45 protein-coding genes, 1 tRNA gene and 3 pseudogenes are annotated in these 53,083 nt (G+C 42.3%); 24 read left to right on the top strand and 25 right to left on the bottom strand.

Annotated features, from left to right (window positions below; genetic code table 11):
- The first annotated feature begins 433 nt into the window (after positions 1-433).
- The gene (locus tag V7K76_RS29520; protein WP_334777391.1) at positions 434-1,309 is read left to right on the top strand and encodes an MBL fold metallo-hydrolase; all 876 of its coding nucleotides are present in this window, start codon (positions 434-436) and stop codon (positions 1,307-1,309) included.
- Between the two features lie 143 nt (positions 1,310-1,452).
- Positions 1,453-1,635: pseudogene (locus V7K76_RS29515) on the top strand (dihydroxyacetone kinase); the annotation flags it as partial.
- A 218-nt stretch (positions 1,636-1,853) separates the two neighbouring features.
- On the opposite strand, the gene V7K76_RS29510 reads toward V7K76_RS29515, so the two are convergent.
- The gene (locus V7K76_RS29510) at positions 1,854-2,474 is read right to left on the bottom strand and encodes a hypothetical protein (RefSeq protein WP_334777390.1); all 621 of its coding nucleotides are present in this window, start codon (positions 2,472-2,474) and stop codon (positions 1,854-1,856) included.
- Between the two features lie 302 nt (positions 2,475-2,776).
- On the bottom strand, positions 2,777-5,083 hold the full coding sequence (locus tag V7K76_RS29505; protein ID WP_334777389.1) for an IMS domain-containing protein: 2,307 nt from the start codon (positions 5,081-5,083) through the stop codon (positions 2,777-2,779).
- An 888-nt stretch (positions 5,084-5,971) separates the two neighbouring features.
- Here V7K76_RS29505 and pdhA point away from each other — a divergent pair.
- The 6 genes from pdhA to V7K76_RS29475 all read left to right on the top strand — a co-directional run bounded on the left by pdhA (position 5,972) and on the right by V7K76_RS29475 (position 10,439).
- Positions 5,972-7,006: a pyruvate dehydrogenase (acetyl-transferring) E1 component subunit alpha gene (pdhA, locus tag V7K76_RS29500; protein ID WP_334777388.1), complete on the top strand. Its 1,035-nt coding sequence runs from the start codon at positions 5,972-5,974 to the stop codon at positions 7,004-7,006.
- A 161-nt stretch (positions 7,007-7,167) separates the two neighbouring features.
- Positions 7,168-8,040 carry an aldose epimerase family protein gene (locus V7K76_RS29495; protein WP_334777386.1) on the top strand — a complete coding sequence of 291 codons (873 nt, stop codon included), beginning with the start codon at positions 7,168-7,170 and terminating at the stop codon, positions 8,038-8,040.
- Positions 8,041-8,215: 175 nt separating this feature from the next.
- Positions 8,216-8,287, top strand: a tRNA-Lys gene (locus tag V7K76_RS29490).
- 323 nt (positions 8,288-8,610) lie between these two features.
- Entirely contained in the window at positions 8,611-9,690 is a 1,080-nt protein-coding gene (gene fba, locus V7K76_RS29485) for a class II fructose-bisphosphate aldolase (protein WP_094346179.1), read from the top strand.
- 53 nt (positions 9,691-9,743) lie between these two features.
- Positions 9,744-9,890 (top strand): hypothetical protein, encoded by a 147-nt coding sequence (locus V7K76_RS29480; protein ID WP_334777385.1) that lies wholly within the window; start codon positions 9,744-9,746, stop codon positions 9,888-9,890.
- Positions 9,891-10,067: 177 nt separating this feature from the next.
- Positions 10,068-10,439, top strand: coding sequence for a DUF2237 family protein (locus V7K76_RS29475; protein WP_334777383.1), 372 nt, complete (start codon positions 10,068-10,070; stop codon positions 10,437-10,439).
- Between the two features lie 95 nt (positions 10,440-10,534).
- Here V7K76_RS29475 and V7K76_RS29470 read toward each other — a convergent pair whose 3' ends face one another.
- The 4 genes from V7K76_RS29470 to V7K76_RS29455 all read right to left on the bottom strand — a co-directional run bounded on the left by V7K76_RS29470 (position 10,535) and on the right by V7K76_RS29455 (position 16,405).
- Complete coding sequence (locus V7K76_RS29470; RefSeq protein WP_334777381.1) at positions 10,535-12,655, bottom strand: hybrid sensor histidine kinase/response regulator; 2,121 nt, start codon at positions 12,653-12,655, stop codon at positions 10,535-10,537.
- Between the two features lie 4 nt (positions 12,656-12,659).
- A complete protein-coding gene (locus tag V7K76_RS29465) occupies positions 12,660-13,232 on the bottom strand; it encodes a chemotaxis protein CheB (protein WP_334777380.1) in 573 nt (190 codons plus the stop codon).
- A gap of 236 nt (positions 13,233-13,468) precedes the next feature.
- Positions 13,469-14,647 carry an RNA-guided endonuclease InsQ/TnpB family protein gene (locus V7K76_RS29460; RefSeq protein WP_334777379.1) on the bottom strand — a complete coding sequence of 393 codons (1,179 nt, stop codon included), beginning with the start codon at positions 14,645-14,647 and terminating at the stop codon, positions 13,469-13,471.
- A 240-nt stretch (positions 14,648-14,887) separates the two neighbouring features.
- Entirely contained in the window at positions 14,888-16,405 is a 1,518-nt protein-coding gene (locus V7K76_RS29455) for an ABC transporter permease subunit (protein ID WP_334777378.1), read from the bottom strand.
- Between the two features lie 89 nt (positions 16,406-16,494).
- On the opposite strand from V7K76_RS29455, the gene V7K76_RS29450 reads away from it, so the two are divergent.
- Positions 16,495-17,250 (top strand): amino acid ABC transporter ATP-binding protein, encoded by a 756-nt coding sequence (locus tag V7K76_RS29450; RefSeq protein ID WP_334777377.1) that lies wholly within the window; start codon positions 16,495-16,497, stop codon positions 17,248-17,250.
- A gap of 71 nt (positions 17,251-17,321) precedes the next feature.
- Here V7K76_RS29450 and V7K76_RS29445 read toward each other — a convergent pair whose 3' ends face one another.
- Positions 17,322-17,522: a hypothetical protein gene (locus V7K76_RS29445; protein WP_179068660.1), complete on the bottom strand. Its 201-nt coding sequence runs from the start codon at positions 17,520-17,522 to the stop codon at positions 17,322-17,324.
- A 170-nt stretch (positions 17,523-17,692) separates the two neighbouring features.
- Positions 17,693-18,373, bottom strand: a complete 681-nt coding sequence (gene lipB / locus V7K76_RS29440) for a lipoyl(octanoyl) transferase LipB (RefSeq protein ID WP_442936189.1) — start codon at positions 18,371-18,373, stop codon at positions 17,693-17,695.
- A gap of 635 nt (positions 18,374-19,008) precedes the next feature.
- Here lipB and hpf point away from each other — a divergent pair.
- Positions 19,009-19,653: a ribosome hibernation-promoting factor, HPF/YfiA family gene (gene hpf, locus V7K76_RS29435; RefSeq protein WP_334777376.1), complete on the top strand. Its 645-nt coding sequence runs from the start codon at positions 19,009-19,011 to the stop codon at positions 19,651-19,653.
- Positions 19,654-19,853: 200 nt separating this feature from the next.
- Here the strand turns inward: hpf and V7K76_RS29430 are convergent, their stop codons facing one another.
- A complete protein-coding gene (locus V7K76_RS29430; protein WP_334777375.1) occupies positions 19,854-20,312 on the bottom strand; it encodes a peroxiredoxin in 459 nt (152 codons plus the stop codon).
- Positions 20,313-20,430: 118 nt separating this feature from the next.
- Here V7K76_RS29430 and V7K76_RS29425 point away from each other — a divergent pair, with 118 nt between their 5' ends.
- The 4 genes from V7K76_RS29425 (at position 20,431) to V7K76_RS29410 (ending at position 23,487) form a co-directional block, all read left to right on the top strand.
- Positions 20,431-21,558 carry an acyltransferase family protein gene (locus V7K76_RS29425; RefSeq protein ID WP_334777374.1) on the top strand — a complete coding sequence of 376 codons (1,128 nt, stop codon included), beginning with the start codon at positions 20,431-20,433 and terminating at the stop codon, positions 21,556-21,558.
- Between the two features lie 290 nt (positions 21,559-21,848).
- The gene (locus tag V7K76_RS29420) at positions 21,849-22,547 is read left to right on the top strand and encodes a CAP domain-containing protein (protein WP_334777373.1); all 699 of its coding nucleotides are present in this window, start codon (positions 21,849-21,851) and stop codon (positions 22,545-22,547) included.
- A 305-nt stretch (positions 22,548-22,852) separates the two neighbouring features.
- Complete coding sequence (locus V7K76_RS29415; RefSeq protein WP_334777372.1) at positions 22,853-23,125, top strand: hypothetical protein; 273 nt, start codon at positions 22,853-22,855, stop codon at positions 23,123-23,125.
- Entirely contained in the window at positions 23,122-23,487 is a 366-nt protein-coding gene (locus V7K76_RS29410; RefSeq protein ID WP_334777371.1) for a clan AA aspartic protease, read from the top strand. The genes V7K76_RS29415 and V7K76_RS29410 overlap by 4 nt, the downstream gene beginning before the upstream one ends.
- A gap of 101 nt (positions 23,488-23,588) precedes the next feature.
- Here V7K76_RS29410 and V7K76_RS29405 read toward each other — a convergent pair whose 3' ends face one another.
- From V7K76_RS29405 to V7K76_RS29365, 9 genes are all read right to left on the bottom strand, one after another.
- A complete protein-coding gene (locus tag V7K76_RS29405; RefSeq protein WP_334777370.1) occupies positions 23,589-23,774 on the bottom strand; it encodes a hypothetical protein in 186 nt (61 codons plus the stop codon).
- A gap of 137 nt (positions 23,775-23,911) precedes the next feature.
- Positions 23,912-25,294, bottom strand: coding sequence for a carotenoid oxygenase family protein (locus V7K76_RS29400; RefSeq protein ID WP_334777368.1), 1,383 nt, complete (start codon positions 25,292-25,294; stop codon positions 23,912-23,914).
- A gap of 71 nt (positions 25,295-25,365) precedes the next feature.
- Positions 25,366-25,815 (bottom strand): RpiB/LacA/LacB family sugar-phosphate isomerase, encoded by a 450-nt coding sequence (locus tag V7K76_RS29395; RefSeq protein WP_334951353.1) that lies wholly within the window; start codon positions 25,813-25,815, stop codon positions 25,366-25,368.
- Between the two features lie 297 nt (positions 25,816-26,112).
- Positions 26,113-27,699, bottom strand: a complete 1,587-nt coding sequence (locus tag V7K76_RS29390; RefSeq protein ID WP_334777365.1) for an efflux RND transporter periplasmic adaptor subunit — start codon at positions 27,697-27,699, stop codon at positions 26,113-26,115.
- A 416-nt stretch (positions 27,700-28,115) separates the two neighbouring features.
- Entirely contained in the window at positions 28,116-28,289 is a 174-nt protein-coding gene (locus V7K76_RS29385) for a hypothetical protein (RefSeq protein WP_334777363.1), read from the bottom strand.
- Positions 28,290-29,072: 783 nt separating this feature from the next.
- Entirely contained in the window at positions 29,073-30,362 is a 1,290-nt protein-coding gene (locus V7K76_RS29380) for a glycosyltransferase family 4 protein (RefSeq protein ID WP_334777362.1), read from the bottom strand.
- Between the two features lie 644 nt (positions 30,363-31,006).
- A complete protein-coding gene (locus tag V7K76_RS29375; protein WP_334777361.1) occupies positions 31,007-33,643 on the bottom strand; it encodes an EAL domain-containing protein in 2,637 nt (878 codons plus the stop codon).
- A gap of 611 nt (positions 33,644-34,254) precedes the next feature.
- Entirely contained in the window at positions 34,255-36,039 is a 1,785-nt protein-coding gene (locus V7K76_RS29370) for a ShlB/FhaC/HecB family hemolysin secretion/activation protein (RefSeq protein ID WP_334777360.1), read from the bottom strand.
- A 252-nt stretch (positions 36,040-36,291) separates the two neighbouring features.
- Positions 36,292-38,067 carry an SWIM zinc finger family protein gene (locus V7K76_RS29365; RefSeq protein WP_334777359.1) on the bottom strand — a complete coding sequence of 592 codons (1,776 nt, stop codon included), beginning with the start codon at positions 38,065-38,067 and terminating at the stop codon, positions 36,292-36,294.
- A gap of 541 nt (positions 38,068-38,608) precedes the next feature.
- Between V7K76_RS29365 and lpdA the strand changes: the two genes are divergently transcribed.
- From lpdA to V7K76_RS29345, 4 genes are all read left to right on the top strand, one after another.
- Positions 38,609-40,033 carry a dihydrolipoyl dehydrogenase gene (gene lpdA / locus V7K76_RS29360; RefSeq protein WP_334777357.1) on the top strand — a complete coding sequence of 475 codons (1,425 nt, stop codon included), beginning with the start codon at positions 38,609-38,611 and terminating at the stop codon, positions 40,031-40,033.
- Between the two features lie 90 nt (positions 40,034-40,123).
- The gene (gene trpC / locus V7K76_RS29355; protein ID WP_334777355.1) at positions 40,124-41,014 is read left to right on the top strand and encodes an indole-3-glycerol phosphate synthase TrpC; all 891 of its coding nucleotides are present in this window, start codon (positions 40,124-40,126) and stop codon (positions 41,012-41,014) included.
- A 243-nt stretch (positions 41,015-41,257) separates the two neighbouring features.
- The gene (locus V7K76_RS29350) at positions 41,258-41,509 is read left to right on the top strand and encodes a DUF5340 domain-containing protein (RefSeq protein ID WP_179069134.1); all 252 of its coding nucleotides are present in this window, start codon (positions 41,258-41,260) and stop codon (positions 41,507-41,509) included.
- A 288-nt stretch (positions 41,510-41,797) separates the two neighbouring features.
- Positions 41,798-42,466 carry a carbonic anhydrase gene (locus V7K76_RS29345; RefSeq protein WP_334777353.1) on the top strand — a complete coding sequence of 223 codons (669 nt, stop codon included), beginning with the start codon at positions 41,798-41,800 and terminating at the stop codon, positions 42,464-42,466.
- Positions 42,467-42,959: 493 nt separating this feature from the next.
- Here V7K76_RS29345 and V7K76_RS29340 read toward each other — a convergent pair whose 3' ends face one another.
- From V7K76_RS29340 to V7K76_RS29325, 4 genes are all read right to left on the bottom strand, one after another.
- On the bottom strand, positions 42,960-43,118 hold the full coding sequence (locus V7K76_RS29340; RefSeq protein WP_179065728.1) for a YqaE/Pmp3 family membrane protein: 159 nt from the start codon (positions 43,116-43,118) through the stop codon (positions 42,960-42,962).
- A gap of 141 nt (positions 43,119-43,259) precedes the next feature.
- The gene (locus V7K76_RS29335; RefSeq protein ID WP_334696878.1) at positions 43,260-43,607 is read right to left on the bottom strand and encodes a translation initiation factor; all 348 of its coding nucleotides are present in this window, start codon (positions 43,605-43,607) and stop codon (positions 43,260-43,262) included.
- A 51-nt stretch (positions 43,608-43,658) separates the two neighbouring features.
- Positions 43,659-43,820, bottom strand: coding sequence for a hypothetical protein (locus V7K76_RS29330; protein WP_334777351.1), 162 nt, complete (start codon positions 43,818-43,820; stop codon positions 43,659-43,661).
- Positions 43,798-44,007, bottom strand: a complete 210-nt coding sequence (locus V7K76_RS29325) for a hypothetical protein (RefSeq protein ID WP_334777350.1) — start codon at positions 44,005-44,007, stop codon at positions 43,798-43,800. Before V7K76_RS29325 ends, V7K76_RS29330 begins: the two co-directional genes overlap by 23 nt.
- A 105-nt stretch (positions 44,008-44,112) precedes the next feature.
- Here V7K76_RS29325 and trpB point away from each other — a divergent pair, with 105 nt between their 5' ends.
- The 6 genes and pseudogenes from trpB to V7K76_RS29295 all read left to right on the top strand — a co-directional run bounded on the left by trpB (position 44,113) and on the right by V7K76_RS29295 (position 49,023).
- Positions 44,113-45,345, top strand: coding sequence for a tryptophan synthase subunit beta (trpB, locus tag V7K76_RS29320; RefSeq protein ID WP_334777349.1), 1,233 nt, complete (start codon positions 44,113-44,115; stop codon positions 45,343-45,345).
- Between the two features lie 32 nt (positions 45,346-45,377).
- Positions 45,378-46,535, top strand: coding sequence for a class I SAM-dependent methyltransferase (locus V7K76_RS29315; RefSeq protein WP_334777348.1), 1,158 nt, complete (start codon positions 45,378-45,380; stop codon positions 46,533-46,535).
- A 231-nt stretch (positions 46,536-46,766) separates the two neighbouring features.
- Positions 46,767-47,054, top strand: coding sequence for a hypothetical protein (locus V7K76_RS29310; protein ID WP_334777347.1), 288 nt, complete (start codon positions 46,767-46,769; stop codon positions 47,052-47,054).
- A 23-nt stretch (positions 47,055-47,077) separates the two neighbouring features.
- Positions 47,078-47,461, top strand: a pseudogene (locus tag V7K76_RS29305) (CAP domain-containing protein); the annotation flags it as partial.
- A 294-nt stretch (positions 47,462-47,755) separates the two neighbouring features.
- Positions 47,756-48,304, top strand: a complete 549-nt coding sequence (locus tag V7K76_RS29300) for a CAP domain-containing protein (protein WP_334777344.1) — start codon at positions 47,756-47,758, stop codon at positions 48,302-48,304.
- An 89-nt stretch (positions 48,305-48,393) separates the two neighbouring features.
- Positions 48,394-49,023 (top strand): ribonuclease H-like domain-containing protein, encoded by a 630-nt coding sequence (locus V7K76_RS29295; protein ID WP_334777342.1) that lies wholly within the window; start codon positions 48,394-48,396, stop codon positions 49,021-49,023.
- Positions 49,024-49,593: 570 nt separating this feature from the next.
- Here the strand turns inward: V7K76_RS29295 and V7K76_RS29290 are convergent.
- From V7K76_RS29290 to V7K76_RS29280, 3 genes and pseudogenes are all read right to left on the bottom strand, one after another.
- Positions 49,594-50,040 (bottom strand): annotated as a pseudogene (locus tag V7K76_RS29290) (rhodanese-like domain-containing protein); the annotation flags it as partial.
- Between the two features lie 192 nt (positions 50,041-50,232).
- Positions 50,233-52,596, bottom strand: coding sequence for an NACHT domain-containing protein (locus V7K76_RS29285; protein WP_334777341.1), 2,364 nt, complete (start codon positions 52,594-52,596; stop codon positions 50,233-50,235).
- A gap of 273 nt (positions 52,597-52,869) precedes the next feature.
- The coding region (locus V7K76_RS29280) for a hypothetical protein (protein ID WP_335030336.1) at positions 52,870-53,083 on the bottom strand (214 nt) is incomplete at its 5' end.

Here is a 53,083-nt window from a genome sequence, read left to right as displayed (position 1 = left end):
CTACCATATTCATTAGGAGACCTCAAGCTTTGGTGTCGTTACCTTTATCTTGTGGTTTCCCTTTCTTTTTTGCTACCCCAATTCACATAAGCCGTGTTATACAAATGTATAATGGCTTCTGAAGAAGTTCTATGGCTTGCAGAAGCCATTTTTATGGCAATAATTATAAGTATAATATATTTATTAATACTTAAGTAAGTATTCGCTGGATTTGCAGTAAAGGGTAAAATTATCCAAATGCGATCGCAAAAATCCAAATGTATATTTTTACAACATCTTTATACTACAGACAAGCCTGTAAAAATTTGAGCCAACATCCAAGTTAATTACATCTAGCAACATTATGAGTAAAATCCACCTAAGTTACTTTTGCTAGCGTAGTGATATAGAGTTTATCGCTTCCCAGTAAGCAGCTGAAAGCAAAAGGATTAATATGGCTCATTTAAATCAGCGTCGTCCCCAAAATGTCAACGGCGATTTTTATGTAGATACTACCTGTATTGATTGTGATACCTGTCGCTGGATGGCTCCTGAAGTATTTTATGATGTTGATGACCAATCGGCGGTTTATCATCAACCAACCAATGAGGCGGAAAGATTAGCAGCGCTGGAAGCACTTTTAGCTTGTCCTACTAGTTCTATTGGCACAGTTGAGAAACCAAAAGATATCAAAGTTGCTCAACAACAGTTTCCCATATTAGTAGCGGAAAATGTTTACCACTGTGGCTATCATTCTGAAAAATCCTATGGTGCTGCTAGCTATTTAATTCAACTTCCAGAAGGTAACATTTTGGTGGATTCTCCCCGGTTTACGCCGCCTTTAGTGAAGCGTTTAGAAGAACTGGGGCCAATTCGTTATATGTACCTAACTCATAAGGATGATGTGGCAGATCATCAAAAATTTGCCGAGCATTTTCAGTGCGATCGCATCCTCCACACTGATGATATTACTGCGGATACTCGCAATGTGGAAATACAGCTAACTGATTCAGAACCATTTGCCTTGACACCAGATTTATTAATTATCCCAGTTCCCGGTCACACCAGAGGACAAACAGTCCTACTTTATAAAAATCAGTTTCTCTTCACTGGCGACCATCTCGCTTGGTCAGAAAGCTTGCACCAACTGGCTGCATTCCACGGTGTCTGCTGGTATTCTTGGTCAGAGCAGACTAAATCAATGCGTAACTTGGCTAATTACTCTTTTGAATGGGTGCTACCAGGTCATGGGCGAAGGTTTCATGCTGATCGAGAAACGGTTCGCCAGCAGATGCACAAGTGTATTGAGTTAATGGAATCTTTGGATTGACATTAAAAAATAACTGACTTTTCACGTTATCTAAAAAAACCTAACCCCCTTCCCGACGCGAAAAGCGGGAAAATTCTAAATCTCTCTCCTTTTAGGAGAGAGATTTAGAGAGAGGTCAAACTATATTGCATACAAACCAGCGATCGCTCCTTGAGGATACAGCATACAGCCGCATACTCCGTGAGTGGGATGAAGACAAAGAAGAATGGCTAGATGTAGAACTAACAAATCTCCCATTTGCCAAAGGCGATCGCTTGTTAGCTTTCGTCAATAGTATGGGTGGAACCCCGATTTCCGAACTGTATCTTCAAGTTCGGGTAATTAGTTATGATTCCCATCCATAGTCATTACACCTCACCTCACTACGGGGAGAGGTTCTTGATGGCTACTATTAAAAGGAAAATAAATTATCCAATATTGTGGGGTGGGCAACATGAGCGCCCAGTCTATAGGGCGGGCGAGACGCCCACCCCACAAGAGTTAATTGAATATTTTTTTATTTGTCAGTCCCTAAAGCCTTAACTGAACCGGATTGAAATAAAAACTATTTCTCTGTTTTTACTTTGAGATTCAGAAGTTGAAGTAGATTTTGAAGCTTGATATTATTCCAACTCAAAGCTACTGAAGTTTCAATAGTTAAATTTCCTTGTTTAAGGTTAGTAATCAAAGTAGAACCATTTTCAAGACTATAGAAAAGGTCATCTAAAAGCTGCAATTGATTTCGAGCAAGAGTATAGTAAAGCTTATCATTTTCAATTCTAACCTCTTTTGGTAAAGCTTCATTGGGAAGTTTACCTCCTAAAAATGTTTTCCAACCTGCAATGAGGTAACGATAAACAATGGATTCAGTATCAAATTCAGGGGGTTTCAATAAGCGAAGTTCCCCTTCAAGATAATCTTCATTAAGAGTTATTTTCTCAGGAGTAAAATGTAATTTTACTTGAATCTTATTGTATTCTATTGTTGCAATAAGTCCCTCTTCAGAGTGTGGTTTTAGACTTTTTAATTGCTCAACTCTAGATTCGGCTTGTTGACAGAGAAGTAAAACCATTTTTTTAGTCAAAGTCAACTGTTTAGCACCTGAGCTAAATATAATGTATTCTTCTAGGCTTCTTTTTAGAAATTCTCTAGACTCCTGAAACGCTGCTGCAATCTTTCCAAACATAATGCTCTTCGAGGAATATTTAGGCTTCCATTTATAAGTATTCCCACAGAATTCAGTGAAATCATCATAATCGTTTTGGGCGATTGGAAATCGCGGCTACACAAACTCTCGTCCGCCTACGCGGACTAACGAAAAATCAAGCTTCTTAACCCACGCAGGTAGAGTTTTGTCTGTATAACCAAGCCAGTGCGGTCTTGGGGGTTTCCCCATGAGCAACTGGCGTGCGACTTCTAGTCGCCAAGGCTAGTAATAATTTAGACTTTTAAAAGATCCTCTTATAGAAATAACTTCAAAATTCCAACTTATCTAATTATCTGATTAACAACAGATGCACTCTGAATACGCCATTTACCTCGTTCTCGAATCAAATCATACCTAACTCGCAAATTCTCGTTAGAAGACTTTTGAAACTGACCATTTTCATATAACTGTGTCGCTTCCTTCACCGTAGCTACCACTGCGGCACGATCTGCAAATAACTCAATTTTCTCTACAGATTCTACCTTCAGGCTATGATCGTATTTGCGATAGCGGTTGTCTGTCTTATCTTGTTGAGCAATCAGCCGCCATTGAGACAAAGCGGAACCAGTTAAAATATTCTCTAAATTATTAATCTTATGATTCGGCCCTAAAGCTTCGGCTTTGGTAGATAGCCAAGTCTGAATAACTTCTTCTGCCGTTGCATCTGTTAAAGGGCCATCTGTTGGTTGTGGTTTACTATCTGGAGGGGGAATAAGTGTTGGTGGTTCATTTATTTGTATAAACAACTGTGAAACAGGTGCAGTTCGTGTAGGAAAAAACAGATTTTTTAACCATCCAAAAGTTGTTGTGGCTAACACCCAGAAAACTAATAGACTCACCAAAGAAATAAATACTCTCCATACCAGCCGTGTTTTCCCTTCGATGGTGTTAGCAAAGGTTCGCCGCCGCCGGGGACGACGCGAATGAGGACGATTATCTGGTACACGTCCTCGGCTAGCAGATGGAGTCGGTTTTCTCCGGCGACGCTTTTGATTATGACTGGGTGCAGCACTTTTAGCTGAACCATTCAAATGCTCCTTTGTGCCTCTGCTCATCCGTTCAGCAGCAGGAACCTCTGATTTTACACTCTCTGATGAATTCCATATAGGTGGTGAGAAATTTGAATATTCGGGTGTTTCTTTTCTTGGTGTTTCTGGCAAATCTAGGTCAGGTATTCTGCTGTGATTAAATTTCCCTGAATTCCTAGTTGAATTGTTAGGGAAAGGCGAATTATTTGTCTGCGGCTTGGGAAAATATTGGGGGTTAATTACAGCCCATTCATTAGTTGTTTCTGCATCCGTTGGCAGTGCTTCTAAATAAGCTTGTACCTGTCGGTTCGCAAAGTAATCTTTTAGAAAAGCTTGCTGGTTTACTAAATCTCGAAAATGGGGAAATACTTCGTGTTGCAACCACTGTTCTGCATATAGACACAGCCCTGGTAACAAATCTGGAGAGTCTTGAGATTTTTCGCGAATAAAAGCTAAAGCTTCGTACTCTTGACTAAGTTCTAAAACACGGGTTGCTTCTTCAGTTTGTCCTAAAAGTAAAGCACATAGCGACTGTTCTAAATGTACATCTTGGCGCTTACCCAGACGTATGAGCATTTGCCTTGCTTGACGAATTAAAGCCGGTTGCCGTTGAGCAAATCCCCGTGCTATCAAGGCATAAACAGCTAAGTAAGTGGCAACAGCAGAATTACGTTTGCTTTGGGCTTCAAATAACTTGTGCTGTTCTGCGACTGTTAAGTGGTTGCGTAACTGCTGAATAAAACGCAGAAAGTCATCTATATTTAAACCAGAGTCATCATTGTTCGTGCCATCAATTCCGCCACGATCTTCTAAGAGATTTTGTAATAATTCTAAACCTTGGCTGCGTTCGGCAGTTTTCTCTTGAGGCAGTGCCAACAACTCCAAAATTCGATATGGCCGCAATTTGTAAAGATCCGCCTGAATTTCCGCCTGCACACTGGAGAACAACCCTTCGCGTACTAGCAGTTCTTGACCAGTTTCTAGAGATATAGCGGCATTTTCGTAGTGACCTTGTTGCCACTGTTCGCGACCTAATTCTAGACAAGCAAGGGCAACAGTGAGAACAACATCGGGATGTTCAGCACTTTCGTGTATTTCTTCGTCTGCTAAATTATTGCTTTTTCTTGCACTTGTAGCACTATTTTTATTTACCAGGTACGGACGACCTAGTTTTAGTACAAGTTCGTATTCCCCCAACTCCTGCAAAATTAATAAAGCGCCAACTAATTCGTCTTGGGTAATTTCGATACCCAGACTTTGGATGTCACTACCCCGTTTGGTGCTTTCTGGACGATTTTCCAGTGCTACTGCGGCAGCAGCAAGGTTATCAGGGTCATAGGCGTGAGCAAGATAAAGCTGATCGTAGGTACTGCGTTGTTTTGGATCTGATAAAACCACGTAAGCTTCTTCTATGAGTTGTTTACGAGAAGAAATTGCTGCCTGAGAATACTCACGTCGAGGCAATTGTACAATGCGATCGCTGTATGCCTGCCGCAATTGTTCTTCACTTGCCGCTAACGGTAGTCCTAAAATTCGGTAGTAATCTAGCGGAATTCGCACAGCCTACTTCCCCTGCACCGTGATCAACATAATTCACCTAGAGCGTTCCAGGCCTAATAAAACCGTGCCATAACAGTGCCGTATAGAATTTACTCTACAAGTGTATATTGCAACAACTTGTTTTGTACCTTCCCGAAATTTTGAGTCACATTCTAGTACTAATTTTTTGTTTTCGCCTAGAAAGCCTCAATTTTTTGTCTTATTTCTTAGTATTTTTGTTTAACACAACTATTATCAGCTTTCGATACCATAAACCACAACTACCGCTTTTAATCACGGCATAAATGTTGTGGTTGCAAGAATCTATTGATAATTGATTTTTTCGGGACTTTCCCAGTAGAGGGTAACAAAAATACCACTATTGGGGATTAGACCCTGATAACAGGAGAAGCAAATCATATCATAATTAACCTTTAATTACAATTATCGATTTGGGTACAAAGACTTTTGCTTCTTTTTTTTTGAAATTGTTAATGGATATGCAGAAAACAGCCTATCTTGATTGCTAGTCTATGAAGGGGAATATTTAGGAGTGCTGTACATGGATAGCAGGGCGTTTAGCCCGTGCTGAGTTCTGAGTTAGACGTAATACTTATGAATCTTTTTACTCAGCACTCAGCACTCGTTACTCAGCACTGTTTAGGTGAGAGAGAAAAACCCAAAGCGGTAAATATTGCCGTTAGAGTCAAATCCTCACGGGGCATGGGCTGAAAAGTTAAAAATCAAAAATTAAAACTTCAGCTATTCCCTAAGACCCTTTTTTGGTGCATAAATAAAGTTTGATTGTTGAGTCTTACAAACGCTAGCCTGTTAAAAGCTGAGTTGTTATCAGACCAACTTATTTTAAGACCGTAACTTTAAGTTGTACAACAGGGATACTCAAAAATAATGGTTCAAGAGCGTACTTTACCCACATTTAATCCTGCTACTACGCACATTACGAAGGAAGAAGGGTTACGGTTGTATGAGGACATGGTATTAGGACGCTTGTTTGAAGACAAGTGCGCTGAAATGTACTACAGGGGCAAAATGTTTGGTTTTGTCCATTTGTACAACGGTCAAGAAGCCGTTTGTAGTGGTGTTGTGCAGTCGATGCGACCGGGTGAAGATTACGTTTGTAGTACTTACCGCGACCACGTTCATGCTCTAAGTGCGGGTGTACCAGCAAGAGAGGTAATGGCAGAATTATTTGGCAAAGCCACAGGTTGCAGCAAAGGGCGCGGTGGTTCCATGCACATGTTTTCTGCCGAACATCGCTTGCTAGGTGGCTACGCTTTTGTGGCTGAGGGAATTCCTGTAGCAGCTGGAGCGGCTTTCACGAGCAAATACCGCCGCGAAGTGCTAGGAGATGAAAGTGCTGACCAAGTGACAGCTTGCTTTTTTGGCGACGGTGCAGCTAACAACGGTCAGTTTTTCGAGACACTAAATATGGCAGCCCTCTGGAAACTGCCAATTCTGTTTGTGGTCGAAAATAATAAGTGGGCCATTGGGATGTCTCACGAACGAGCCACTTCCCAGCCAGAGATTTATAAAAAAGCCAGTGTATTTAACATGGTGGGCGTGGAAGTTGATGGTATGGATGTACTAGCAGTCCGAGCCGTCGCACAAGAAGCTGTAGCCCGTGCCCGTGCAGGTGAAGGCCCAACATTAATTGAAGCACTTACCTACCGCTTCCGGGGTCACTCCTTGGCAGATCCTGATGAAATGCGAAGCAAAGCGGAGAAAGAATTTTGGTTCGCCCGTGACCCAATTAAGAAGTTGGCAGCTTATTTGCTGGAACAAAGTCTGGCGGATGAGCAAGAGATTAAAGCCATTGACCGTAAAATTCAGGATGTAATCGACGAGGCCGTTAAGTTCGCCGAAAGCAGCCCAGAACCAGACCCTAGCGAGTTATATCGTTTCGTGTTTGCAGAAGACGAATAAATTTTGGGGACTGGGGATTGGGGATTGGGGACTGGGGACTGGGGACTGGGAAAGAGTTATTTTAATCCCTAATCCCTAATCCCTAATCTCTCATCTCTAATCCCTAATCCCTAATCCCTAATCCCCAATCCCCAATCCCCAATCCTTTCAGGACTAAATTTGTGTTTAGCATTGCAGTTCAACAGCAACAGTACAAAACCTATATTCTTTCTGACGAAGCCGCTGGTTCTCAGTTGGAAGTCGTACCCGAACGCGGTGGTATCATCACTCGTTGGCGCATTCAAGGGCAAGAAATTTTCTACTTGGATACTGAACGCTTTACCAATCCTGAGTTGAGTGTCAGAGGTGGGAATCCAATTTTGTTTCCTATTTGTGGCAATCTACCAGATAATACTTACACTCATAACGGTCAAAAATATACTCTCAAGCAACATGGTTTTGCTCGTGAATTGCCGTGGTTAGCAACAGAACAAAAAACTAAAGATCAAGCTAGTCTCACTATCGTTCTGAATAGCAATGAGCAAACCAAGGCTGTTTATCCTTTTGATTTTCAGCTGGCTTTCACCTACGAACTCCAAGGTAATACTCTAGAAGTCCGCCAGCAGTATAAAAACTTGTCATCCACACCAATGCCCTTTTCGGCTGGTTTCCATCCCTACTTTCTGTGTGGTGATAAAACTCAGTTAAAGCTTGAAATTCCCTCTAAGCAGTATCAAGACAATCAAACTAAGGAATTTCACTCCTTTGACGGCAATTTTGACTTTAGCCGTGATGAAATTGATTTTGCCTTTGGACAGTTAACGAATCAATCGGCCACTGCGATAGATCGCAGCCGGAAGTTAAAACTCACCTTGGATTATGATGATTTCTCTACCTACCTGGTATTTTGGACAGTCAAAGGCAAAGAATTCTACTGTCTAGAACCGTGGAGTGCTACCCGTAACTCTCTCAATACTGGTGATAACCTGACTGTGTTAGCACCAGGAGCTAGCCATACAGCATCTGTAAGATTAACTGCTGATTTTAGATTTTAGATTTTTTTCGTCCTGCTACTTTCGCGGAGCATCTTGCAAAGAAGATAGTGGTTGGGGTCAATCCAAAATCCAAAATCCAAAATCCAAAATTGGTTGACTGCCAATTTTTTCTAAACCCCTTTACAAATCTACAGATGTTTGTGCTATGATGGCAAAGTTGCGAAATGCAGCGAAAGGGTCGCTAACTCAACGGTAGAGTACTCGGCTTTTAACCGATTAGTTCCGGGTTCGAATCCCGGGCGACCCATATAAAAATTTATTGGATGAAATAAAGGGGCGATCGCTCCTCTTTATAATTTTTAGTAAAAAGCATTTTGGATACTGGGCTACCAACGCTACTAGTTATAGGGTAGCTAAATGTACAGCAATACAGAGCAAGTCTGGGACATAGTACAGGAGTAGGGAGCGAGTATAGGACTTTTTTATAGTAACTATGACGTAAACTTTTTCAACATAGACACACGACACTAGTTATAATTTCCTATAAGTTGAAAAAACTCTTAAGATTTAGCGTAATCATTACGCTTCTCTCAGACCGATTAGCTGACAACCACATTAGGAGGATTATCTATGGCGCTTGTACCACTGCGGCTGCTGTTGGATCACGCAGCTGAAAACGGTTACGGCATCCCAGCTTTCAACGTTAACAATTTGGAGCAGATTCAGGCAATCCTGAAGGCTGCTGTCGAGACAGATAGCCCCGTAATTTTGCAAGCTTCACGCGGCGCTCGTGCTTATGCTGGAGAAAACTTTTTGCGCCACCTGATTTTGGCAGCAGTAGAAACCTATCCTCACATTCCCATTGTCATGCACCAAGATCATGGCAATGCGCCTGCTACCTGCTACTCAGCAATTAAGAACAACTTCACCAGCGTGATGATGGATGGTTCTTTAGAAGCTGATGCTAAGACCCCCGCTAGCTTCGAGTACAACGTTAACGTTACCCGCGAAGTTGTAAATGTAGCTCATGCTTTGGGTGTCAGCGTTGAAGGTGAACTCGGTTGTTTGGGTTCTTTGGAAACTGGTGCTGGTGAAGCTGAAGATGGTCACGGGTTTGAAGGTACACTCGACCACTCTCAACTGCTAACCGACCCCGATGAAGCTGTTGACTTCGTAGAAGCAACCCAAGTAGATGCTTTGGCTGTTGCCATTGGCACTAGCCACGGTGCTTACAAGTTTACCCGCAAGCCGACAGGTGAAATTTTGGCAATCAGCCGCATTGAAGAAATTCACCGCCGTCTGCCTAACACCCACTTGGTAATGCACGGTTCTTCTTCTGTACCTGAAGATTTGCTAGCACTGATTAACCAGTATGGTGGTGCAATTCCTGAAACCTACGGTGTACCTGTAGAAGAAATCCAAAAAGGCATTAAGAGTGGTGTACGTAAAGTAAATATCGACACCGACAACCGTTTGGCTATTACTGCTGCTGTCCGTGAAGCTTTGGCTAAAAAACCAGAGGAGTTTGATCCCCGTCACTTCCTCAAGCCTTCGATTACATACATGCAGAAGGTTTGTGCTGAACGCTATCAGCAATTTGGTACTGCTGGCAACGCTAGCAAGATTAAGCAAATTTCTTTGGAAGATTTTGCTGCTAAGTATGCTAAAGGTGAACTCAACGTTGTTACCAAAGCAGCTGCTAAAGTTTAATTTTGACAGCTAATAAATAAGGGCATAGCGCTGCTCATAGGTGTCAACTTAACGTGAAAGCAAGTCTAGAACTAGCTTTTAGATTGCCTCGTTCCCAGTCTCCGACTGGGAATGCTCGTCTTTGGGGCTGCCGCCTCTCGAACTCGCGGCAGAGCCGCCAGGAGCGGCATTTCCAGCCGGAGGCTGGAAACGAGATTTGAAAAGGGTTTTAGCTTAAGTTGACACCAATGAGCGCTGCTATGCTCGTGACATCTCCCACCACTGAACGGAGTACCGTTTCAGTGGGGGACTTACGGTGTAAAGTTAAAATTTACCCTCAAAACTCTAAACTATTGAGAGGTTGTTCAAATTCCTCAATGGTTTAGAGTGAATTAACTATGACAGACGCTAAAAATGTAATCGATGGAAACCTAGAAGCTTGCTGTACTTCTCCCGTAACAGGATTTTACCGCGACGGTTTTTGTCGTACAGGTGGTCAAGATTTCGGGTCGCATGTTGTATGTGCCCAAGTAACACCAGAATTCTTGGAGTTTACCAAATCGCGGGGAAATGACCTTAGCACAGCTGTTCCTGATTTTAATTTTCCTGGATTGAAGCCTGGCGATCGCTGGTGTTTGTGTGCTTCTCGCTGGCAAGAAGCTCTCGAAGCTGGTGTTGCCCCACCTGTAATACTTTCAGCAACCCATGCTAGAGCTTTGGAAGTGGTTTCTCTAGACGAACTGAAAAAACACGCTCTAACTTTGTCTTGATTAGGCATGGGGCATTGGGCATTGCTTATTCTCCCCCAGTCCCCAGTCCCCAGTCCCCAGTCCCCAGTCCCCAATCCCCAGTCCCCAATTCCAAATCAACTCACTGGAACTTCCAGAGGTAGTTCTAATGCATTAGCGATCGCAGCAATCAATTTATTAGGGTCAATTGGCTTAGATAAATGCTGCTGAAACCCTGCTGAAAGTACTTCCAAGCGGTCTTCCTCTCGCGTGTATGCTGTTAAAGCGATCGCTGGGATGCGTCCGCCTTTTTCTGGTTCTAAAGAGCGTAGTTTCCGAATTAGTGTATAACCATCTTGCTCTGACATGCCGATGTCGCTAATTAGGATATCTGGTTTTGTCTGTTCAAGTACTGCTAGGGCTTCATCAACTGATCCTACCGCAGTGGCAAAAGCCCCATATTCCTCAAACATAAAACTGAGAAAGTTACGGGTATCTGTCTCATCATCTACAACTAAAACTCTTAATCCAGCCAGGGGCGTAGATGCTATAGGTGAGGAAATTTTTCCTGTTGCTTCTCTATTTCCTCTATTGTCTTGTAGCAATGGTAGTCTCACCGTAAAGGTTGCTCCTTGTCCACTACCTGAACTTTGGGCAAGGATTGTACCCTTATGCAGTTCTACTAGATGACGGACGATCGCGAGTCCTAGTCCTAAGCCATTGTGCGATCGCGTTGTGGTACTGTCTGCTTGGCGAAAACGCTCAAATACTTTGGGTAAAAACTCGGAACTGATACCAATGCCTGTATCGATAACTTGGATTTGAGCATACTGGGATTTTGAATTTGGAATTTGGGATCTTAGATTACTGTTTTCATCAGTATTTGAAGATTCTAAATTTTCACTATCAGATCCCAATCCAAAATCTGAAATCGAAAATCCAAAATAAGTTGACAGCTTAACTTCCACTCTGCCACCTTTTGGGGTAAATTTAATGGCATTAGTTAGTAGATTCCAAACTATTTGCTGTAAACGGGCTGGATCGCCATAAACTGACCCGACCGTTGTATCCAGCACAGTATTTAATTGAATATCTTTTGTTTCCGCTAGGGGACGCACTGCCTCTAAGGCTGCCTCCATTACCGAGATTAGATTCACCGCAGATACGTTTAACCGCAACTGACCGCGAATGATTCGGGATACATCCAAGATATCTTCAATTAGCTGCATCTGAGATATGGCGTTGCGTTCGATCGCTTCCAAGGCGCGGGAAGTGGCTTTGTCATCAAGTTTCTTGGCGCGAAGGATTTTTGACCAGCCCAGCATCGAGGTTAGGGGTGTACGGAGTTCGTGGGAGAGAACAGCCAGAAACTCATCTTTCATCCGATTTGCGGCTTCTGCTTCTTGTCTAGCGGTCTGTTCTCGAATTACTTGGGCGCGGACTTCTTCTGCTTGTTTGCGTTCAGTAATATCTTCAAGAGTGCCTACATAACCCAGTAATTCTCCTTGACTGGAAAGCATCGGTGATGAGCGGACTTGAACCCAACGGATGCTAGCTTGAGCAGTTTGAAAGCGAAATTCTTCTGAGTAGTCCCGACCTTCATAAATGTAAGCAGACCAACTGGCGATCGCTCGTTCTCTATCTTCTGGATGAACAGATTCCAACCATCTCTTTTCTAAACTCTCTGACGCTTTCAAACCACAAATTGCCTGATAGCGGGGATTAGTATATTTACAGTTGCCTTCAGTATCAGTTTCAAAAATCCCGACTGGTGAGCAGGTACTTAGCGATCGGAATCGTTCTTCACTTTGTCTGAGTTCAGTATTGACAGCTACCAGCTGCGCTGCTTGTTGCTTGACGGCTTCTGTTTTCTTAAAAAGTTCTACGAATACTGTGACTTTAGAAGTCAAGATATTGGGGTCTAATGGTTTGAGCAAATAATCAACTGCACCCAAGGCATAGCCTTTAAACAGCATTTGGTCGCTGGTGCTAAAAGCGGTGAGAAAGATAATTGGAGTGTGACGCGATCGCCCCCGATTGCGAATTAGGGTAGCAGTTTCAAAGCCATCCATCCCAGGCATTTGCACATCCAGCAAAATCACTGCAAAGTCTTGATGCAGCAGACACCGCAAAGCTTCTTCCCCAGAAGTAGCTCTCACAAGATTTTCCCCTAGTTTTTCTAGGATTGCCTCTAGTGCCAACAAATTTTCTAGTTTATCATCCACTAGGAGGATGTTGACTTTGGGTTCCATCTGCATCGGTTTATTTCTGTGATGAATGACAAAGTTTAACCATCTGGGAAGCAATGTTTGAGAGTGTCAAAATCCAGTCTACTGTAACAGCAGAAATTGCTGCTTCTGGCATAATGTCGCTCTCAGCTGTGGTAGGTTCTTGTACAATAGTAATTCCTCCCCGCGCTTTTATTTTCTTAAGACCCTGCATACCATCTTGGTTTGCTCCTGTCAATATTACACCAATAACTTGCTCTGTGTAGACATCGGCTGCCGATTCAAACAGCACATCAATAGACGGTCGGGCATAAGAAACAGGCTCATCAGTCGAAAGGGCAAAGTGACCTGGTTCAACCAGTAAGTGATAATCTGCTGGGGCTATGTAGACATGTCCTGTTAGTATTTCGTCCTTGTCTTCCACTTCGCGGATTTTCAACAAAGTTGATTCTTGTAATAACTCCTGGAGGGTGTTACTAGACTCTTTGTGACGGTGTTGCACGATCGCGATCGGCACAGGAAAATCTACTGGTAAATTCCCCAGAATAATTTTCAATGCTGATAATCCGCCTAAAGAAGTACCAATTACTACAATTTTAAACGACACTTATTTCGCCCTCACACCTGCGGAATGTAGGTTACATAAATGGCAAAGGCTCTTTCATCCTGAATCAGTCAGTATTTTCTTGCTTCTTTGCTCTTACCAGTAACTCATGTTTAGGTGCAAAATCATTGCTATGACCAACAACAAGATTTACAACACCACAATGCAACCCCCAATTTTACCATTGATATGATAGCTGATTTGACGCTCCCACCCCTTGAAGGGGTGGGATTCTTGTTTCATTCAGCCAACTTACTTAAAGGAGTTTCCCCACTTAAGCAGAGGTCGTTCTGTCCACAAGCTTTAGATTCTGTGCGCCCCACAGTACTTTTAATTCCTTTGTTCAAAATCATAATTGCTGCATTGTGGTCACGGTGCATAACTGTTCCACAAGAATGGCATTTGTGAGTACGAGTAGATAAAGATTTTTTGACTCGTGTCCCACAAACAGCGCAGTCTTGTGATGTGTAGTGTGGCGAAACAGCTATCGCCCAAGTATTAAAAACTTGGGCGTAGTAGTCTACCCAGTCAGTGAACAATGACCATGATGCATCGCTGATAGATTTAGCTAAATGATGGTTTTTAACCATATTTTTTACCTGCAAGTCCTCATAGACTACCAAATCGCTAGATTGGACAAGCGCCCTTGCTGTCTTTACAGCAAAGTCTTTACGCTGTCTACTTACCTTGAGGTGTTTTTTAGCTAATTTCTTAACAGTTTTACGACGATTAACTGAACCTTTTTTGCATTTGGAAGCTTTGCGTTGTTTGCGTTTTAAAGACTTCTCTGATTTACGTAATAGTCTAGGATTTTCAACAGTATTACCATTAGAATCGGTGTAAAAAAATTCAAGTCCTACATCGATTCCAACTTGCCCACCGTCATGTTGATGTTGTTCTTTGCGTTCAATATCAACACAAAATTGGCAATAATAACCATCAGCACGCTTAACTATTCTGACACGCTTAATCTGTTTAATAGGGTAGAAACTCAGGTCACGAGTACCAACAAGTTTAAACTTTCCAGCATTAAAACCATCGCTAAATGTGATGTATTTTTTGTCAAGAGAAAGTTTCCAGCCTGACGTTTTATACTCTACAGAATGTCCACGTTTTTTGAATCGTGGGAATCCCTTCTTACCCGGTTTCTTCGCTTTGCAATTATCGTAGAAACGCTTGATTGCAAACCAAGCTCTATCAGCAGAAGCTTGACGAGCCATAGAGTTAAGTCTATCGGCAAAATCAAATTCATGAGCTAAAACAGCACAAAGTTTTTGTAAGTCATTCTTGCCAACATTTTTATTATCCATCCAGTGACTTAGAGTTTTGTTACGGATAAACAAAGCAGTTCTAATAGCTTCATCTATTGAATTGTACTGACTTTGTTTACCTTTTAACTTAGCTTCTAAGACTAACATCGTTCCGACCTATTGACGACAAATCTAATCTAGTACAATAAGGACATAACAACCTGAAAACTTTTGGGATTTTCAGGTTGTTATTGGTGGGCTTTCTGCTTCAATTACTGTAAATACCCATAACACGATAAAATACTCCAGTGCTATTGCAATTAGTATCATCTGGTCGAAAATATCTGTTAATAAAGAAGCTGTTTGTTCTCATCTATTGCAGTGCTAACACACCCTAATTAAAAATTATTAGGTATCATATTTCTTCTGGCTTTTAACTGGATTCATCCACACTTCTAAGCGACTAAATGCCTGTGAAGAAAGTAACGTCAAACATAAATAAACCACCGCGACACCTGCGTAAATTTCAAAGGCACGATAATTGTCAGCAACAATTAACTGTCCTTTACGTAGTAATTCCTCAAACCCAATCACAGAAACTAAGCTAGTATCTTTCAATAAACTGATAAACTCATTACCCAAAGGTGGAATCATCCGCCGAAAAGCTTGGGGAAAGATGACATAAATCATGGTTTGTATAGAACTTAAACCTAATGATTGTGATGCTTCTGCTTGTCCTGTTTCAATCGATTGAATCCCAGCCCGGACAACTTCGGCAATATATGCAGCGCTATTCAAACTTAAGGCAATTACTCCAGCAGTTAGGCGATCAAAAGAAAATGTCAAACCAAGTTCTTGCAAAATAGCAGGTAATCCAAAGTAAATCATAAAAATTTGCACCAACAAAGGTGTTCCCCGGAAAAAATCTACATAGGCCCTCGCCACCCAACGCACAGGCGCAATATGAGAAAGGCGAACAATACCAATTAGGGAACCGCCAATTGAACCAAATACTACAGAAAGTATTGTTAATTGCAATGTTACCAATGCACCCTGCAATAAGCTTGGTAAAGCCTGCAAAATCACGCCAATTGAAGTTAATATTTTAGGCGCACCAGGGTTATTTTGATTTTCAAATGGCGATTTAGTTGGTAATAGAGGTGGTTCAACTTTAAACCATTTCTGATAAATTTGGGAATAAGTACCATTTTTCAAAACCCTATCTAAACCATTATTTATTAATGCTAAATCCGGTGAATTTTTAGCTGTAGCAATCCCGTAAAACTCCTCCGTCAGCAATTGCTGTACGACTTTAATTCCCTGGAGATTGCCCGTATTAATTGCATATAAAGTAACAGGTGCGTCATTAATTACCGCATCAACATTACCATTAACCAATTCTTGTAAAGCTAAAGGCGCAGAATCAAAACTGCGAATTTGTACCCCAGGAATACTCTTAGCCTTTGCAGCCCCAGTTGTACCAATTTGTACTGCAATTTTTTTATTTTTGAGACTGTCAAAACCAGTAATATCTTGATTATCTGTGCGAATTGCGATCGCTAACCCAGCCTTAAAATAGGGGCGGGAAAAAGAAACAGTCTTCGCCCTCTCCTCCGTAATCGTGATCGAACTAATGGCTGCATCTACCGTTTTGGCTGCTAAAGCTGGGATAATGCCATCAAAAGGCAGACTTTGAAAATTAACTTTAAAGTTAGCAGCAGTAGCGATCGCATTCATCAAATCAATCGAAAAACCCTGCAACTCACCACCTTGTCCTTTAAACTCAAAAGGTGGAAACGCAGGTTCCGTAGCAACCCGCAGAGTTTTCCCCGCGCTAGAGTTCACAGCACAGCTAACCAGTAACAAACAGCTAAAACCTATAACTAGAAATAAGTGCAGCCAACGGATAAAACTAAATTTAGCCATATTATTTTCTCTCTCCCTCTGCGCTCTCTGCGCCTCTGCGGTAGCCTGAAAACCTTATAATCAACTGTAGAGCAGCTTGTACATAAGTAATGAACAATACCATCCCCGCAATTATTTTTGACAATATCGAAAAAAACTTTGGTTCCCTAAAAGTTCTCAAAGGAATCACCGGCGAAATCAACCGGGGAGAAGTCGTTGCAGTTATCGGTTCTTCTGGCTGTGGTAAAAGCACCCTACTACGCTGCTTCAATCGCCTAGAAACCATTGACAACGGGCGTTTAATCATCAACGGAATCAACTTATCTAGGCCCACTGTCAACTATAGCCAACTGCGACAACTGCGAACACAAGTAGGCATGGTTTTCCAGCAATTCAACCTGTTTCCCCATCTCAGCGTCCTAGAAAATATGACACTCGCACCTCGGAAAGTATTGGGTAAAACACCGAAAGAAAGCGCCCAACTAGCGAGATTATATTTAGAAAAAGTTGGCTTATCTGAAAAAGCCTCTGCTTATCCCGAACAACTTTCTGGGGGACAAAAACAACGCGTAGCGATCGCCCGCAGTTTATGTATGAATCCCCAAGTTATGCTATTTGACGAACCCACCAGCGCCCTAGATCCTGAACTCGTCGGCGAAGTTTTGCAAGTGATGCAGCAATTAGCCGCAGAAGGGATGACAATGGTGGTTGTCACCCATGAAATGCAGTTTGCAAAAGAAGTAGCCCATCAGGTGATATTTTTAGATAAAGGTATTGTGACAGAACAAGGTCCAGCTTACGAAGTACTGACTAATCCTCAAAGCGATCGCCTACGTATTTTCCTCAGTCGCCTCAACGTTAGATAGTTAGGAGTTAGGAGTTAAAGGCTTCTTTTGCACTCATAACTCAGCACTCATAACTCAGCACTCAGCACTCATTAAAGGTACTCGCGTAAGAATTCAAAGGGATCATCTTCCCAACAAGGTTCAGGTATCAGCCAAAACAAACTACCACTGATGTCGGCTTCAATTTCATCACCGTCGTCTCTATCAAATAGTTCTATCAAAGCTGTCCAATCACGTTCTCTCAGAGACGTTAATGATGGGGCATATACCTGGAGATTATTTGAGTAATTCACGCGCAAAATTGTGCTTTACAACTGTAAAAAGTTAGTATAGAAATTTGTAAATAATTAAATTTTAGCTTCGAGAATCGCAGTTAAATAGTTATTTTCATACTATTAAATATTGACTGCTCTCACAAGTGTCTCACAATTTAAATCAGACTACTATAGTATTTCTTACATAATTACTCAGGCTGGAAAAATTCTTGAGGTTGAGATTCGACTAATTCCACACCAAAGACTTCCGCAAAAGACTGTGCTACATAAAAACGCACTTCTTGGCAGGTGATACCTGGAATCCATTCGGCTAAACTGCCTACAGGTTTATCAGAAATACCGCAGGGTACAATGCGCTCAAAGCCTGTCATATCTGGACAAACATTTAATGCAAAGCCGTGCATAGTAATCCAACGGCTGACTTTAATCCCAATAGCTGCAACTTTTCGCCCTTGTAACCAAACGCCAGTAAAAGCCGGAATTCTTTCGCCTTGCAAACCATAAACTGCCAAGACGCGAATTATTACTTCTTCGAGTTGCCGTAAATACCAATGAAGGTCTTTACGATAACTTTGCAGATTTAAAATTGGATAGCCTACCAATTGACCGGGACAATGGTAAGTAACCTCGCCGCCTCGTTCAATTCGACGCACATCATATTGACTTTTGTCAATATCAAATTTGAGAAAATCTGAGTTGCTTCCTTGTCCGAGAGTGTAGACAGGTGGATGCTCTAGTAAAATTAACACGTCATCTAGGCTAGGGTCATGGATGCGCTCGGTGAGGAGCGATCGCTGCCATCCATGAGCTTTTAAGTAAGGCATTAATCCTTGGTTATAGAGCAAACAACGGTTTTTGTGTGATTTCATACTATGGATTATGCCGAAAATCAACTGTAATAAGGACTAAATATATTTCAAGTTACAGGATTAGAATCAACAAATATTAAGCTTTGCAAAGGATTTTAAAGGAAAGTCAAGGGAACCTGCATTAGAAAATACAAAGTGCTAGCTTGAATATTAACCTCAATAGGTTTTTAGGAGGAATTCTCTGCAATAAGCATCATGCCATGATGATCAAGACGAATGCACTGGCTGATGATTCTCATAAAATAAATTGTTTGCATTTCAAACAGAATCAAACTTCCACAAAGACTTGTATTATTTAACAACAGCAAGCAAACTCCAACCGAACACAGAAGGAGTAACTATCAACAGTTCTGTAAGCGTTGCTTTAAAGAAGAGGGTACTCAGGGAGCTACCATTCAGATTGCCTCACCCAAGAGTTCTAAGTGGATATCGAATTGGATATCAGCGCAGAGATAAGGAGGTAAATCAAGGGTATACTTGACAAAAACTCAAATGCAGGAAGCTGAGAGACAGCTTACCAGCACTATATACAATATAGTTCACAATTTGTTTTGGCGGGAATAATAAACCTTACCGCAACTTCTTTTCATACAAAGCAAATTCACACATCCAAATATTCAGTGGGAGAGTATTACATGAAGCTTGTCATCCACAGCAAAAATATTGAAATCACCGATGCGATTCGTGAGTATGTACATCAAAAGATTGAAAAAGCAGTTAGTCACTTTCAGAGCCTTACAAATGAAGTGGATGTGCATCTTAGCGTCGCCCGGAATCCCCGAATTAATACAAGACAAGCAGCTGAAGTAACTATTTATGCTAATGGTAGCGTGATCCGTGCCGAGGAAAGTAGCGAAAACCTATACGCCAGTATTGACTTAGTTGCAGATAAAATTGCCCGTCAACTGCGGAAATACAAAGAACGACGCCAAGACCAGAAAACTCATGCTTTACCAACAGAAGTAGTTGTTGCAGAGTCGATAGTAACAGATTTAATTGGCGATCGCACCCCCGAATTACCCAACGAAGTCGTCCGCACCAAATATTTTTCCATGCCGCCGATGACCCTTGCAGAAGCCCTGGAACAACTGCAACTTGTGGGACACGATTTTTATATGTTCCACAATTCTGAAACTGGAGAGATTAATGTAATTTACGAACGCAACCACGGCGGTTATGGCGTAATTCATCCCCGCAATGGTAACGGTCATACTAACGGCAAGAATGGCAAGGCAAGCCACGCTAATATTGTCATGCCGGAAAAGTCGCATTCTAAATAGGAATGGGGAGTAGGGAGTAGGGAGTAGGGAGTAGGGACTGGGGACTAGGGACTGGGGACTAGGGACTAGGGACTAGGGACTAGGAGAGAGTTTCCCAGTACCCAGTACCCAGTACCCAGTCCCCAGTACCCAGTACCCAGTCCCCAGTACCCAGTACCCAGTCCCCAGTCCCCAGTACCCAGTACCCAGTCCCCAGTACCCTATTTCGCAATCTGTTGCAAAGTTTTCAGTGCTTCCTCAACATGACCTTTAAAGTTAAACATTGAATCAAACACGTATTGCACAACTCCCTGTTGGTCAATAACGTAAGTAACGCGACCAGGGAATAAGCCAAAGGCTGCTGTTGCACCATATAGCTTTCGTACTTGGTCGCCTTTGTCAGTTAATAGAGTAAAAGGTAGATTGTATTTCGCAGCAAATCGCTGGTGAGATTCACTGGAATCAGCACTGACACCGACAACTTCAGCGCCAGAGGTTTTAAATACCTCATACTGATCGCGAAAGGCGCAAGATTCCGCCGTACATCCAGGTGTGTCGTCTTTGGGATAAAAATATAAGACAACAGCTTTGTTGCCGCGAAAGTCTTGGAGGCTTACTGTTGAGCCGTTTTGGGCAGGTAGAGTGAAATTAGGAGCGGTATCTCCAACTTTGATTGGCATAGCAAATAGTGGTAATTAATTAACAAAATTTTACCTTGTATCCAAGTTTATAAATTTTGCTTGATTACCTGCATCAAGGGGAGTAGCTTAGATACTCATCTAACACAAAATTCCGCTTATGCGCCTGACTTCATTGGATGTTTTTCGTGGCATTACAATCGCGGCGATGATTCTCGTCAATATGGCGGGTGTCGCAGATGATGTATATCCTCCCTTAGCCCACGCCGATTGGCACGGTTGCACACCAACTGATTTGGTCTTTCCCTTCTTTCTGTTCATTGTCGGTGTAGCGATGACTTTCTCGCTGTCAAAATACACCGAAGGTAATAAACCAACCTCAACTGTTTACTGGCGGATATTGCGCCGCGCTGCCATTCTCTTTGTCTTAGGATTGCTACTAAATGGCTTTTGGAATCAGGGTGTTTGGACTTTTGATTTGAGTAGCATCCGCATTATGGGAGTGTTGCAGCGCATTAGCCTTACTTATCTGCTGACTTCTCTAGCTGTTCTCAACCTTCCGCGTAAAGGTCAATGGATACTTGCAGTAGTTTTACTCATCGGCTACTGGTTAGCGATGACGTATTTACCAGTGCCCGAATACGGTGCGGGAGTTTTGACGCGGGAAGGTAATTTCGGTGCTTATGTTGACCGCCTGATTATTCCCCAAGCACATTTATACAAGGGTGATGGTTTCAAATTCATGGGAGATCCAGAAGGACTCTTCAGTACTATTCCCGCTATAGTAAGTGTCCTCGCTGGCTACTTCACTGGTCAATGGGTACGTAGTCAACCAGTACAGTCACGCACAAGTATAGGTTTAGCATTATTTGGAATTGGTTGCTTAATTATCGGTTGGGCATGGGGGTGGACATTCCCTATTAACAAAAAGCTGTGGACAAGTTCTTATGTGTTCTTTAGCTGCGGTTGGGCATTACTGTTGCTAGCAGCTTGTTATGAATTCATCGAAGTCCGGTTGATGCGTCGCTGGAGTAAACCTTTTGAAATTATGGGCTTAAATGCGATCGCTCTTTTCGTTGCATCAGTTTTGTTGATTAAAATCTTAGTCAAAACCACTATTGGCGCTGGCAAAGACGCTCCCACTACCTACAATTGGATTTACCAGAATTTTTTCGTATCTTGGGCAGGGGCGTTGAATGGTTCCCTGTTATTTGCCCTAGTCACCGTGTTGTTGTGGTGGGCTGTTGGGGTTCTAATGTATCGCCAACGCTGGTTTCTGAAAGTGTAAATTTGCAAGCAGGCATCAGAAATAAAAAAGATTTTGGTTATTATTTACGTTTATTGTTATTAATGTTACAACAGGTATTAAGTGATAGATTTGTAACACCTTAGGAACAAAGGCAAGCACAACTTTATCTATAATTACTGGCGCGTTAATCTGCGCTTTCTTTGGCAACTCATTTAAGTTCTTGATATCGTTTCTAACATTGGAAGCTTCCACAGATTTATCTGTGCGTTGAAAACTCTTATTTCTTCTAATTCACTAAATTAATCCATAGAAAAATTGTGAGGTAATGTATGCGTCCCATGAAATTTTGGGTATTTTTGCCAATTGCCTTGATATTGGGCTGCTCAAATCAACTGCTTCAATCTAACCCCTCTGTAGCCAACCCTAATCCAGCAGTACAAACTAGTCCAACTTTGTTAGCAAAGGCGAGTTATCTTTCACCATTAGAACAACAGGTAATTGTTGAGACAAATAAGGTCAGAACAAATCCCAAGTCATATCTCCCGATTCTGGAAAATTATAGAAAACGCTTTGAGGGGAACCGAGTCAAAATTTCTAATAATACTTATTTGCGAACTCAAGAAGGAGTTAAGGCAGTTGATGAAGCGATCGCATTTCTCAAATCAGCACGTCCTATAGGAGGCTTGAGTGCATCAAAGGGTATGTCTTTAGGAGCAAAAGACCACGTTAAAGACCAAGGCCCAAAGGGTGTTACAGGTCATGATGGTAGCGATGGTAGCAACCCTTTTACTCGCATCAACCGCTATGGTAAATGGCAAACAACCGCAGGTGAAAATATCAGTTATGGGCCAAACACCGCTCAAGATATCGTTATGCAATTAATTATTGATGATGGTGTGCGCGATCGCGGTCATCGAAAAAATATTTTTAACGGCGCTTTCAAAGTTTCTGGTGTTGCTTATGGAACTCACAAAGCATACAGAACAATCTGTGTGATTGACTACGCTGGTGGCTATGAGGAAAAATAACTTGAAGTAGGGAATGGGGAAATCGGGGAGAAAAAACGAAAGTAAAGGATACTGTCAAAATTATCCTAAACTGAATAATTTTGCGATAAGATCCCTGACTTCTTTGAGAAGTCGGGGATCTTAGTCTCTCGATTTTTACAACTCATTTAGGATCGCTATAATGACTTCGATTTCCCCCCGGCTTGAAGCCGGGAGATAAGTTAAGAATAGTTAATATATTTCTAAGTTGAGCAACTTCGAGGTTCAGAGGTTCAATATTGAGGCGCTACAATGCTTTAAGAAGCACAAAACTAGGTGTAATTGTAATGCAATCAATTTTCTGGAGTGTAGAAGAAGTAGCCCTAAGAGCTAAACAGTTTTACGAAAACGGTATTCGTCAAAATGTCGAGTGTGTTGACAATATCGGCAAGATGATTGTGATTGATGCAGAAACGGGTGAATATGGGATAGATCCAACTGGTGTAGAGACAGCGTTAAAGTTAAAACAGAAAAACCCTAATGCTAGATTGTTCACCATCCGAATTGGTTATGATGTTGCTGTCAGTTTTGGTGGTGCGATGGAGCGTACTGCTGAATGATTCATGGCAAAGTAATTAATGGTAGAGTAATAATTCCAGTGGTTTTTCGCTTCCCTTTGCAACCAGATTTTTCTCTAGATTTTGTCATTGATACTGGATTTAATGACCATCTAACTTTACCACCACAGGCAGTCAGTGCAATGAATCTTCCCTTGTATTCTAGTACTGAAGCAAGGTTAGCTGATGGTAGTCAAGCTTTATTATCTATACACTTGGCAACAATTTTATGGGATGGTATAGAAAAATTAGTTCCAGTTTTAGCTGCTGGTTATAAACCAATACTTGGAACTTCTCTGATGGCAGGATATCATCTAGAAATAGATTTTCAAGACAATGGTTTAGTTTCTCTAGAAAAACTCTAATCGAGAAGTTCTTGTTTGTATTGGTTAAAGTTGTGTGTTTGGAGATTTTGACCGGAACAGTCTAAAGTCATGTTCCACTTTACAGAGGTGAGCAAATTTTACTACATGCTCACTGCTGTAAATTCAAGAATAGTTAGATATATTTCTAAGTTGAGGTTAAAAGGTGCAATTTCGAGGTTCAGAGGTGCAACTTCGAGGTTTAAAGGTGCAACTCCGAGGTTAAAAGGTGCAACTTCGAGGTTCAAAGGCACAACTCCGAGGTTCAAAGGTGCAACTTCGAAGTTCAAAGGCTCAACTCCGAGGTTCAAAGGTGTAACGTTGAGGTTCAAAGGTGCAACGTTGAGGTTCAGAAGCGCAACGCCGAGGTTCAAAGACGCGATAAATCGCGTCTATTGTTTTAACCGAATAGTATTGTCTACCTAACTTATTCCCCTACAACCCAAGCACCATGAAACCCATAAGGCACTCGTTGAGGAATTATCACCCGCGCTACAGGTTCAGCAGTTATATCTTGGGCATTCACCACTACTAATTCTGAAGTATCTTCACCCTCATCATGGACGAAAGTTATAAGCCAACCATCATCCTCAGCCGTTGCACCAGGACGCGGCGCAAACACGGCTTCACCGCCATAGCGTCCTTCTCCAAATTCATGGGTTTGGGACTTTCCATTGCTGAAGTCATATTTGATGATACCTTCAAATAAAGGTAGGGGATTGTTTGCCGCTTTATTACTGTAGCCATATCGGGTTTTCCGCCCCAATAGGTTTTCGTTGACGCGAGGAAATTCGGAAGCTACATCATCCAACATTTCTTCACGCACTGTCCCCGTGCTGAGGTTAAATCGCCACCGATGTAAACGAGGAATATTTGCTTCTGGGTCGGGTTGCGAATCATTTAAACCCAAAACATTAGTAGAACTCATGCGACAAGCAATCAGCACTACTTCGTCTCCATCTTCGTAGGCGTTGAGGGTATGGAAGACGTAGCAAGCGGGACTCTCAAACCACCGGATATTACTGTTGTCACCGTGACGTGGTAAAATTCCGAAGCGACTGGAGCGATCGCGCTCAAACATCATTACAGGTTCTCCCCGTTGCGCTCTTTCAAGGTTAAAAGTCAGGGGCAAATCCATGAAAATCGTGTAGTTTTCAGTGATGGCAAAATCGTGCATCATCACCCCTATTGGCAACTCAATTGGCACTGTCCGTAACAGTTCGCCTTGTGCTGAAACTACACTATATTGCAGGTACGGTGGCACAAACAAAGAATAGCCAAAGAAGATCATTTCCCCTGTCACTGGGTCTACTTTGGGATGGGCTGTGAAGGGAGAAACCAGTTTGTCATTGTAGGTATACTCGCCAATGGTATCTAATTCAGGCAGCTTGATGGCGTGAGGTTTACCCCCCTCGTTCAGCGCTAACATCTGACCAGCGTGCCACACTAAGGCAGTGTTGGCGGTATTTTTGTAAGCGCCGTGAGGATTATCCATTTGCGGTGGTTCTAATAATCCACTCCAAATAGCCTTACCCGCTTCTCGTTCTTTTTTCCATCCGGTTGTCTGGACGTAGCGGTTACGATAAGTGGCTACGCCGTTGCTAATTTGCACACAATGCAACATCCCATCTCCATCAAACCAGTGATATTCACCGATGGGTGTGCATTGAGGGTTAGGGCCATTCCGTACAAACATCCCCGATAATTCAAGGGGTAATTCACCGATGACTGACAATTTGTCGGTGGTGATTTCTTCATGGATTGGAGCGAAGTTGCGATCGAGATAGGGATTGACTGCTATTGTTACCATTGTCCTGAATTAACTGTAAATTTGGGTTTGCCATTATGCTGATTGTGGAATTTTTGCAATCGGTCTACCAATTAAACCTTTTCTTCTAGCTGTTTAATTCGTTTGATTTGCAAGAGGTTCCACTCATCTTCAGAAAAAGGTGTGCTAAACCAGGTATCTAATATTTCTTTAGCGATCGCTTCTGTAGTTGCACGTAAACTTAATACAAGAACGTTCGCATGATTCCAGATGCGGGCCCCGCGTGCCGTCTCAGCATCATGGCACAATGCTGCACGTATCCCAGAGACTTTGTTGGCGGCAATAGATGCACCCGTACCAGTCCAACAAAAGACAATTCCCTCATCTGCTTTCTGGGTTACTACCGCCGAAGCAACTTTACTACAGCTAACAGGCCAATCGATTTCAGGATCATTTTCGGCTAGGGAACCAAAGAGTATAACTTCATGCCCACGCTGCTTAAGTTCTGCCAGTACCCTATCAGTAAGGTTGGTGCGTTCATCACTGCCAATAGCAATTTTCATGCATTCCCCTTTGAAATTAGTCTTCCCCATCTCCTCATACTACGATGTTTATAGGGGGAGCATCTCAACGAAAGCAAAAATACCAGGCGATTAGAAAGAGACTGTTGGCGAATTAATCGGGGGTCTAACCCATCATTCCTCATTACTCAGATTTCAGTCCGTTTCAACGGACAGTAGCTATTAGCCCGAAATTTATTTCAGGGCGGGAAAGTAACGCCAAAGCAATGTTTTAGGGGTGAGGAGTCAAACCCAGCGTGAATTGACTCCGTGCTTAACTCCCTCATCTCTCCTATTCAGCTAAGGCTTCTGACTACCCGCTTCTTCTGGTGCAGGCTTGATGGGAGCGCCATTGGTTATGTTGAGAATACCGGAAACAACAATTTTGTCCCCAGCCTTTAATCCGTCAAGAACTTGATAATTATTTCCCTCAATAACTCCCAATTTCACAGATTTTTGTTGAGCTACTAAAGATGGTGCTGGCGCTCCAGATTTAGGCTTTTCCTGTGGTGCTTGAGCCACAAACACAAAAGTCTCCCCACCCAAACGAGATACTGCTGTAACTGGAATTAATATTCCCGGACGTTCATCCCAGATCACTCTGGTTTGCACTGACTGAAGATTAAGCAGTCGATTTCTCAAATTGCCAAAGTTAGCTTTCACCAAAACTGTCTGCGAATCTGAACTGGCATTGGGGGAGATAAAACTGATTTTACCCGTTGCTGTCGGTTTGCCTTGGGCATCTAGCATTTGCACAGGTAAGCCCGAACGCAACTTTTTGGCTTGATTTAGGGGAATGGATATATTCAGTTCTAAAGAGTCATTTTTGGTCAATGTGGTCAGCTGATCCCCTTGTCCCACATACTGCCCTACCTTGACTGGAATATTACCAACAATACCTGTAAAAGGAGCTAGGACTTTTGTGTATTGCAGTTGGACTTGAGCCGACTGGACTTGAGCTGCTGCTTGGCTGACTTGCGATCGCCCTTGGGCAATATCTTCTGGGCGGTTGCCGTTCACCTGCTGCCGATAGTATTGTCTCTGTTGTTCTAAGGCAGCACCCAGCTGTTGGATATTAGCAGTTCTGCTTTTGCGGAGTTGCTCTAAGTTTTTCTGAGCTGCAACCAGCGCCGCTTCAGCACTAGCTTTGTTTTTGAGGTATTCATCTAGGCTATCTTGAGAAGTTGCCCCTTCTTTTGTTAATTGTGCGTATCGCGTTGCTCGTGCTTGTGCTAGTACTAAATCTGATTTGGCGGAATTAACTTGAGCTTCAGCCTGCTGAATTTGCTGTGGTAGCGATCCAGATACGGCATCTTGATATTTTGCTTCGGCTTGATCTAGCTGGGCTTTGGCTTGGAAAACTACTTCTCTTCTAGTCCCCGCTTTGAGTTCAGCAAGATTTGCCTGTGCTTGTTCTAGTGCTGCTTGTCTTTGTCGTAGCAGGGCTTCGGCATCATCACTTTGCAGGCTAATAATGACTTGCCCTTGTTGAACACGCTTGCCCTCGTTGATATAAATCTGGGTAATTCGTCCTTCAACCTGTGGCTTAATTGGTACAGATAGTGGTGCTTCTAAGGAGCCAATAAACTCCGAACTTTCCTGCACAGTTTCAGTTTCTACAGTTGCTAACTTGACAGGAATTGCTGGTTGCCCAGCACCGGCTCCAGCCGCAGGTGCATTGCTAGCGTTATTAGTCTGCCACCAGCGCCAACCAAAACCAACACCTGCAACTAACAGGATAATTCCCAATATCAGGGGCCAACGCCTTTTTTGAGGTCGCTTTGGCGATCGCTGTGGCAATGGTTGCGATTCTTGATTAGGATCGGTAACAGCAGGCTGTTCTACTTCAATCGGAAGGGGAGAGTCAGGGAACTGAGGATTGGACATCTTCGTTTTCTCGTCTTGTGGATTTAGACTTGGGCAATCTACTCTTCGCTAAAAAAGCATTATTTTGAATAGTTTTTTAGCCCTTTTTCTCGATGTTGGTGACAAAATTTTTGGGTATTTGGGCGATCGCTCACGATGTCTAGCACCTAAAACGAACTAACATCATCTAGCACATTATGGTCATTTTGTACATTACTTAACTCCAATCATTTTTTAAATTGTAATTTATAAAACTTTTTTTACTAGTAAAAACTCCGTGCCTTGTCTCAGATAAAAAGCACAATTCATCTTGTTGCAGGAAACCAAATGAAACCCCTGTCTCCTTCAATAGTGAAGTGCTAATACCACGCACAAATAGATTCACAAAAATTTACATGTAATATTTAGAACCTTAGTCTAGTGTGGTAGATATATCGCTAAAACGCAGGATGACGAAATAAAGTGACTTTAGTGAACATAGCAACACAAGCAATTTCTTGCGTTTTAGCTTCGATTAAACCTACCGTTGCAGACACCTCAGTTGTAGTCTTAATAACGGTTGCAGGAATTTTTGCCATCCTTGATGTTAAGTTTTCTCTGAGTGTTTGCAAGCGCTTGCTTGCATTATAACCACATAGTACACGAGATAGTATATAAGTCACAGATGAGTTTATCCTTCTTAAGTCGTAGTGAATACTGATCTTAAGGAAGAAAAGAGTATGGAGCGATGACTTCTCTATGAGACGTTCCCCCTAGCTTGCTTCCCCGTAGGTGTTAGCTGGGCTATGCCTACACTGATTAATTCAGCTTTATTCATCAAGTTATCCTCACCAAGAAAGACGTGCAATCAATTAGTTTTCTCTAGACTCCTATTTTTGAGCAATCTTAACTTCCTACAGTTAGTTCACCCGATCGGTTGATTCGCAACTCACCCGAATGGGTGATTCAATTTATCCAAATTAGGGTATTTGCTGTGTAGACAATCCCCTTCAGGAGTGCTGAGTGCCCAGTGCTGAGTTAAGGGACATCCAAATAAAAAAATATCCAATTAACTCCTGTGGGGTGGGCATCTTGCCCGCCCAGTCGATATGGCGGGCAAGATGCCCACCCCACAATATTGGATAATTTATTTCTTGGAGTTCCCTAAGAAGTGAGATTCTTAACTCTGCACTCAGAACTGGCTCAACGCCCCGCGACTGCTAACGGAATTGTTTTGCCCAATCCCCAATTCCCAATTCCCAATTCCCAATCCCCAATCCCCAGTCCCCAATCCCCTTTAACCGAGTACCGTGGGTTTAAATCCCCCGGTTCAATAACCGGCAAGTTTTGGGTCGGGGTCTAAATCCCCGTCACAAAACTTAATTACGAATTACGAATTACGAATTACGAATTATTTAACCATCCACAACTGATTTATTGGAATCCAATTTCGGAAAAATCCCCATAGTTGATTTGCGGTTAGTAACAATGTCAGAAAGAAGCAACTCATATCGATCGAGTGCTTGTTCCAAGGAATAGTTTTCTTCGGCAAACTGTCTTCCTTTGTTGCCTAGCCTTGCTCCTAGAGCCGGATTAGTATATAAATCATGCACCGCAGCTGCCATTGCATCGGGTGATTCTGGCTCAACAATTATCCCACCACCACTGAGTTCGATCGCTCTAGCAGCAGTACCAGTGGCGGGAACTGAACCCACAATCGGGCGACCACTCGCCAATAGCAACGGTATTTTTGAAGGCATATTGAACGAAATCACATTGCACTTTTGCACAATTAATCCTACATCAGATGCCGCTAGCATTTCGGGTAGTTTTTCTCGTGGCTGCAAAGGTAGCAGCAAAACATTATCTGCTCCATTTAATAGACAATATTCCTGCAACCTTTGTAATGCTCTTGATTCGCCAACGATTACGAAGACAATATCCTTAATATGACGCAAGCAAACTGCTGCTTCTATTACTGTTTCAAGACCTTGTGTTAGAGCAATATTGCCCGAATAAAGGACTACAAATTTATCATCCAGTTGATGGTTAGATATCCAAGAGTTGTTCGCTTTGGGTAAAGGCCGGATGAAATTTAAATTCACCCAATTGGGAATACAAACAATCTTATTAACAGGTACTCCCTTATTCACTAAGTTATCGCCAAATCCATCGGCAATGACACTAATAGTATGTGCAGTCTGATATGCGAATTTCTCTAGGGCTGTAAGAGTTCGGATCATCCACTTGTTTTTCAATAGCCCGATACGTACAGCAGCTTCTGGTAGAATGTCTTGCACATTCAGAACTACTGGGCAGTTGTATAACCAGCCAAATATTGTTGCTGGTAACGTACCTAATAGAGGTGGAATTGTTAAGAGAATCACATCGGGGCGTTCACCTTTAAAGGCTTGGGGTAAGCTGGTGAAAACAAAGCTCAACTCTAGTAACAGCCGATCTACGAGGTTAGGTTTGGATTTAATTCGGAGGTAACTTCGCTCAATAGTGACACCATTGTTTTGTTCAGTAAGATACCACTTATCCCGATACCCATCATAAATTTCGCGCTGAGGATAGTTGGGCATTCCCGTAATCACTCGCACTTCATGACCTCGCTTTACTAATCCTTCTGCCAATTCAGTCATTAACGGGGCAATTCCAATTGGCTCTGGATGATAGTTGTAGGAATAAATCAGAATGTGCATGAGCTATTTTTAAATTGCGTGAATACAGTCTGAGATGATCGGATTTATTCCTTTATAGCCAGCACAGGCTGCTACTTTTATTACTTATTTTAAGTTGTAAGATTGCTTGATTAAAATTGCGTTAAGTAAATGGTAAAAATTAAATCAAACTATGTATTTTGCAATGCAAACTTAATTAAAACAGAATTCAGAATTCAGAATTCAGAATCAATTTAGCGGGGGATTTAGACCTACCACTAATTGTAGACCACAAAATTAAAAATTTGGTGGGGCACTTAAACCCACTTATTCATCTGCCAGTCATACAGAATTCAGAATGAATTCTGACTCCTGACACCTGAATTCTTTTTTGTTAAAAATCAAAACATCAGTATGTGTAAGCAGGTTAGGTTCCTATAGACATAAGCTCTAACAATTTTTGGTGATTATGACAATAGTTGATCTAGTTGTTTCTGAACTAATGTCTAAACTTACACTTGGGGGATTGTAGCATTATATTCACGGTTGTGCATATAACCCTCATTCCGCCTTTTAAACTGGCACAGGAAGTATTTTTAACCAAGTCATAAGTATTGTGTTCATCACACTCAGCACTCAGGACTGAGTGCTGTACATGGATAGCACTCGGAACTCAGCACTCTTCATTAAAGCTTTGTTCGTTTACTTTCGAGGATTTCTGTAGCTTTTTGGACTGAAAGCGGCCGGTAGAATAAAAAGCCCTGTACATCGTCACAGTTGATAGATTTCAAGAACTCCAGTTCTTCTTCCTTCTCTACGCCTTCGGCTGTCAACTTCAATCCCAAACTCTGTCCCAAGGTAACTATGGCCTTGATAATATGAGCTACTTTGGCATCCTGCGTTAAATATTGAATGAATGATTTATCTATTTTCAGATTGTGGAGTGGCAAAAGCTGTAGGCGTGAGAGCGAGGAATGACCCGTACCAAAGTCATCAATGGAGATGTAAACACCCATCTGCTGTAGCTCCTCTAATACCGTTCTGGTAAAATCTAACTCCTCAATGGCTGTGGTTTCCATAATTTCTAATTCTAAAAAGCGCGGCTCCAGACCCGTTTGTTCTAAAACTGTGGCTATAATTTCCACCAATTTGGGTTGGCGGAATTGCTTAAGAGAAAGATTGACAGCAATCATAATGGGTGGCAATCCGGCATCTTGCCATGCTTTATTTTGGCTACAGGCTGTCCGCAGCACCCATTCACCGATGGGGATAATTAATCCACTTTCTTCGACGAGGGGAATGAAGACACTGGGTGCAACCAATCCCATCTCTGGGTGCTGCCAACGCAACAGAGCTTCCATACCAGTAATTTCTCCTGTGGCAATGTTCACGCGAGGCTGATAGTACAGCGTAAATTCATTGCGTTCTAGGGCATAGCGCAAGCTCTTTTCTAAAGTCAGGAATTCAGGATTTTTAGCACTCAGGGAAACACTATAAAATTGGTAGTTATTCCGCCCTTTGTCTTTGGCGTAGTACAAAGCGGCGTCTGCGTGCTGGATTAGGGTTTCGGTGTCAGGGCTATTGTTATCAAGTAACGCAATACCGAGGCTGGCAGTCACATAAAGTTCATGCCCTTGGAGATGAAAAGCATCCTCTAAGGCTTGTAATATTCTGCACGCCACCAAAGTTACCTCTTCAATATCATTAACTCGCGGGAGTAAGATTGTGAACTCATCACCTCCCCAACGGGCTATAGTGTCTCCGCCTCTGAGTGAGTCTTTTAATCTTTGAGAGACGCTTTGTAGCAATTCGTCTCCTAGAGTGTGCCCCAAAGTATCATTAATCACCTTGAAGCGATCCAGGTCGAGGAAGATCACAGCTAAACTTTCGCCATTGCGAGTAGCATTGGGCAGAGTTTTAGTGAGCAACTCGTTAAATAGTAGGCGATTGGGCAACCCTGTCAGCACGTCATGGAGGGCTTGATAGCGAATCTTCTCTTCTACTTGCTGACGCTGCTGTGTAGCAATGATAGTGGCGGCCATGGTCAAAAGGGTAGATTCTTCATGCCTAGACCAATGACGCTCAAAGTTGCAGTCTGCCAAGCCAAGATACCCCCAAAACTCATGTTCTAAGCAAAGAGGCACTAGGAGAAGGGATTTAATGCCATCTCGAATTAGGAATTCTTGCTCGGCGACAGGAAATTTTTGGGTGAGTCCACTAATCGACTGGCCGCTAGAGAGAACTGAGTGCCAACGGTCTAATCCAGAAGCTTGATAAGGCTGATTCTGCCAATGGTGGTGGGTAGATTCAATCAAAGAGTGCGTCCATTCAAACCGTAAGCTGACGGCTATTTCCCCTGTAGCAGGATGAGGATGGTTCTGAAACAGATAGGCACGATCTGCCTGGGCAGCTTCACCCAGTACAGCTAGAGCTAGAGTAATACCAGTTTCGTAATTCATTTCTCCTAACAAATAATTGGCAGCTTCTGCAACTGCCTGTAGCAAGCGATCGCGCTGGCGCAGTTCGGCTGTAACTTGCTTTTGCTCTGTAATATCCCTAACAATAAAAGTTCTAATTAAATCACTTTCAGGAAGGTAGAGTACGGATTGTTCAAAAACTTCTGCGCCTACTTCCACCTCCCGTATAAAAGAATTTTTTTCTAGATTGTTAACCCCACTTAGAAGTCCTGTTAAAATCGGATGTTCTATCCCAACTTCCCGAAGTTTAGGAAACTTGAGAGCTGCGGCTGGATTCAGATAAGTAACTGTTCCCTCAAAATCAATCTCAATAATCGGATTGGGAATAAGTTCAGGGAAGGATGCTAGGCGAGCTAAGGCAGATTCACTAGCTGCTTCAAAGCTGGGATCGATAGCTAAGGTTTGAAAAGGATTGGCAGGATTAGCTTGCCCGGAGAGGAAACCAGATAAGTCTTCAACATCAAAAGATTCAGAAAATGCTTTTTCGGAAATGTTGGAAATAGCGTAATATTTAGCTTGAGCTTGATTGCTACCAAAAGCAATAATATCTCCATGTCTGAGATTATAAGAATAGCATTTAGTACCATTTACAAATAAGCCATTAGTACTGCCTTTGCCCTTGTAGTTGCCATCAATTATTTGGAAGCCATATTGGTCAGTTTCAGGAACAGTTACTCGCAATAAAATTGCATGTTGCATTGATACTGATCGGGAAGCCAAGACAATAGTGTTTGCGGGATGCCGCCCCAGCGAATAAGTATTTTCTCGCAAAGGAATAATTCGCCGCCCTTGCAGGTCTTGAATAACCAACAGGTGGCGTATTTTTTCCCGCTCATTTTCTAGCATGGCTGTTTCTCAAATCCTCATACCTTTATTTCTATGTCTTAGTCTGAAAAATACTACTTACCGAAGTTGAGACTTTAAGGCTAAACTTCTGAGAAATTTTATCAATAAAGATTCTCACCGTTTGCTATCCCCAAATTGGTATGAGGGTGCAAACCAGCCTTTACCTTCATTTTGAATTTTGAATTGATTCATCGCGTCTTTAAAACCCAAAATTGTTGCCAGTAGCCCTTAACCCAAGCGTATTGAGTTATAAACTTTGTCCCTTCGTCTATATCATTCAACCTTGTATTTCTTAGGATACCCAAATTAACAATTCAAAATTCAAGCATTCAAAATTGTTGGTCTAGCCTCTGGTAAAGAAGAAAGCTAGATCAAGAGATTTCAAAACAAAGGGTCTTAAGGGAACTCCAAGAAATAAATTATCCAATATTGTGGGGTGGGCATCTTGCCCGCCTTATGGACTGGGCGGGCAAGATGCCCACCCCACAAGAGTTAATTGAATATTTTTTGATTTGTAAGTCCCTAAACGTCTGATTTTTATTTTTTAATGGCGAGAATCCTCTATTAGCAAAGCTTCTCGTTGAGGTGGTCAAGAGAATGACCCCTAAATTTTAAAAAGGATTATAAAGTAAACTAAAATACAGACCGTTTTCTTGTAATGTTCTGTCATTTGAGTTAACAGATATTAAAGGAATACCCCAGTCAAGACGAACAGTGAAGCGATCGCTCTGTGACCAACGCAACCCCAAACCAACAGCAGCTAAAGTATTAGGATTGGGGTTGTCTCTGCCGGAACTATTCCAGCCAACACCAAAATCTACAAAGGGGACAACCTGTAAAGTGCTATTTATCTGGGGTAAACGCAGAATCGGTACTTGAACTTCCGCAGAAACAAAAGTGCCATTATCCGTTAGCAGGTAATCTTGACGGTAGCCACGAATGCTATCCTGCCCACCTAAGCCAAATTGCTCTAAAGGTAAAAGTGTTCTGGTTGCAAGTTGTGTATTTAAACGAAGTAATAGTAAGGTTTCAGGAGCTAAAAGGCGTACCCACTGTCCTTGCCCTTGCCAAGCAAAAAAGCGGCCATCGGGAGGCTCTTGATTAATGGTGGGATTTAACACATCGATACCTAAGCTAAATTGAGAGCGTAGGGCGATGACTTCATGGCTGTTACGAGAAGTCCATTCTTGAAAAAATCGCAACGCAGATACCTTGGTGCGTCCCTGGTTATCAGCGCCTAAACCGGGGAAAGGTAGTTGTACTCCTTTGATATAGGAGGCTTCACTTTCCCGTCGCGAGGCTGTCAACCCCAAGGCGAATTCTTGCGTAGGAGTTTGAACTATAGGCTGGCGAAATGTCAGTTCGTAATAGCGAGAAGCCGATTGGATATCTAAAGCATTGAAAGGAGGTTCAATGACAGTACTCGACGTAGTGCCATAGTTAAAGCTGAGGGTTCCGTTCTTAGGATTGACTGGTAATGTATAGCTGGCATCAAGGGAGTTGCTACCATCGGTATTAGTGTAAGCTATACCCAGAGAATCTCCCAGTCCTAATAAGTCGGCTTCATTCAATTGTAATCGGCGGCGGAAACTGCCAACACTAGGCGATCGCCCATTATCAAGAACTATTTGGCTACTAAAGGTTTTTGCCTCACTGATCTTGACTTCTAAGAGACTCGTACCCATCCGCGATCCTTCTGAGAGTTCAGCAGTCACTTTTTGAATCAAAGGATTAAGTTGCAAAAGTTGCAGTGCTTCTAATAGACGCTGGCGATTCAGAGGTGGTGATGTCGCTATTGCTAGTCGGCTACGGACATAATTCGGATTCAACCGTCGAGTTCCAGTTACCTGGATACCCTCTAATTTACCTTCGACCACCTGAATCTTGACAACACCGGATTGGATTGTTTGGGGTGGGATATATGCACCAGAGGTAATGTAACCATTTTTGACGTATAGATCAGTGATTTTAGAACGTGCTTGATACACTTCGGTCAGCGAGATCGGTCGTTTGGTAAATTCAGCAGTGGCTTTGGCTAACTCTTGGGCACTAAAGACTGTGCTACCAATAACTTCAAACCGTTCAACAACAATAGTTTGAGGAAAGTTGCCAGGAATTGGTTCCTCTGGTGTGGGAGTTGGGGCAGATGGGGGAAATAGTTCTGCTGGTGGGGGAAGTGGCTGTGGCAATTCAGGTGTAGGAAGTGGGGAAGGTGAGGGTGGTTGGACATCCTGTGGTGGTGGGAGTTTTTGTGACAGGATAAAATTACTAGTTGGTAATTGTGTAGTATCAATAGCCTGGGCTTTCAGTGGACTAGAATATATACTGCCGAGTAATAGAAGCATACTCAGAGGTAAGCAAGACACTATAAGATTCTGGGAATATTTATCAATCATCACACTGGGCTATTTTTTTATCAGTAACTATGGAATTATAAGTAGGTGGGCTTAAAAAGTAAAAAGATAATCCCCCTAAATTTATTTATGGTAAATAATCACGGACGTATTATTTCTCGCGCCCTTCGGGTGACGCTCCTAACGTCGAGAACGCAACGCTTTCACCAGTCGCCTACGGCGGGAAACCCGCCTACAGCGCTGGTTCACTCCTAACTCCTAACTCTTCACTCAGCACTCGGAACTCAGCACTCTTCATTCCATACCCTTTTGCTTAAACATTCCCATCAATTTACGTTTACGGGCGTGGGTTTGCATCAAGTTTTCCCGATAGCTTAACCAGTCAGCTTTCTTTCCAGATTCCAAATAGGCATTGCGCGCCTTTTTCAACCATTCAACCGCGTAGTAGTAGTATTCGGCTTTACCTGCATCCATAATTTTTTCGGCACGGAGACGAGCATTAGCAATCACCCAACTAGGATTATGAGGGATAGCAGCATCCATGACTCGGTGAATTAATTCTGAATGATCAGAACTAAGTTCACTAGCGATCGCAATTGCATCATCAATTAGCCCTTCATGCAAGAATATGTCCAGCTTGGCTGATTCTGTTCCCCAACCACTATAAGTACGAACAATTCTCAGCAGGTCTGTTTTGACACTTTCCCAATTTTCCCCAGCCAATTCTGCCATCTTTTGGTAGTCCACAAAGGAGGGCTTGACTTGAAAAGCTGCCTTGATTGCTAATAAAGCAGCTTCACTATTACCCAACTCACTAGCTAAATCACTTGTCCAAATTCCCAATTCGTACTGACAATTACCTGGTAAACTTAACCCACTTTGGGCTATATCTAGTGCTTGCTGTAATGCTCCCTGAATGCTGAGTGTTTTCGCTAGGGCAAAAGCCTCTTCCATTGAGTTCATCTGGGTTTGAGCCGCATCAATTGCTTCTTCTACCCTGCCTAAACGCCCCAACATGGTCAGATATTGCTGGGTTTGCCCTTCCGCTTCTGCTAAATACAGGTATTCTTCATAACGTTCTTGACGTTCGAGAATTTTTAGCCGAATTAATGCCAAATCATCTGCATAATCTGGCACGTCTTCTTCCCAAGCTCCTCTTTCCGTAATATTACCTTGGAGAACTTGTAGCAATGGTGGATAATCCCAACCTTGGCGCAAAGCCTCCATAATCAGGCCAAAATCAACATTCCAATCATCTTGCCATGCTTCTAAATTGATTTGAATATCAACTTTTTCTTCTGGGGTAAGTTGGGTGCTGAGAATTGCTTCACACCAAGCACTATTTAATTCCTCGACAATTTCATCGTTTTCAGCGCCATATTCGGCAACATCATCCCAATTTTCCACACAGGTAGAGGTAATCGCTTCCAAAATAGCGATCGCATTTTCACCTTCTCCCCGTTCGCTAAAATCTACCGCAGTTTGCACCACACTCAGCAAATCTTCGCCAATGGGGTCTTCTTCATATCCTTCCTCAAAGTAGCGCACGGTATCCTTGAGAATCTGCCGTACTTGCCGTCGAAAGGGAGTCGGGTCAATAGTTCTGCGGCGCAGAGGTTTGATGTTTGTTTGGTTGTCAGCAGGATTCGTCATCCAACTTACATGACGGTCAATCGCCTCGATTAGTGGTGAGTATTCTGCGACTAACTCTTGCAGCAGCCTTTGAGTTTGGATATAATCTATGCGATTTAGTAGTTCTTCTAGGGTGGGGCGCTGCTCAATATTTTCTGAGTTACGGGCACAGACAAGCATCGTCGCCACAATATGTTTGCACCACCCTTCCAAGTCGTAGGCACAGGTGCATTTTACTGAAGTTAAGCCACTGCTATCGAAACTCAGGTTGACATGATAAGGTCTAGCTTCACTGCCTGTAACATCCGCCTGAAGCAGATGACCACGTTGGATAACGGCATTAACAGCACCAGCCTCATAATATGCCTCGCCTCGCTGGAAAGATTTGGCGTTGGCATGACGGCGGATAGTAAATTCACTAATTTGGGGAATAGACATCGAGCGATCGCCTGTGTAAATCCTCTGGATGAATCCTAAATCCAGCTTAGTGTTAGGCTAACGCGCTGTAAAGAAAAAGGTGTGGGTATTGGGCATTGGGCATTGGGAATCGGGATGAGAATGCAATTTTTATTCATTAGACATCTCCAGAAATTAAAGATGCGTTACCCATAACCCTTGTAGAGACGTAGCAGTGCTACGTCAAAACAATTCTTTTTCGGAGATGTCTATTAACTAGCTCAGAACTGAAATCAGCTTCATTATCCTGCAAATACTCACCTAATTCATTGTCGCTTTTCTGGGAAAACCAAACCATATAATGAAAATATCCATATTTTCGCCAGAAGTGAGTGAATCATAATTTAAGTTAGCAACACCCAAACCTGAAATCAGTGAACAGTCAACAGTAAACAGTCAGGGTAATGTAAGGTGAGGGATTTAGAGTTCAGCGATAAAACTGATAACTGATAACTGTTAAAAGGATTGCGCTGATTGTCGGTCAAGTTGAGAATAAATAGGCGAAGCAGACGGGGAAACTAACGTGAGTCAAGGATATGATTACGATTTAGTAATTATCGGCGCTGGTGTAGGCGGACATGGCGCAGCCTTACACGCCGTAAGTTGTGGTTTGAAAACAGCAATTATTGAAGCTGCTGATATGGGAGGAACCTGTGTTAATCGGGGCTGTATTCCTTCTAAAGCGCTGCTGGCGGCATCTGGACGTGTGCGGGAGTTACGCAATGCCCACCACCTCAAGTCACTGGGAATTCAAATTGGTAGCGTGGAATTCGATCGCCAAGCGATCGCCAACCATGCTACCAATCTCGTCTCGAAAATTCAAGGCGATTTAACCAACAGCCTCAAACGTCTAGGAGTCGATATCATCCGAGGCTGGGGAAAAATCGTTGGGGCGCAAAAAGTCTCGATCTCTGGAGACGGCGGTGAAAAAACCATCACAGCCAAAGACATCATCCTTTCACCTGGTTCAATTCCTTTTGTACCTCCGGGGATTGAAGTAGACGGCAAAACTGTCTTTACCAGCGATCAAGGTGTAAAATTAGAGTCTTTACCAGACTGGATAGCCATTATTGGTAGTGGTTACATCGGCTTGGAATTTTCTGATATTTACTCAGCTTTGGGTTGTGAAATCACCTTAATTGAAGCCCTAGATCAGTTAATGCCAGGATTTGACCGCGATATTGCCAAACTTGCTGAACGGGTGCTGATTACTCCCCGCGATATTGAAACGAAAGTCGGGATATACGCCAAAAAAGTTATCCCAGGTTCACCCGTGGTAATTGAGTTAGCAGATTTCAAAACCAAAGAAGATGTAGATGTCATCGAAGTAGATGCTTGCTTGGTAGCTACGGGACGCATCCCAGCGACCAAAAATCTGGGTTTAGAGTCTGTGGGTGTAGAACTCGATCGGCGGAATTTTATCCCAGTTGACGATCGCATGGCAGTGCTATCAGCAGGTGAAGTCGTGCCGCATTTGTGGGCAATTGGCGACGCTAATGGGAAGATGATGTTGGCACATGCGGCTTCTGCTCAAGGCATCATCGCGGTAGAAAACATAGTTGGGAGGGAAAGAATAGTAGACTATCGCAGCATCCCCGCAGCAGCGTTTACCCACCCAGAAGTTAGCTATGTGGGCTTAACAGAAACAGCAGCTAAGGAGTTAGGACAAGCCGAAGGATTTGAAATCGCCACAAGTAGGAGTTATTTCAAAGGAAATTCCAAAGCTTTAGCAGAAAATGAAGCCGACGGTATTGCCAAAGTGATATATCGCAAAGACACCGGAGAAGTCTTGGGCGTTCACATTTTCGGACTGCACGCCTCAGACTTAATTCATGAAGCGTCAGCTGCGATCGCCAACCGTCAATCTGTCCAAAGCTTGGCACATCTAGTTCACGCCCACCCGACACTCTCGGAAGTCTTAGACGAAGCTTATAAACGAGCCATTTAGTTATTTGTCCTTTGTCATTTGTCCTTTGCTAATAAACAAGGACAAATGACCATTGACAAATGACCACTGACCAATGACTAATGACAAATTATGCAAATCCGTCGTCGTTCACCTAACCCAGCTATTGATGTATCAATATTACGTTATCAGGCTGCCGTGCCTGATGCAGCGCCAAACAACATTTTGGAAGAAATTGTCTGGCAGAAAGAAGTAGAATATGACCAAATGCGGGAAAAGGTTCCTTTGCAAGAATTGGTGAAACAGGTACTCACTGCGCCGCCAACCCGTGATTTTGTCGCCGCTTTGCGCCAAGGTAAGACTAAACCAGCATTGATTGCCGAAGTTAAAAAAGCTTCACCTAGCAAAGGCGTTTTACGAGCAGATTTTGACCCAGTAGCGATCGCCCTTTCTTATCAACAAGGTGGTGCTAGTTGTCTTTCGGTGCTAACAGATGTCAAGTTTTTTCAAGGCAGTTTTGACAATTTAGCCAAGGTTCGCGCTGCCGTAGATTTACCCCTACTGTGCAAAGAGTTTATTATTTATGCTTACCAAATATACTTAGCGCGGGTTCAGGGTGCAGATGCTATTTTGTTGATTGCAGCTATCCTGAGCGATCAAGATTTGAAATACTTCCTGAAAATTGCTAACAATCTGAAAATGGCAGCCTTGATTGAAGTCCATAGCTTGGCAGAACTTGACCGTGTGTTAGCCTTGGATGGAGTCTCCTTGGTAGGAATCAATAATCGCAATTTGGAAGATTTCTCTGTTGATCTGCAAACTACTTACCAACTTTTAGCTGCAAGGGGTAGCCAATTGCAGGAGAAAAACATCCTTGTTGTCAGCGAGTCAGGACTACACAACCCAGATGATTTGAGTTTGGTGCTGACAGCAGGCGCATCTGCTGTACTCATTGGAGAATCCTTGGTAAAACAACCAGATCCCGGCGCTGCGATCGCCCATATATTACCGAGGAATTTCTGAAAAGTTACACCTTCCCTGCCCTAAAAAGCGCAGGGCAACTGCACAAAATAGTTGGCAATTGGGCATACTATGCGTAGATACGCAGCATTTTGCCATTAAATATCATCAATATCTTTGCCAAATCTTCATTGCTAATCAAATTAAAGCCATAAACAATTAGTTATTTCTTATGTAACAATTCATTAATAAGAGACAAACTCTGACTGATAAAAAATACCAAATATAAAATCAAAATTTAACTTCATGGAGCAAATCCCTCTACCTTCACCTATTCATTACGAACTTATACTTCAACTCTTAGAAAGACAAACTATGTTAGCAGTAAATGATAATCCAGATTTACGGCATCAAGTGAATCAGCTAATTATTACTCTCCGTAAAGCTGCTGTACAACAAAAGCGACTAGAAGAAATTTGTGAGTTTTCCTCTGTAACTATTGATCACCGTTGGTCAATCAACCATCATCACGATAACAAAGTTGTTGCCCCCGATTGAAGCTGATAACTTAATATCTCAACCTCAAATTTGCCATCTTTGTGAAGTTATCTTAGCTATCATCAGAAAGTTTATCTGTGTATTGAAGGAGTCAGTACTTACAAGTTACACCGCACTTACTCGATAAACGCTATAGCTTTTGACAATTTATACAAAAATCATATTAATGCTGTAGAAAAACATTGTCATCTTGATAATATTTTAGCTCTGAAAAAGTTCATCTTGATTTAAAGAAAACTGTAGATAAGTTAAAATATTGATGAGATTCTCTCTCAAATTTGACGAAAGATGAAATATAACAGCATTGATGAACTCTTCAGAAATAATCAGGCTTGGGTTGCCGAGAAACTAGCTATAGACCCAACTTACTTTGAAGAATTATCTACCGGACAAACACCACCTTTTCTATACATTGGGTGTTCTGATAGTCGTCTGGCATTAACAAGCTTTACCCGTACAGAACCAGGAGAGTTATTTGTACATCGTAATATTGCCAATCAAGTTTCTCTAACAGATATAAACTTTTTAGCCGTTTTAGAATACGCAATTTTACATCTGAAAGTGGAACACGTAATCGTTTGTGGTCACTATGATTGTGGAGGAATTAAAGCCGCTTTAGAAGGAAGAACCATCGGAATTCTTGATAACTGGGTAAATCCGATTCGGGAACTGTATTTAGAGAAACAAGAAGAAATTGATGCCTTGCCAACAAGAGAAGAACGTCTGAATCGTTTGGCGGAAATCAATGTTGTGGCGCAAGTGAAAAATCTTTACCAAACTTCCATCATGCGTCAGGTACTCCATCAGCGAAAAGCGCCTATGGTTCACGGCTGGGTACTAAATATACGCACTGGATTAATCAAAGATTTGAATGTATCAACTGTGCAATGGCAATTACACATCTGCCCCTTACTTCTAGAGTTTAGACTGTATGCGATGTTAAAGAATGAGAGCTAATTCAGCATTTCCCGCCACAAACAAGCCTAAATTTGAAACTTGATAAATACTATTTTTACAACTTTTATTTAGATATTGGATTTTATTAGGTAGTAACTATAGGGTTTGAGACGCGCTAGCCCTAATAAAACAACCCTTGTAGAGACGGCGATTTATCGCGTCTCAAAAACCCAAAATTGTTGCCAATTTATCGCGTCTCAAAACCTAAAATTGTTACCAGTAGCCCTTAGGGACTTCCAAATATAAAAATATTCAATTAACTCTTGTGGGGTGGGCGTCTCGCCCGCCCTATGGACTGGGCGCTCATGTTGCCCACCCCACAATATTGGATAATTTATTTCTTGGAGTTCCCTTAACTGAACTGTATTGAACTATAAAATAGTTAATCTCATAACCTTTTTTATAGAGGCAATTCATGAATTGCCCCTACACCAACATTGCTCAGAATTAGTAACGCCAATATTGGTACACTCAACCTATCTTTTACAAAGAATTATTTTTTAGCAATTATCCACACTGCATGAATAATCCCAGGAATGTAACCAAAAAGCGTCAAAAGTATGTTAATCCAAAAATCTATACCAAAACCTACTTGTAAAAAAACTCCCAAAGGCGGCAGGAAAATGGCACACAGAATCCGAACTAAATCCATTTAAACCTCCTGTTCATCTCACAAAAAACAGCTTGTTGGTGAAGTAGTTTACTACTTTTCAAGCATACTTGTACCTTTCAAAGATAACATTCTCTCTGTTAATCTAGGTCATGCTTAAGATGCGGGAAACCACACTTAACATTAGCCACCGCTAATTTTTGCTTTGTAACCTAGCTTGGTCAAAATCTCGACAATTTTCTGCTTGTGTTCGCCCTGAATTTCAATTTCGTTATCTTTAACTGTCCCACCAGTACCACACTGAGTTTTCAACTGCTTCACCAAATCTGCCAAGGTTTCCGGTTTGACTTGAAAACCACTAACCACTGTGACGGTTTTCCCTTTGCGTCCTTTGCGGGAAGCTTGTACTTTAAGATTTTGTTGTTGTGGGGGCAGTTCTGGAATTGGTCTTTCTGTAGCGGCTGAGTTGTCATTGCCAAATTCGCGGTAGACAAAGCCTTTGTCGGAAGATTTGGGATTGGAAGAAGACATAAAAATGAATGTTTAAGAAAAATTTCAAAGGCAGTGGAAACTTCTACGTAACTATTCTGCTGGGATGTCAATTTCTAGGCTAACATCACAAACACATTGCAAGGGATTCAAAATAATTGGGCATTGGGCATTGGGCATAAGAGGCAGAGGATAAAAACTGACTGCAACTTCTACTCCCTCATCCCCCTCATCACCCCACTCTCCATACCCCATGTCCGAATGGCACTAAGAAAAGGCGAAAGGCTTGTGTCACCTCGTTCCCAGTCTGAAGACTGGGAATGTATTCCAAGAGGCTGCTGCCTCTGGTCAGCCCACTGGAGGCGGAGCCTCCGAGAATGGGTTCCCAGCCTCCAGGCTGGGAACCAGTTAGAGCAAAGCTTATAGCTTTTCTTAGTGCCATTCCCCCATGCCCAATGCCCCATGCCCCATTCCCCATTCCCCATTCCCCAGATATGCCCCAGACTTTCTATAATAATTAAGTCATTCCCGTCATCAAAAACAGCCTGTGACTACCACTCCTCTATCTCCAAGAATTGCTCAGGTTCCAGATACGCTAGGCCGCTTTGGACGCTTTGGCGGTAAGTATGTACCTGAAACGCTTATGCCTGCCCTTGCTGAGTTAGAAACAGCTTATCAGCAATACCGCAATGACCCCAGTTTTCAAGCAGAACTACAGCAGTTGTTACGGGACTATGTAGGACGTGCGACACCATTGTATTTTGCTGAACGGCTGACTGCTAATTATGCCCGACCCGATCGCACCGGGCCACAAATTTACTTGAAACGTGAAGATTTAAATCATACTGGCGCTCACAAAATCAATAATGCTCTTGGTCAGGTATTGTTGGCAAAACGCATGGGTAAGCAACGGATTATTGCCGAAACGGGTGCGGGACAACATGGAGTTGCGACAGCCACAGTTTGCGCTCGTTTTGGGCTGGAATGCGTGATTTACATGGGCGTTCAAGACATGGAACGCCAAGCTTTAAATGTGTTCAGAATGCGGCTGATGGGGGCAGAAGTGCGTCCGGTAGAGGCGGGAACTGGAACTTTGAAGGATGCGACTTCTGAAGCAATTCGGGATTGGGTGACAAATGTAGAAAGTACCCACTACATCCTGGGTTCAGTCGCAGGGCCACATCCTTACCCAATGATGGTACGTGATTTCCATGCAGTAATCGGCGAAGAAACTCGCGCCCAAGCAATAGAAAAGTGGGGTGGATTGCCTGATATTTTGTTGGCTTGTGTGGGTGGTGGTTCCAATGCAATGGGGCTATTTTATGAATTTATTAATGAGTCTTCTATACGATTAATTGGGGTTGAGGCAGCTGGAGAAGGTGTCAATACTCAAAAACACGCAGCAACCTTGACAAAAGGACGAGTTGGTGTATTGCATGGAGCAATGAGCTATCTGCTGCAAGATGAAGATGGGCAAATCATTGAGGCACACTCAATTAGTGCCGGATTAGATTATCCCGGTGTGGGCCCAGAACATAGCTATTTGAAAGATACTGGTCGCGCTGAATACTATAGTGTGACGGATGCAGAGGCTTTAGAGGCATTCCAGCGATTATCGAAATTGGAGGGGATTATCCCGGCATTAGAAACAGCCCATGCGATCGCCTACCTCGAAACCCTCTGTCCTCAACTAACTGGCAGTCCTCGGATTGTCATTAACTGCTCTGGACGCGGTGATAAAGATGTACAAACAGTAGCCAAGTTATTATATCCAGCGTAAATCTACGTAAAATATTGGGAAAAAAGCAATATATGGATCAACAATTCAAACACGCGATGCTACCGCAACCTACTCACGACGAGTTAGCACGCCAAAACTTTGTGCAAAGTCTAAAAATGCACATTTTCAGGAATATCTCTCCTGGTAATAAGGTAGTTTATGAAAAACTAGGCAAGCCGAGATTTGAACAAGAACATCAGCGTCCCCCCCAGAATCGTTTTGAAATTCGGGAAGTAATGCAGCACGAACCCTATTATCGCTGGACTAGTGCCCTCAAGCGCATCAACCAGGAAATGTTATGGGATGCTGTAAATGCCAACGTTGACAGACAACTACCAGAATTGATTGAGCGCGCCAAAGATCAAGGAGGTGAACTGGGTACTTTAACCCTTGACTCAAATTTTGAAATACCTACTCATCAAAAAGCTGTAGATATTCACTGTATGCCTGGAGGATATCACAGTGAATTCACCGCTGATGATGTCACTGCCGGCGCAACCTACGATCGCGGCGTTTATGTTTATGGTCTAGGTTGGTTGGGGCCCCTGAACGATGATATGGGGCTATCTATAGTTCAAAACTACCTACTATCAGAACATCCTGACTTTCGACCGAGAAAAATCCTTGATATGGGATGTTCTGTCGGCAATAGTACATTACCTTATGTAGATGGTTTCCCAGATGCAGAAGTCCATGCTATAGATGTAGGTGCATCTATGCTGCGTTACGCTCATGCAAGAGCCGAAGCTTTGGGAAAACGGGTACACTTCTCTCAGCAAAATGCCGAACACACTAACTTCCCTGATGAATCATTTGATTTAGTGGTTTCTCACATTTTACTGCATGAAATTCCCCCGCCAGCCATCCGTAAAGTTATGCAAGAATCTTATCGTCTACTGGCTCCTGGCGGCATGATGATCCATGTGGAAGCACCCCTTTATCGTCACATGGATGTTTATACGCAGTTTATTTATGATTGGGAAACCGCTAACAACAACGAACCCTTCTGGAGTGCTGCACGCGATCTGGATTTGGTATCCCTAGTTACTAAGGCTGGTTTTGCAGCAGATAAGGTTCTCGAGAAATTTGTCCCAAATGGAGCGTGGAAAGCCAAGGTAACGAATGGACTGTTTAAAAATGGGAAATCAGGCAGTCAAGGCACTTGGTTTGTAGTTGCTGCAACTAAGTAGTAATTCGTAATTCGTAACGGAACTCCAAGAAATAAATTATCCAATATTGTGGGGTGGGCGTCTCGCCCGCCCAGTCCATAGGGCGGGCGAGACGCCCACCCCACAAGAGTTAATTGGATATTTTTTTATTTGGAAGTCCCTAATTCGTAATTCGTAATTGAGAAAGTCGGATTTTCTCTGGGTTTCCGGCTTTTTTTTGTGTAGTGTTATTTTTGGAGAATTGGTATTCGGATGGTAAAAATAGCTAAGGGTAAACGGCCTGTTTACTTAGAAAATCCGCAAACTGATAAATTGCTAGCGATCGTTATGGCTTTGGCTGGCGAGGTATCTGTGCTGCATGAACGGCTGGACACCATTGAAAGGTTGCTAGAAGTTAAAGGGATTTTATCGGCTACTGAGATTGAAGCTTATGAGCCGGATACCACAGTAACTCAGGAACGGGAACAGTGGCGGGCAGAATATATTGCTAGGGTGTTACGCGTGGTACAAGAAGAGTTGGAAACCCTTAACCAAAGCTAGTCTTTCAGATGGTAGAACCTAGCATCGACACTGCTGCTCTAGAACAGTCAATTTTCAACCAAATAAATAGCTACAGAGTTTCTCAAGGGCTACCAGTTTTGACTCGTAATGCTGCGATCGATAATCAAGTCAGGATTCACAGCCAAAACATGGCTAATGGCGCAGTTACCTTTGGACATACGGGATTTTCACAGCGAATTATAGCGATCGGTATTTCTTACAGAGCCGCTAGTGAAAATGTCGCTTTTAATCAGGGATATAGCGATCCTGCCAAAATAGCTGTTCAAGGATGGCTTGAAAGTCCAGGGCATCTTGCCAATATTAGAGGTAATTACGATCGCACAGGGATTGGTGTCGCTAGTAACAGTGGAGGCGAAATCTACTTCACACAAATCTTTCTTCGCTGATCGTTTTGGCGAAATTGAGGTTTTTTCTGAAATTCTTTGTTAATGTAAACTACATCTAATTTGCATATCTCATATTAATTCCTGAAAATTTCAAATTTTCAGCAAAATTAACCGTAATTTTCATGAAGTTGACTATTGAAGTATTGACAATTACAAATGATTGTTTATGTTCCTTATATAAGGATGTAGCCAAATTGCCGAAATTCATCAATACTTAATAGTATTGTGGTGCATATCGTCGGAACAATGAGCTAAAGTATAAGTCTTATATCTCTACACATTACGCAATTCTCCATGTTCCGACAAACTGCTTTTGGCATCGCTTTAAGTGCGCTTGTCCTTGCTAGTGGATTAACGGCTGTTCCGATACCAACTCATACTTCTACGAATACATCCACCCGTAATAAGCTGTTGTCGCTTTTTTCTAGTCAGGTTGCAATATCGACTCCTACTTTTAAAACTACTGAGCTAGAAAAATCAGTATTTGACCAAATTAATCGATATCGGGCTTCTAAAGGGCTACCAAAGTTGATTTTAAATGCAAATTTAACTCGACAGGCAAGAATTCATAGTCAAAATATGGCTAAAGGTAAAACCCCATTTAGCCATCAGGGATTTGAAGGACGAGTCAAGGCTATCCCTCTTCGCTACAACAGTGCGGCGGAAAATGTTGCTTTTAATCGGGGATATAGCAACCCTGTAGAGGAAGCTGTTACTGGTTGGATCAAGAGTCCTGGGCATCTAAAGAATTTGAAAGGAAATTATAACCTCACTGGAATCGGCGTTGCTACTAATAATCAAGGTGAAGTCTACCTGACACAAATGTTTTTTCGCACTAGGTAGATTTAATTTTTGACTTTTCTGCACAATAATAATGTAGTGTCTGACAAGACTTTTGTTTGCTGGGCACTGCTATTTTTTTTAAAAGATTGATGACATTACAAGATTTTCAGGTGAGCGATCGCGATCTCAGTGACGCAGCCCTTAGCCAGTATTTAGAATCGACAGCGATCGCAGTTGATACAGAGACAATGGGATTATTGCCACTGCGCGATCGCTTGTGTCTTGTCCAGCTGTCCAACCCAGAGGGGAAAGTGACTGTGATCCGCATAGCTAAAGGACAAACTGACGCGCCCAACTTAAAAAAACTCTTAGAAGCAGTCAATGTCGTAAAAGTGTTTCACTTTGCTCGATTTGACTTGGCTACTTTGCGAGCTAATCTGGGGATTCAGGTTAGTCCTGTTTTTTGTACTAAAATTGCTAGTAAATTAGCCCGTACTTACACAAATCGCCACGGACTTAAAGATGTGGTGCAAGAGTTAGAAAAAGTGGAACTAGATAAAAGCTCTCAAAGTTCTGATTGGGGTAACGCGGCTAGCTTATCTGAAGCTCAACTAAGTTATGCTGCCAATGATGTGCGCTATTTACTTAGCGTGCAACAGAAGCTAATCGAAATGCTCAAACGAGAAGAACGTTGGCAAGTTGCTCAAGAATGCTTTGAATTTCTGCCAACGATAGTTTCCCTAGATTTGTGGCAATTTAAGGATTTGTTTGAACATTGATCAAATAGGGAATGGGGAGTAGGGACAAGAAATTCTTATTGCTTGTCGATCTTTTATCAAGCGAAGTTTGAGGGGTAAAGAAGCGAACCACAGAGGCGCAGAGGACGCAGAGTGAGAGAAAAAAGAGAGTTTTAAGAAGTGTCTCACCCATCAAATTTCAATTTCTCTTCTTTATCTCTTAACTTTGCGCTCTCTGCGTCCTTCTCCCAAAGGGAGACGCTGCGCGAATGCGGTTCGTTCTTTTATCCGTCAAATTTAATGGTACAGACCACTAGTGATATGTCAAATTGAAATTTATAGGTAAGTTGTAGTAAGGACTAAAGTGCTTACTACAAACCCCCATGCTAAGTTATTTTTTGCTTAAGAGCCAAAGTTGGAATCATCAGTGTTTCTAGGAGTTTTAGATTCATCAAGATTTTTCTTGACATTACTAGCTCCCTCCTGAATGCCTTCCTTGAGGTTACTGGCTCCCTCTTGAATGCCTTCCTTGAGGTTACTAGCTCCCTCTTGAATACCTTCTTTGAGATTACTGACTCCCTGCTTAATGGCTTCCGTAGTGCTACTACCACCCTTTTGGAGATTTTCTTGGTGATTTTGTAGCCGGGCTACAACATTGTAATCATCTGCACCAGGGGGAGTTCTTGATTCAACAATCCCTTCTGTTGGGCCACCAATCTCCTTCCATCCAGCAAGACCACCTTTGAGTTGGGAGACATGCTCAAATCCATTAGAACGTAGTTGTTGTGCGGCTTCGGCAGTTTCTTGCTCATTAGCGCCGTAAACGTAAATATCACGGCTTTTATCCAAAGAAGATATTGCACGCTCTACCAATTCATCTATTGGCGTTGGTATCGCTCCCAGGATGTGACCTTGGTTGTAGGTCGTGCGATCGCGCACATCCAATATTGTAAAAGCTGGTTCGCCCCATTCCAACCGACTCTTCAGGATATGAGCATCAGATTGTGCTGCTATTGGTTGCTGTGGGGGAATGATGCCGCCTACTAAATTATTTGTCATAAGTGCTCCTTGCTGACGATATTAATAGCAATTTAACGGTTCGACATATTTAATTGCTCTTTCGCTGGTATGAATCTCCTCTAACCCTTTCCTCAGATATAGGAACCTGTGCAGACTTACGAACAAAAAGATCCCCGACTTCTTGAAGATGCCTAATGAGTTGATAAAATATTAGCTGGAAATACAAAATATTTAGCTATTAGTATCGGAATTGCGTACCTTTTCAATATCTGCGATCGCTAATAATAATGTCTCCTCAATGTCCTCTCGTACTCTTGCAGTTACATCAGCAGCACTATTGAGGCAATCTACTAGCAATTTATTCACATCGTAATATTGCTGAAGTAATTCTTTTTGCTGCTCATCGAATTGCCAATCGTAACCAATATTGCGATACTTAATCACTATATCTCTTAATTGTTCACCCCAGACTTTCCCCTTAGCTTGCCACCATTCCCTAAATTTCTCTGGATTGCTGTCTATAGATGGCAGTTGTTTTTTAAGTTTTTGCAACACTTGCTTCAATTTCGGATTAACAACAAGATCAACAGTTTCATCAAAAGCAATGGCAAAGGCATGAGCATGATCGAGGGCATCATTGAGGCTATGCTCAAAGGCAAAATCAAGTTCGTTAATACAGGCAATAGTACTAAATAGAAATTCATCAAGAGCAAGGTCAGGGTCAAAAGCGATGTTACCAACAAGGGCGTATTCAAGGTCATAACCAGAAGGATAAACAAAGGCGCGATGTGAGCTTTGCTCAACGCAAACCAGGTAAAAAGCACGAATGGCTGCTGCTTTGTATTGGGTAGATACGGAACTAGATTTCTGGTGTAGCCAGGTTAGAAAATACTGTAATCTCTTGTCTTCAGCTACTAGCAAATCAATTTTTTGCTTCATAATCTGTAGAATTTCATCAGAATTTGCCAACATACCAACAGTTAATAAAAATACTTCCTGCCAGCGCTTTTCAGTTATATGATTAACTAGATTATTCCAATTTTGGACTTGAGGAAATTCAACAAATTTTCTAGCTGTAAAATACTTTTGGAGCGTCAAATGAGAAAAGGAGTAAATTTCTTGTGCCCTTTGCACCAATAACCCATTTTGTACTTCAATCTCTTTTAAAACTGCTTCTTGAACTAGCTGCAATTGAGTTGCTTCTGAATTAATTCCGGCTAAAGTATCCAGATAGTCAGCAATAAGTTGCAGAATCTTTTCTTTTTCAAAAAAGTAATCTCCATGCTCAAAGGTTATAGCCGCAAGTTGAGAAAGTAGCTTTTTTTTGCTGACTAGAGTCAAATTATCACCAACGCGATCGCGTTTAATACCTCTAATTTCATCCCATCTGAACATCAAAATATTCAGTGCTTGTTCATATAACTTCGCTGGGTTTAAGGAGAATCCATCTTTTACTTGGAACACTAGGCAAATCCAATGCAACAGTATTGGAGTAACTGCTAATTCTCGGATATGCTGATTTTCTGGTAGATGCAGCTGATTAATAAATAAATTTCCTATGACTTCCCCATCTTCCCTGGAATTAAAAGCAACTGCAACAAACCAATTTTTTGCAAAAATCTCTACTTGCTCTTGGTCAAAGTCTGCCACCTCAACTTCAGTAAATCCCTGAAATCTGTATTTATGGGCAGCAATTCGACAACTAATAACAAACTGATTCCGATAAAAAGTCTGAGCAAATCTACGAATTTCTCTTGTGACTTGATCTGCTTTTTCTACTGCTACTTCATCTAATCCATCTAGCAAAATCAGCAGTTTTCCCTCAGCTAGCAGAATTTTGGTTGATTCTTGTTCAATACTGCAATTGATAAATTCTTGAATGATGTAGTTCAATAGATTCAATTGGCTGTCACTTTGAGCATCTTCAGCAAATTCTTTCATCCTAATAAAAATGGCAATGCGGTTTGGCTGAAACTTGCCTTTGTTACACTCAATCGCTAAATATTGTAAAAATGTGGTTTTACCCGATCCTGGTTTACCCAGCACCATTAGTTTTGAGTGCTGCAATACTACTTCTAAGCCTGGTAATTTTCTCTGACTCTTGTATCCTCCAAGTTGATTAAAATTTGATTCAGATTTGAAGTCTTTCAACAGGTCAGAAATTTCTCGCCATTGCAGGTTAGTTATCTTCTCTAAAATATTAATATCGGTGTAAATATCGATCAGTTGGATTGTCTGGGTAATATCCAACATTTGCAAGGTGCTGCACTGGTCTTGAATTTTGTCTTGGCGTTTTTGCCGCACTTCCCGCACCAGTGTATCGAGATCAGCACTTTTGAATTGCGTTTTAGGAGTTGTCTCAAATGCCACATCTTCAGGTAAGCCAGCGACCTTTTGCCAAGATAACCCTAGCTGTTGGCAAATTTGCACAAAACAAGAGCGGGAAATCGACTCACCTGCAAAAAATTTGGAAACTGGTTGACGTGTAATGCCTAAAGCTGTTGCTAATTTATGCTGACTCCAAGTTTTGTCTGTTAAAGCTGTTTTCGCTGCCCTTATACCTTCTGGTGATGCTCTCAGTCCTTGGCTGGTCATAGTCTCAGGCTGAAATTTGTAGTATAGTATATGCTTACGAGGGTAGCTATATGTAACTTACTTTTACAAGGTATTTCCGACGTATTGAAATATACTTTTTTGGAAGATGAATCGCTCTTTAAGGATAAGTATAAAGTTGATTGGAAATTTTAACAGAGGTTCAAGCAGTAGCTACAAATGCAACACGGTAAGATGTAAGTAACCCAGGTTTTGAAGTGCGTTGGCTACACCTACGCACTTGCTAATTACATTAGACGCAAGCAGCGTCCACTATCAGCCAGACTGATTCTGGACTGCTTGTTGTACTTGCACCACTGTCAAATCGAGAGCCACCGCTACTTGTTCCACACTCAATCCTAATGCCAATAACCGAGGAATAGCTTCTAACTTAGCTTCCTGGCGACCTTCCTGGCGACCTTCCTGGCGACCTTCCTGGCGACCTTCCTGGCGACCTTCCTGGCGACCTTCCTGGCGACCTTCCTGGCGA

This window comes from Nostoc sp. (assembly GCF_036917975.1).
Classification (GTDB): Bacteria; Cyanobacteriota; Cyanobacteriia; order Cyanobacteriales; family Nostocaceae; genus Nostoc.
This window is presented reverse-complemented; position numbering and strand designations above follow the sequence as displayed.

What these genes read in the sequence shown, in the direction of transcription:
- V7K76_RS29455 (WP_334777378.1), bottom strand. Translation starts at nt 16,405, where the DNA reads ATGGCTAAATTTAGTTTTATCCGTTGGCTGCACTTATTTCTAGTTATA.
- V7K76_RS29370 (WP_334777360.1), bottom strand. Translation starts at nt 36,039, where the DNA reads ATGATTGATAAATATTCCCAGAATCTTATAGTGTCTTGCTTACCTCTG.
- trpC (WP_334777355.1), top strand. Translation starts at nt 40,124, where the DNA reads ATGCAAATCCGTCGTCGTTCACCTAACCCAGCTATTGATGTATCAATA.
- V7K76_RS29300 (WP_334777344.1), top strand. Translation starts at nt 47,756, where the DNA reads ATGTTCCGACAAACTGCTTTTGGCATCGCTTTAAGTGCGCTTGTCCTT.
- V7K76_RS29380 (WP_334777362.1), bottom strand. Translation starts at nt 30,362, where the DNA reads ATGCACATTCTGATTTATTCCTACAACTATCATCCAGAGCCAATTGGA.
- V7K76_RS29325 (WP_334777350.1), bottom strand. Translation starts at nt 44,007, where the DNA reads ATGGCACTAAGAAAAGCTATAAGCTTTGCTCTAACTGGTTCCCAGCCT.
- V7K76_RS29395 (WP_334951353.1), bottom strand. Translation starts at nt 25,815, where the DNA reads ATGAAAATTGCTATTGGCAGTGATGAACGCACCAACCTTACTGATAGG.
- V7K76_RS29345 (WP_334777353.1), top strand. Translation starts at nt 41,798, where the DNA reads ATGAAATATAACAGCATTGATGAACTCTTCAGAAATAATCAGGCTTGG.
- V7K76_RS29510 (WP_334777390.1), bottom strand. Translation starts at nt 2,474, where the DNA reads ATGTTTGGAAAGATTGCAGCAGCGTTTCAGGAGTCTAGAGAATTTCTA.
- V7K76_RS29390 (WP_334777365.1), bottom strand. Translation starts at nt 27,699, where the DNA reads ATGTCCAATCCTCAGTTCCCTGACTCTCCCCTTCCGATTGAAGTAGAA.
- lipB (WP_442936189.1), bottom strand. Translation starts at nt 18,373, where the DNA reads ATGAAATCACACAAAAACCGTTGTTTGCTCTATAACCAAGGATTAATG.
- V7K76_RS29375 (WP_334777361.1), bottom strand. Translation starts at nt 33,643, where the DNA reads ATGCTAGAAAATGAGCGGGAAAAAATACGCCACCTGTTGGTTATTCAA.
- V7K76_RS29420 (WP_334777373.1), top strand. Translation starts at nt 21,849, where the DNA reads ATGCGTCCCATGAAATTTTGGGTATTTTTGCCAATTGCCTTGATATTG.
- V7K76_RS29410 (WP_334777371.1), top strand. Translation starts at nt 23,122, where the DNA reads ATGATTCATGGCAAAGTAATTAATGGTAGAGTAATAATTCCAGTGGTT.
- V7K76_RS29400 (WP_334777368.1), bottom strand. Translation starts at nt 25,294, where the DNA reads ATGGTAACAATAGCAGTCAATCCCTATCTCGATCGCAACTTCGCTCCA.
- V7K76_RS29365 (WP_334777359.1), bottom strand. Translation starts at nt 38,067, where the DNA reads ATGTCTATTCCCCAAATTAGTGAATTTACTATCCGCCGTCATGCCAAC.
- pdhA (WP_334777388.1), top strand. Translation starts at nt 5,972, where the DNA reads ATGGTTCAAGAGCGTACTTTACCCACATTTAATCCTGCTACTACGCAC.
- V7K76_RS29335 (WP_334696878.1), bottom strand. Translation starts at nt 43,607, where the DNA reads ATGTCTTCTTCCAATCCCAAATCTTCCGACAAAGGCTTTGTCTACCGC.
- V7K76_RS29425 (WP_334777374.1), top strand. Translation starts at nt 20,431, where the DNA reads ATGCGCCTGACTTCATTGGATGTTTTTCGTGGCATTACAATCGCGGCG.
- V7K76_RS29450 (WP_334777377.1), top strand. Translation starts at nt 16,495, where the DNA reads ATGAACAATACCATCCCCGCAATTATTTTTGACAATATCGAAAAAAAC.
- hpf (WP_334777376.1), top strand. Translation starts at nt 19,009, where the DNA reads ATGAAGCTTGTCATCCACAGCAAAAATATTGAAATCACCGATGCGATT.
- V7K76_RS29295 (WP_334777342.1), top strand. Translation starts at nt 48,394, where the DNA reads ATGACATTACAAGATTTTCAGGTGAGCGATCGCGATCTCAGTGACGCA.
- V7K76_RS29460 (WP_334777379.1), bottom strand. Translation starts at nt 14,647, where the DNA reads ATGTTAGTCTTAGAAGCTAAGTTAAAAGGTAAACAAAGTCAGTACAAT.
- V7K76_RS29470 (WP_334777381.1), bottom strand. Translation starts at nt 12,655, where the DNA reads ATGCAGATGGAACCCAAAGTCAACATCCTCCTAGTGGATGATAAACTA.
- V7K76_RS29415 (WP_334777372.1), top strand. Translation starts at nt 22,853, where the DNA reads ATGCAATCAATTTTCTGGAGTGTAGAAGAAGTAGCCCTAAGAGCTAAA.
- V7K76_RS29340 (WP_179065728.1), bottom strand. Translation starts at nt 43,118, where the DNA reads ATGGATTTAGTTCGGATTCTGTGTGCCATTTTCCTGCCGCCTTTGGGA.
- V7K76_RS29330 (WP_334777351.1), bottom strand. Translation starts at nt 43,820, where the DNA reads ATGGGGTATGGAGAGTGGGGTGATGAGGGGGATGAGGGAGTAGAAGTT.
- V7K76_RS29475 (WP_334777383.1), top strand. Translation starts at nt 10,068, where the DNA reads ATGACAGACGCTAAAAATGTAATCGATGGAAACCTAGAAGCTTGCTGT.
- V7K76_RS29520 (WP_334777391.1), top strand. Translation starts at nt 434, where the DNA reads ATGGCTCATTTAAATCAGCGTCGTCCCCAAAATGTCAACGGCGATTTT.
- V7K76_RS29350 (WP_179069134.1), top strand. Translation starts at nt 41,258, where the DNA reads ATGGAGCAAATCCCTCTACCTTCACCTATTCATTACGAACTTATACTT.
- V7K76_RS29285 (WP_334777341.1), bottom strand. Translation starts at nt 52,596, where the DNA reads ATGACCAGCCAAGGACTGAGAGCATCACCAGAAGGTATAAGGGCAGCG.
- V7K76_RS29315 (WP_334777348.1), top strand. Translation starts at nt 45,378, where the DNA reads ATGGATCAACAATTCAAACACGCGATGCTACCGCAACCTACTCACGAC.
- fba (WP_094346179.1), top strand. Translation starts at nt 8,611, where the DNA reads ATGGCGCTTGTACCACTGCGGCTGCTGTTGGATCACGCAGCTGAAAAC.
- V7K76_RS29310 (WP_334777347.1), top strand. Translation starts at nt 46,767, where the DNA reads ATGGTAAAAATAGCTAAGGGTAAACGGCCTGTTTACTTAGAAAATCCG.
- V7K76_RS29430 (WP_334777375.1), bottom strand. Translation starts at nt 20,312, where the DNA reads ATGCCAATCAAAGTTGGAGATACCGCTCCTAATTTCACTCTACCTGCC.